Source organism: Acidovorax sp. NCPPB 3576, from assembly GCF_028473605.1.
Lineage (GTDB): Bacteria > Pseudomonadota > Gammaproteobacteria > Burkholderiales > Burkholderiaceae_C > Paracidovorax.
On sequence record NZ_CP097267.1, the window covers coordinates 3,693,868 to 3,749,505 of the forward strand.

The following is a 55,638-nucleotide window of genomic DNA, read 5'->3' on the forward strand; positions in this document are numbered from 1 at the left end:
CGCTCCATCAGCGCATCGAGCGAGCCGTATTCCATGAGCCATTTGGCCGCTGTCTTGGGGCCCACCTTGGGCACGCCGGGCACGTTGTCCACGGTGTCGCCCACGAGGGTCTGGTAGTCCACCATCAGGTGCGGCGGCACGCCGAACTCCGCCGTCACGCCGGCGATGTCGCGCTTCTTGCCGCTCATGGTGTCGATGATGGTGATGTGCGCGTCCACCAGCTGGCTCATGTCCTTGTCGCCGCTGGAGACGATCACCTCCACGCCCTGCCGCGCCGCGGTGACGGCGAGCGTGCCGATCACGTCGTCGGCCTCCACGCCCGGCACGTCGAGCACGGCCCAGCCCAGCAGGCGCACGACCTCGTGGATCGCCGGGATCTGGCTGCGCAGGTCGTCGGGCATGGGCGCGCGCTGCGCCTTGTATTCGGGATAGATGTCGTCGCGGAAGGTCTTGCCCGAAGCGTCGAACACGCAGGCGGCATAGTCGGCGCGCACTTCGCGGCGCAGGGCCTGCATCATGTTGACCATGCCGCGGATGGCGCCCGTGGCGGGGCTGGCGGGGTCGCCCGGCACGGCCCGCAGGTCGGGCATGGCATGGTAGGCGCGGTACAGATAGCTGGAGCCGTCCACCAGCACCAGGGTCTTGGGTTTGCTCATAGCCGCAGATTGTGCCCCGCGCTGCGCGCCGGGAAGGTGCAGCGCTCTACAATCCGCCCCATGCGCGCTGCCCACACCCTCCTCCTGCTGGCCCTGGCTGCCAGCCCTGCCCTGGCCCAGACACCCGATCAAAACGCGGCCCAGCGCACGACTGAGCAGAGCGAAAAGCTATCAAATCAGGAGCAATCGGAGAGCCGCCAGAACCAGCGCGTCGAGCGCATTCAGGTCGAGGACGAAGGCAGCCGCGTGAACGAGCTGCGGGTGGGCGGCCAGACGCAGAGCATCACCGTGCAGCCCAAGACCGGCAGCATGCCCGAGTACGAAGTGCAGCCCGGCGAAGGCGCCCGCACCCGCCCACGCAACGGCGCCGAGACCAACACCGCCCCGCGCGTTTGGAACGTGATGAAGTTCTGAGCTCCCCGGCCGCCCGACACGGCGCGGCCACCGGGCGATCAGGCCCGCGGCGGCTTCGGCTGCCTTCCCTGCGTTCGCACCCCTGTGTCTCTTTCCTCCCCCTTCCCTTTTCCTTTTCTTCGTTTGCGCTGAGCGATGGCCGTCTTTACCGAAGTCTCCAAGAAAGAGGCGCGCGATCTGCTGCGCCGTTTGCAACTGGGCACGCTGGTATCGCTGCGCGGGATCGAGGGCGGGATCGAGAACACCAACTACTTTCTCACCAGCGACCAGGGTGAGTACGTGCTCACGCTGTTCGAGCGGCTCACCGCCGAGCAGTTGCCGTTCTACCTGCACCTGATGAAGCACCTGGCCCACGCCGGCATTCCCGTGCCCGACCCGCGGGCCGACAAGCACGGCGACATCCTGCACAGCGTGGCCAGCAAGCCGGCCGCGGTGGTGAGCAAGCTGCGCGGCAAGAGCCAGCTGGCGCCCGAAGCATCGCACTGCGCCGCCGTGGGCGCCACGCTGGCACGCATGCATCGGGCCGGGCACGGCTACGAACGCCGCCAGCCCAACCTGCGCGGGCTGGCCTGGTGGAACGAAACCGTTCCCGCCGTGCTGCCCCACGTGGGCGAGGAACAGGCCGCGCTGCTGCGATCCGAGCTGGCCTACCAGAACCATGTGGCCGCCTCCGCAGGCTATGCCGCGCTGCCCCGCGGGCCGGTGCATGCCGACCTGTTCCGCGACAACGTGATGTTCGACGGCGAAGAGCTGACCGGATTCTTCGACTTCTACTTCGCGGGCGTGGACACCTTCCTGTTCGATCTGGCCGTGTGCCTGAACGACTGGTGCATCGACTTGCCCACCGGCGCGCACCACGCCGAGCGGGCCCGCGCGATGCTGGACGCTTACCAAAGCGTGCGCCCGCTCACCGCGGACGAACGCACGCTGCTGCCCGCCATGCTGCGCTCCGGCGCGCTGCGTTTCTGGATCTCGCGGCTGTGGGACTTCTACCTGCCGCGCGAGGCCTCGCTGCTGACGCCGCACGACCCCACGCACTTCGAGCGCGTGCTGCGCGAACGCCTGGCACACCCCGTGCATGCCTGAACGGACGCGGGCGGCCCGCCGCCGGCCGCATGCCCCTGGCCCGTGCACGGCTTGGGGCCCCTCCACCACAATCCACCCATGAAACTCCACATCGTTCCCGCCCGCGCCGGCCTTGAATGGGCCCGGCTCGGCATCCGCGTCTTCTGGCGCCAGCCGATGGCGCTGGCGGCCCTGTTCTTCATGACCATGGCCGCGATGTCGCTGGCCACCCTGCTGCCCCTGATCGGCCCGGCCGTCGCGCTGGCCCTGCTGCCCTCGGCCACGCTGGCCATGATGGTGGCCGCGGGCGAGGCCACGCAGGGGCGCTTTCCCACGCCGGCGCTGCTGCTGGTGGCGTTTCGCACCGGGCGCCAGCGGCTGCGCGACATGCTCATCCTGGGCGCCCTGTACGCCGTGGGCTTTCTGGCGGTGATGGCGATTTCGGCCCTGGTGGACGACGGGCAGTTCGCCCGCGTGTACCTGGGCGGCGAGCAGCTCACGCGCGAGGTGGCCGAGGCGGGGGACTTCCAGGCCGCCATGTGGCTCGCCCTGGCGCTGTACGTGCCGCTGTCGCTGCTGTTCTGGCATGCGCCGGGCCTGGTGCACTGGCACGGCGTGCCGCCCGTGAAGGCGCTGTTCTTCAGCATGGTGGCGTGCCTGCGCAACTTCAGCGCATTCACCGTCTATGGCCTGGTGTGGACCGGCGTATTCCTGGGGGCGGGCATCGTGGTGAGCATTGCCGTGACGCTGCTGGCGCTGCTGGGCCTGGGCAGCGGCGTGGCGGGAGGCATCATGGTGGCCACGGCGCTCATGCTGGCGGCGATGTTCTTCACATCGGTGGTATTTTCTTTCCGCGACTGCTTCGAGCCGCCTGAGCGGCGCCTGGTCGCGCCCGCGGCAGAGACCGCCGCGGAGCCACCCGGCCCGCTCTGAGGCGCACGCCCTTCGGGGCCAGGCCACGGGGCAAAAGCCCCCGGGCCGCCGCCGACCGGACGAGCGCAGTCCGGTCCGGCCGACGGGCCCGCACCCGCCCGTCGATCGCTCCGATCCCCTGCATGGGGCACGATGCAGCGGTCAACGCAGCCGCCACCGTCACGCGGCTGTCACCATTCCTTCAAATCGCTGTCACGGGCGATTCCTAGCATCCGGGCAGTGGAAGCGACATTGCGCCGTTTCCGCGTTTGGCTCGCCGGCATGCCGCTCCCCACGGCCGTTGCCGGCGGCGTATCGCACCTCTCCTTTCCGGAACAACACGATGTCCCACACCCCGATGCCCACCCGCCGCAAGGCCCTGCAATTCCTCGCCGGCATGCCGATGCTGCCGCTGGGCGCCAGCGCCTCCGCATCCTTTCTGACCGCCTGCGGCGGCGGCAGCGATGGCGCCACGTTCGCATCGGCCAGCTTCAGCTCGATGGCCGCGCCCACGCTGTCCAACCCGGCCGCCATGGCGACCACGTCCGTGGGCTCCACGATGAGCGTGAAGTTCAGCGACAACTCGGTGCAGAACTACCAGCTGGCCTACCAGCCCTTCTTCGTGACGGGCGACATGGTGTCCGACGGCAAGGGCGGCAAGATCCTCGCGGGCGGCTATGTGGACATCAACAACAAGGCCATCACCGACACCAGCGTGGCCGGCAAGGAACGCCAGTTCTTCTCCGACTCGCCGGACGGCACCTCGCTGCTGACCGTGGCCAATGCCAAGGTGGACGGCGTGAAGGGCAACCCCGTGTTCGCCGTGGTGCAGTTCGAATACACCACCTGGGCGCAGGACGGCAAGACCGACATGTACGGCAAGCTGCCCTCCCCCATCGCCGTGCTGAGCCTGGACCAGGACCCCGCCACCGGCAAGCTGTCGCTGGTCAAGTACCACAACGTGGACACGTCCAAGGTGCACGGCCTGTGGATCACCTGCGGCGCGAGCCTGTCGCCCTGGGGCACCCACCTGTCCAGCGAAGAGTACGAGCCGGACGCCTTCACCATCGCCTCCAACGCGCAGTTCAAGGCGTACAGCAAGAACCTGTACGGCAGCGAGACAGCCGCCAACCCCTACCACTACGGCCACATGCCCGAAGTGACGGTGAACGCCGACGGCACCGCGTCGATCAAGAAGCATTTCTGCATGGGCCGCATCTCGCACGAGCTGGTGCAGGTCATGCCCGATCAGCGCACCGCGCTGATGGGTGACGACGCCACCAACAGCGCCTACTTCGTCTTCGTGGCCGACAAGGAAAAGGACCTGTCCTCCGGCACGCTGTACGCCGCCAAGGTGGGCGCGGGCTTCTCCATCGACCCCGCCGCCACCACGGCCGCGCCGCTCACCTGGATCAAGCTGGGCTCCGCCACCAGCGCCGAGATCGAGGCCCTGGCCGGCAAGCTCAAGCCCACGGACATCATGACCGTGGCCAGCGCCGACCCGAAAGACGCGACGTTCACGAAGGTCGTCACCAATGGCAAGACCGAGTGGATCAAGCTGAACGCCGGCATGGAAAAGGCCGCCGCCTTCCTGGAAACCCACCGCTACGCCGCCCTGCTGGGCGCCAGCCTGGGCTTCACCAAGATGGAGGGCACCACGGTCAACGCCAAGGACAAGATCGCCTACTCGGCGCTGCAGAACATCCAGGCCTCGATGGTGGCGGGCAACGCAGCCAACGTGCCGGGCAACGGCATCTCGGTGCCCAAGCAGCTCGTGGCCGGCGCCGTGATGGCGCTGAACCTGCGCGGCGGCCAGAAGGACACGACCGGCGCCGCGATCAACAGCGACTGGATGCCCGTGGACACCAAGGCCCTGCTGGCCGGCGAAGACATCACGGCCGACGCGCTCGGCAACACCGCCAACCCGAACAACATCGCCAACCCGGACAACCTCAAGTTCTCCGAGAAGCTGCGCACGCTGTTCATCGGCGAGGACAGCAGCCAGCACGTCAACAACTTCCTGTGGGCGTACAACGTGGACACCAAGCAGCTGTCGCGCCTGATGTCGGTGCCGGCGGGCGGCGAATCCACCGGCCTGCATGCGGTGGACGAGATCAACGGCTTCACCTACATCATGAGCAACTTCCAGCACGCCGGCGACTGGGGCAGCATCCACAGCAAGGTCAAGGACACGCTGGACCCGCTGGTGCGCGCCAACTACAAGGACAAGTTCGGCTCGGCCGTGGGCTACCTGACGGGCACGCCGTCGCAGATGAAGCTGAGCTGATCGAAGCGGCTCTCCCCGCCCCGAAGCCTTGCCAGCGCGGCAGGTCTGGGGCCCACCTGAAAAGCGAGGCCTTGGCCTCGCTTTTTTCATGGGACTTCGCAAAAGGAGCCTGATTGAAGACGCTTGCAAGACTTTGAATCAAAAACGGCTCTACCGCATATTTCTCTAGGGGGTATAGCTATAAAAACAATAGCAAATCACTCCGCCGCGTTCCAGAGCATGGATTGACGGGCTTGCCGCGCATGGCGGTACAGGGTGAAGGGTTGTCTTCAAATGATAATAAATCGCATTCTTATAATGCCCGCTCACTCAGGCGCACCCGGGCGCCGTGCTGCCCTCCGGCGGCCGGATGCCCCAGCCCTCGCCGCCTGATCCCGCTGCCGCTTCCACCGGCCGCTGCCCTGGGCTCGACCCCAGCGGCAAGCGACCCGGCGCCCTGCTTCTGGCAGGCTGAAAGCGCCCGCCCGGTCCGTTTTTACCCAACCTGGAGATGCCCATGACGCCCCCCTTGTTCAGAACCGCCGCCCTCGCCGCCCTGCTGGCCGCCAGTCCGCTCGGCGCCGTGGGCGTGGCCCAGGCACAAGGCGCCGCCGTCCAGGCCTCCCAGCCCGCCACCGCCCATGCCGTGGCCGCCCACTACGCCGCGCTGGTGCACGCCAACTACGAAGACACGCTGAATGCAGCCAAGACCATGCAGGCCGCCATCAAGGCCTTCACGGCCAAGCCGTCGGTGGAGACGCTGGCCGAGGCCCGCAAGACCTGGCTGGCCGCGCGCGAGTTCTATGGCCAGACCGAGGCGTTCCGCTTCTACGGCGGCCCGATCGACGATGACAAGGGCCCCGAAGGCCAGATCAACGCCTGGCCCATGGACGAGTCGTACGTGGACAGCGTCGAAGGCAAGCCCGACGCCGGCCTGGTGAACAACCGCAAGTTCGCCATCACCAAGAAGAACCTCGCCGCGCAGAACGAGCGCGGCGGCGAGGAGAACATCGCCACCGGCTGGCACGCCATCGAGTTCTTCCTGTGGGGCCAGGACCTGTCGGAAACCGGCCCGGGCGACCGCAACTTCGAGGACTTCGTCGATGGCAAGGGCAAGAACGCCGACCGCCGCCGCCAGTACCTGACGGTGGTCACCGACCTGCTGATCGACGACCTCACGTTCCTCGTGAAGGCCTGGGACCCGAAGGCCAAGAACAACTACCGCGCCAAGTTCGCCAAGGGCGGGCAGGAATCGGTTCGCAAGATGCTGGTGGGCCTGGGCTCGCTTTCGCGCGGCGAACTGGCCGGCGAGCGGCTGGAGGTCGCGCTCAACAGCCAGGACCAGGAAGACGAGCACTCCTGCTTTTCCGACAACACGCACCGCGACGCCGTGACCAATGCGCAAGGCATCCAGAACGTGTGGCTGGGCCAGTACCGCCGCGCCGACGGCAGCCAGGTGCAGGGCCCCTCGCTGCGCGACCTGGTGGCCGCCAAGGACGCCGCCCTGGCCGAGAAGACCACGCAGCAGATCGCCGCGTCGGTGAAGGCGGCCGAGGCCATCCAGGCGCCGTTCGACCGCGAGATCATCGGCGAGAAGGACGCGCCGGGCCGCCAGCGCATCCAGAAAACCATCGACAGCCTGAGCGCCCAGTCCAAGGACCTGGTCGCCGCCGCCAACGCCATCGGCATCACCCGGCTGACCCTCGTGCAACCCTGATCCCGCGATGCGTTTCCTGAAAGCCTTCCACCGCCGCCGCACCTGGCGCCTCGCGACCGCCAGCGCAGGCCTGGCGGCGGCCGCCACGGGCCTGGTGGCCAGCGGCCACCCGGACCCGCTGGGCGAAAAGCCCGGCGGCGACACCACCGTGTTCGCCACCGGGCGCAACGCCTTCTCGTTCCCCGCGGCCAACCTGCCGGACGACGAGCGCACGCGCTTCGTCATCGGCAACTCGTTCTTTCGCCGCAACTGGGTGGAGGCCCCCGCCTCGACCAAGGCGCGCGACGGCCTGGGGCCGCACTTCATCGCGCGCTCGTGCGGCGGCTGCCACGTGCAGGACGGCCGGGGCGCGCCGCCCGAGATCTTCAACCGCCTGGGCGAGACCAAGGACCCCACGGTGGCGCTGCTGATCCGCCTGTCCATCCCCGGTGCCGACGGCCACGGCGGGCCGCTGCACGAGCCCGTGTACGGCGACCAGTTCAACAACGCGGGCATCACCGGCGTGAAGCCCGAGGGCCGCGTCACCCTGCGCTACCAGACGATCCAGGGCCAGTTCGCCGATGGCACGCCCTACACCCTGCTCGATCCGAAATACGGCTTTGCCGACTTGGGGTACGGGCCGATGCACCCGGACGTGATGGTCAGCCCGCGCATCGCGCCGCAGATCATCGGCGTGGGCCTGCTGGAAGCCATCGACGAGGCCGACATCCTGGCCAATGACGCCGACCAGGCCAAGGCGCCCGGCCCCATCAAGGGCGTGCCCAACCGCGTGTGGGATGCGCCATCGGCGCGGATGATGATCGGCCGCTTCGGCTGGAAGGGCAACGTGGCCACCATCGCGCACCAAACCGGCGGCGCCTTCGTGGGCGACATGGGCATCACCTCGCGCCACTTCCCGCACGAGGCCTGCACGCCCGCGCAAAAGGACTGCCTGGCCGCGCCCAGCGGCAAGAGCGCGGGCCGCCAGAGCCAGCCGGGCGTGGAGATCGACGACAAGACCTTCGACGACGTGGTGTTCTACCAGGCCACGCTCGCCCCGCCCGCCCGCCGCAAGGTGAACGACGTGCAGGTGCAGCGCGGCCAGGCGCTCTTCGCACAGGCCCAGTGCGCCGCCTGCCACCGCCCCAGTTACGTCACCAAGGAGGGCCCCTTCCCGCGCCTGACCAGCAAGGCCGTCTCGGGCCAGCGCATCTGGCCCTACACCGACATGCTGCTGCACGACATGGGCGAAGCCCTGGCCGACCACCGGCCCGACTTCGCGGCCAACGGCCGGCAGTGGAAAACGCCCCCGCTGTGGGGCACGGGCCTGATCCAGGACGTGAACGGCCACACCCGCCTGCTGCACGACGGCCGCGCGCGCGGCGTGCTCGAAGCCATCCTGTGGCACGGCGGCGAGGCCGAGGAGGCCAGGCAGAACGTGCTCAAGATGAACAAGGCCGAGCGCGATGCGCTCGTGCAATTCGTGGAGTCGCTATGACGAAATTCCCTGCCCTGCGCGCCCTGCACCACCTGGCCGCGGTGGCGCTGTGCGCCCTGGCCGGCGCTGCGGCCACCGCCACCGCGCAGACCAACTGGCGGCATGACGCCGTGCCGTTCTACGACACCACGCACGCCCTGCAAAGCCTCTACGGCCATTGGGCCCAGCCCCGCGCGGGCGACTTCGCCACCGCGGCGCAGGCCCTGCCGCCCGCGCTGCGGGCCCTGTGCGATGCGCCGCCGGCACAGGCCGGCGCGGCGCTGGACGCCGCCCGCGGCGCCTGGCGCAGCACCATGCTCGCGTGGGAGAGCCTGGGCGCCGTGGCCGTGGGCCCGGTGATCGCCCGGCGCACGCAGCGCCAGATCGACTTCGCACCCACCCGCCCCCCGCTCATCGAGCGCGCCATCAAGGCCCAGCCGCAGGGTGCCAAGGCGTTCGAGCGCGTGGGCACGCCCGCCAAGGGCCTGCCCGCGCTCGAATGGCTGCTGTGGACGCAGCCGGCCGCGCCCGCCACGCCGGCCTGCCGTTACGCGGTGGAGGCGGCGCTGGACGTGGAGCGCGAGGCGGTGGCGCTCAAGGCGGCGTTCGACGGCGCAGCCACCACCGACTGGGCAGCCGAGGACGAGCAGGAACGCTCCACCCAGGCCATGGGCGAGTTCATCAACCAGTGGGTGGGCGGCATCGAGCGCCTGCGCTGGGCCCACATGGAAAAGCCGTTGCGCGCCGCCCAGGGCAGCCGCACGCCGGACTACCCGCGCGCCGCCAGCGGCCTCACGCCCGAAGCCTGGGCCGCCGAATGGAAGGCCTTGCGCACGCTGGCCGTGCTGCCGCAAGGCGCCGCGCTGCCCAAGCCGGGCGAGGCCCTCGTGCCGCTCGAAACCTACCTGCGCGGCCGCGGCCTGAACCCCCTGGCCGACCAGTTGCTGCAGGCCACGCAGCGCATCGACACCGCCTTTGCCGCCCTGGCGCAGCCCGGAAAGAACACCGGGCCGCAAGTGCTGCAGGCGGCCAAGGAACTGACCGCGCTCAAGCGCCTGGCCGAGGCCGAGATCGCACCGGCACTGCAGGTGAGCATCGGGTTTTCGGATGCCGACGGGGACTGACGCCATGCAAGCCAAGCGACCCGAACGCATCCCTGCCGCCTCGGCCCCGCTGTCGCGCCGGCAGGCGCTGCGGCTCGGCGCAGGCCTGGGGCTGGCCGTGCCGCTGGCCGCCGCCTGGGCCGGCCCGGCCGCCGCAACGGGCTCGCTGCGCCTGGCAGCAGCATGGCAGCAGGAAGACGGCGGCTACCGCATCGGTGTGCTGCAAGCCCGGCCCGGCCAGGACGCACCGCTGCGTGCCGTGCACTCGCTGGACATTCCCACCCGTGCCCATGGCCTGTGCCCGCTGGCGGACGGCAGCATCGTGGCCGCGTCGCGCCGCCCCGGCGACTGGCTGGTGCGGTGGTGGCCGGGCACCCCGCGCGAACCGGTCTGGCAGTGGTCGGACGGCACGCGCTCGTTCAACGGCCACGTGATCGCATCGCCGGACGGACGCCTGCTGTACTCCACCGAAACCGATGCCGACACCGGGCAGAGCTTTGTCGTGCAGCGCAGCGCGGACAAGCTGGACACGCTGCAAGAGTGGCCCACGCAAGGCATCGACGCGCATGAGCTCATCTGGGACCACCGCAATCCAGCCGGCGGAGTTCCGACGCTGCTGGTCGCCAACGGCGGCGTCCCCACCGCGCCGGAAACCGGCCGCGTGAAGCGCGCGCTGGAGACCATGGACTCGTCCATCGTGCGGCTGCACGGCCGCACTGGCGAAGTGCTGGGCCAATGGCGCCTGGACGATCAGCGGCTGAGCCTGCGGCACCTGGCCTGGAACCCAGAAGGCACGGTGCTGGGCATCGCTCTTCAGGCCGAACACAGCGCACAGCCGTTGCGGCAGGCCGCCCCCGTGCTGGCGCTTTTCGATGGCACGGCACTGCGCACCGCCGCGCCTGCGCCCACCCACCTGCCGGGCGGCCTGCAGGGGTATGGAGGCAGCATCGCCGCCACGCCCGGCGGCTGGGCCGTGAGTTGCCCCCGTGCCCAGGGCATCGCCACCTTCGGTGCCCAGGGCGAATGGCAGCGGCTGGTGGCGCTGCCCGAGGTCTGCGCGCTGGCCGTGCAAGGCACCGCGCTCTGGGCCGCAGGACTCAACCACACGCTCGAAGATGCCCGCAGCGCCGCACCCCGCACCCATGCACACCGCAGCGAGCTGGCGAAGGCACGGGTGGACAACCACTGGTATCTGGCAGGGTAAACCCTGCCATTTGCTGCCATTTCGCACCATTTCGCACCACAATCTTGTTACGCCACGAAACACATTAAGGAAATTGATGAGAAGCATTACAAAAACCTCGTAAAACCCGTGCTTCTCCTTACACTCCGTCGGTTCATACGGAGTGCCCATGCCTTTTCTTCGTCCGCCGCGCAAACGCCTGATTGCCGCTCTACTGGTGGGTGCCATGCATGGCCACGCCGCCCTGGCAGCTGACATCGTGCTGGCACCGCCTCCCAACGGGGGCTTCACGGTCACCAACACCGACAAGAGCCAGGCACGGCTGCGCGTGGACGAGGCCTCGGGCGTGGTCACCCTGCCCGCCCTGTCCACCACGCCCGCGCAGGGCAGCCATCTGTGCTACGGCGCAGGCGGCGCCCTCGGCCCTTGTGCGTCGCTGGCGGGCCCGACGGGCGCGACCGGTGCCACGGGCGCGATGGGCCCCACCGGGCCGGCAGGCAGCACGGGCGCCACCGGAGCGGCGGGCCCGACCGGGGCGACCGGCACGGCAGGCGCCACGGGCGCGACCGGGGCCACGGGGGCAACCGGTGCGCAGGGCCCCGTCGGAGCCACGGGCGTAGGTGCCACCGGCGCGACGGGAGCGACAGGCGCTACCGGCGCTCAGGGCCTTCTGGGCCCCACCGGCTCGGTCGGCCCGGCAGGCACGGTGTCGTCGGCCGTCACCATCCGCACGACCACGATGAACCCGGTCAATGCCGAATCCTGCACCGTCTCGGCGTGCTGCAATGCCGACGAGAAAGTCGTGGGCGGCGGCCACCAGGCCAGCACCGGCCAGACCGCGCCGGACGATGCGGCGGTGACGGTCTCCGAAAGCCATCCCATCGCCAACTGTGGAGGCACCAACTTGGGTTGGACGGTGCGGGCGCTGAACACGTTCCGGTCGTCCAACCTTCAAAGCTGCACGGCCTACGCGATCTGTGCCAAATAGCCTGAACCCCGTGGCGGCGCCGGTGTCGGTGGCCTGCCGGCTGCCGGGCATGCCCAATGTGCAGCGCGCGCTGGCCGAGGTGCTGGACCTGGGCGATGCCGACTGGGCGCCGCATTTCAACTCCGGCCAACACAACGGCGGCTGGCATGCCTCGGCCCTGCGCGCCGCGCCGCAGTCCCCCATCGCTGAGAGCCCAGGCGAATACGCTGTCGCCCTGTACCGCGACACGGCGCTGCTGGACCGGTGCCCGGCGCTGCGCGAGCTGATCGAATCCATCCCCTGCGAGCACAAAGCCGTCCGCCTGCTGCGCCTGGTGCCCGGCGGCGAGATCCTTGAGCACTCGGACTCCCACATCAACCTGCGCGATGGAGAAGCACGGCTGCACCTGCCACTGCAGACCCACGAGGACGTGTTCTTTCACGTGCGGGGCCACCGCATTCCCATGCGAACAGGGGAGTGGTGGTATGCCGACTTTTCCCAACCGCACCGGGTGGTCAACCGCTCGCCGCAGGCACGCATCCACCTCGTGATCGATTGCGTGGCCAATGCATGGCTGCACGCGGCCCTGGCCGAGGCGGATTCCGGCATGCCCCATGCGCCCGAGGCCGATCCGGCCTGGCAGTTCGCGCAGTTCCAGCAACACGTTTACCAACACCCGGACCTGCAGGAGCGCCTGCTGGCCAACGGCACACCCAACGGCTTCGCGCAGGCGGCGCAACAACTGGGACAGTCCTGCGGATTCGGCTTCCACGCAGCGGAAGTCCTCAGCGCGATGGCTGCCGGCCGACGCGCATGGATGCAGCAATGGGTGCTTTGAACTTTGCCGGATGGGCGCCCATCCGCATCTACCAGGACGACCACGGCGAGCTGTGCGTGGACTGGCTGCGCGTGGACAACGGCACGCTGCGCGCCCCGTTTTTCACCGACGGCGTGCAGCGCGCGCTGCAGCACCCGTTCCACCAGGCCTTTCGCCGGCAGACGCCGCTGGCCGACCTGCTGGCCTGGGCCCAGGCGTCGCCGGGCCTGCAGCCCTCGGGCATCGTCTTTCATGTGTCGCGCTGCGGCTCCACCCTCGTTTCCCAGGCGTTCGCCGCGCTGCCGGACCATGTCGTGCTGTCCGAGCCGCCCGTGCTGGACAACCTCATGCGTTCCGCTTTCGCGCTGCCCGGCCTGCCGGCCGCGCAGGTGCCCGACACCGCGCGGGCCTTGATGAGCGCCTGGGGCCAGCCCCACCTGCCGAGACACGATACGCCGCGCCAGCACCTGGTGGTCAAGATCGATTGCTGGGCCACCACGTACGCAGAGCAGATCGATGCGATCTGGCCCACCGTGCCCTGGGTGTTCGTGTACCGCGACCCGGTGGAGGTGATGGTCTCGCAGATGCAGCAGCGCGCGCTGTACCTGATTCCCGGCGCCCTGGGCATGGAACTGGCCGGCGTGCCGCTGCAGGAAGCGTTCTACATGCCTGCCATGGAATATTGCGCGCGCTGCCTGGGCGCGATGTATGCCGACATGGTGCGGCTGCACCGGCCTGGCCGCAGCCTGCTGGTGGAGTACCGCAGTTTGCACTCGGCCATCGCAGGGCCGGTGGCCGCGCATTTCGGCACGGCCCTGGACGCTCCCGCGCAGGACCGCATGGCCGCGACGTTTTCGCTGCACGCCAAGCACCCCGGCATGCCCTTCATTCCCGACTCGAGGGACAAGCATGCCCAGGCCGACGCCACGCTGCGCGCCCTGGCCGAGCAATGGATCACGCCCCACTACGAGCAACTGGAGCGGCTGCGCCACGCGCAGGCGGCCCACCCACCGGCGGCCGACTTGGCGCTCCTAACACCATGACCCACCTGCCCTTTCTTCGCCGCCGCCATTTTCTGGGCTCGTCCGGGACAGCCGCGGCCGCCCTGGCGCTCCCCGCCGCAGCGGCCATCGTGCCGGCCCCGGCACGCCGCGCTGCGCAGGTGGGCGTGTTCCAGCCCACCTCGGCGCGCTACCCCACGCTGGCCGCGGAATTCACCCTCGGGCTGGAGTCCGCATTCGCCGCACAGGACCTGCCTGCGCCCAGCTGGGTGCCGCTGCCATACCAGCAGAATCCAGGCCCTGCCGTGCGCCAGGCCCGCGCGGCGCTGCAAGACGGCGCGCTGGACATGCTGGCCGGATGGATTCCGCTGCGTTCCGCCCTGGAGTTGCGGGACGATGCGCAGCAGCGCGGCATTCCATTGCTCGCCAGCGACACCGGCGCCGACAAGGCCCCTGCCATTGGACGCACCACGCCCTGGATCGTGAACCACACGCTGGAGCTGTGGCAATCGACCGCCCTGCTGGGCCAGCTTGCGCCCCGCCGCTGGGGCACGCGGGCCGTGGTCTGCACGGGCTTTCTGGAAAGCGGCTACGACTTTCCCGTCGAGTTCCGCAAAGCCTTCGGAGCGGCAGGTGGCCGGGTCGCCGCGACCCACGTCTCGGGCCTGCCCGATGGATCGGCCGAATTCGCCGGGCTGCTGTCAGCCGTGAAGGGCGCACGCCCCGACTTCGTGCTGGCGCTGTACTCGGGCGCACAGGCAGAGCGCTTTCATGCAGCCTACCAGCGGGCCGGGTTGCACACGCAATACCCGCTGCTGGGCAGCCGTTTCAGCCATGGGCACGGCAGCGACCCTGCCGCACCGGCATTTCTGCCTTCCGTGGCCTCGTGGGAAGACCCGGGGGCCGCTTGTGCCGCCGTGGCAGCCGCCTGCCGCCAACAGGGAATGCGTTTTACCGGCGCGGCCCTGCTGGGCTTCGAAGCTGGCCAGCGCATCGCCGCAGTTTTGGCGGCGAGTGGCGACGCAGAGCGCCTGTCCGCCTTGCACAGCGCCCAGACCACCCAGGCCCGCGGCACCCGGCGCTACGACGCCGCCACCCAGGAGAGCAACGGCCCGCACTGGCTGCATGCGCAGGGCAACGCGATCGCCATCCCGTCACCGGAGTCCGCTGCCATCCAGACCGCTGCGGCCATCCGGCATCGCACACCGGAAAGCGGCTGGTCCTCTCCCTATCTCATTACTTAAAGAAGGCACCTATGTCACAACCCTTCATGGGCCAGATCGCTTTGTTTGCCGGCAGCTTCGCGCCCAGAGGTTGGGCCTTCTGCAACGGTCAGATCATGTCCATCGCTCAGAATGCCGCTCTTTTCTCCATCCTGGGTACCACTTACGGCGGCGATGGGCAGGCCACGTTCGCGTTGCCCGACCTGCGAGGCCGCGTGCCCATCGGTTATGGCTCGAACACTGGCGCCACGTCCCCGAGAAGCTGGGGCGAAACAGGGGGTACGGAGCAGGTGACACTCAATGTCACCCAGTTGCCAGCCCACAACCATTCGGTGAATGTGCACAGCCCGGACGTGGGCAACCAGCCCAGCCCTTCAGGCAACTACCTGGCGACGCCGGACCGGCGAGGCAACAACTTTTCGGACCAGGCGCCCGCCTCCACCCTGGGGCCTGCAGCCATCGGATCCCAGGGCGGCAACCAGCCCCACCCGAACATGCAGCCCTACCTGGCGATCAGCTACATCATCGCGCTGCAAGGCATTTTTCCTCAGCGCAATTGACGGCGGGCCTGCGGCAGGGGCGCGTGCCCTGGCGCCGTCCTCGATGGCCGGACGGGAACGCCTGATAGCGCCCTTCCCGGCACCCGTGGCGCAGGACCTGCAAAAACCGCGCCGGCGCGGCCGTCGCGCCGCCCACTGTCAATCCACCACGGTCAGCTTGGCCACCGAGAGCGCCAGCCACTTGGTGCCATGCCGGGGAAAGTTCACTTGCGCGCGCGCATCGTCCCCGGTGCCTTCCAGCGCCAGCACCTTGCCCTCGCCGAACTTGGTGTGAAACACCCCCAGCCCCACGCGCAGCCCGTGCGATGGCGCGGCCTTCTGCACCGGAACCGGCGGGCTGGCGAACGATTCCGACCTGGAGCCAAATCCGCCTCTCGCGCTAGATCCATATGCACCGCCAGCTCCTGAATTAGGAGCAAACGTGCCAAACCCCTGCTGCTTGGGCGTGATCCATTTCAGCGCGGCCTCGGGCAGTTCGTCGAAGAAGCGGCTCTTGACGTTGTAGCGCGTCTGCCCATGCAGCAGCCGCGTCTGCGAATGGCTCAGGTACAGGCGCTTTCGGGCGCGGGTGATGGCCACGTACATCAGGCGCCGCTCTTCCTCCAGCCCCTCGCGGTCGCTCATGGCGTTCTCGTGGGGGAACAGGCCCTCTTCCATGCCGCCAATGAACACGGCGTCGAATTCGAGGCCCTTGGAGGCGTGCACGGTCATCAACTGAACGGCGTCCTGGCCGGCCTGGGCTTGGTTGTCGCCGGCCTCCAGGGCCGCGTGCGTCAGGAAGGCGACCAGGGGCGAGAGCGTCTCGCCGGTATCGGTGTCCACGATGCCCGCCACACCACCGGGCAGGGGCTCGCCGGTCGTCGGCAGCGAGGGGTCCAGGCCCTGGCTCACCGGGCTTTGCGTGAGCAGCGTGCCGTGCTCGTCCACCGGCAGCGCGATGGCGTCGCGCCCGAAGCCTTCCTGCGTGACGAAGCTCTCGGCCGCGTTCACCAGTTCCTGCAAGTTTTCGATGCGGTCGGCGCCTTCCTTTTCGGAGCGGAAGTGCTCCAGCAGGCCGCTCGATTCCAGCATCTGCTCGATGATGCCGCGCAGGGTCATGCCCTGCGTCTGCTCGCGCAGCACATCGACCAGGGCGACGAAGCTGCCCAGGTTGGCGCCGGCCTTGCCCGGCACCGCCGTGACGGCATCGTGCAGCGAACAGCCCGCGCTGCGCGCCGCGTCCTGCAGCACCTCGACCGTGCGCGCGCCGATGCCACGCGGGGGGAAGTTGACGACGCGAAGAAAGCTCGTGTCGTCGTGCGGGTTCTCCAGCACGCGCAGGTAGGCCAGCGCGTGCTTGACCTCGGCCCGCTCGAAGAACCGCAGGCCGCCGTACACGCGGTAGGGCACCGCGGAATTGAACAGGGCCGACTCGATCACCCGGCTCTGCGCATTGCTGCGGTACAGCACGGCCACTTCCTTGCGCTCGAAACCATCGCTGCGCACGAGCTGGCGGATTTCCTCGACCATCCACTGCGCCTCGGCCAGGTCGGTGGCGGCTTCGAACACGCGCACCGGCTCGCCCGGCCCCTGCGTGGTGCGCAGGTTCTTGCCCAGGCGCTTGCTGTTGTGGCTGATGAGGGCGTTGGCCGAATCGAGGATGTTGCTGTAGCTGCGGTAGTTCTGCTCCAGCTTGATCTGGCGCTGCACGTCGAACTCGCGCACGAAGTCGGCCATGTTGCCCACGCGCGCACCGCGGAAGGCGTAGATGCTCTGGTCGTCGTCGCCCACGGCGATCACGCTGCCGCGCGCCTGGAACTGGCCGTCCGCCACATCGCCCGCGAGCTGCTTGAGCCAGGCGTACTGCAGCTTGTTGGTGTCCTGGAACTCGTCCACCAGGATGTGCTGGAAGCGCCGCTGGTAATGCGCGCGCACCGGGTCGTTGTCGCGCAGCAGTTCGTAGCTGCGCAGCATCAGCTCGCCGAAATCGACCACGCCCTCGCGCTGGCACTGCTCTTCGTACAGCTGGTACAGCTCGACCTTCTTGCGGGCATCGGCATCGCGCGCGTCCACGTCGCCCGGGCGCAGGCCCTCTTCCTTGCAGCCGCTGATGAAGTACTGCACCTGCTTCGGTGGAAAGCGCTCCTCGTCGATGTTGAACTGCTTGCACAGCCGCTTGACGGCCGAAAGCTGGTCCTGCGTGTCCAGGATCTGGAAGGCCTGAGGCAGGCCGGCCAGCTTGTAATGCGCGCGCAGCAACCGGTTGCACAACCCGTGGAAGGTGCCGATCCACATGCCGCGCACGTTCACCGGCAGCATGGCCGACAGGCGCAGGACCATCTCCTTGGCGGCCTTGTTGGTGAAGGTGACGGCCAGGATGCCGCCGGGCGTGGCGTAGCCGTTTTGCAGCAGCCAGGCGATGCGGGTGGTGAGCACCCGGGTCTTGCCCGAGCCCGCGCCCGCGAGGATCAGGGCATGCCCGGCGGGCAGCGTGACCGCGGCCAGTTGCTCGTCGTTCAGGTTCTGCAACAGGGGGGAGGCGGCATCGGACTGCGGCGCGGGGCCGGCGTCGCCAGCACCGAAAGGCGCTGGCGCGCCGGAAAACAGGTCGTGTGGGAGCATACCGCCATTGTAGGAACCTCCACCGGCAGCCCCCGCCGTGGGGCTGCTCGGCGCTACCCCTCGCTGCGCGGGCGGGCCGGCAGCGGCGACATGCGGCGCAGGCCGTCCACCGCGTCGGCTTCGAAGTCCTTCCACAGCGCGTCGCGGCGCTGCAGGGTCTGCGCCACCTCGCCATGCCGCTGCTGCGCCACGGCGGACACCAGCGCGTTGCACAGGAAGAACGCGGCGGTATAGGAGTCGAAAGGGGACGCGTTCGCCGTGCCCACCAGCAGGCTGTGGTGGGCGCAGGCCACGATGGGCGCTGCCGCGCTGTCGGTGATGGCGATCACGGTGCAGCCCTGCTGCCGGAAATGCTGCGCGGCCAGCAGCGCGCCGTTGGAATAGCGGCGGATGGTGAACACCAGCAGCACGTCCTGCGGCTCGGTCCACAGCAGCCGGTCCACCGCGAAGGGCGCGCCCGCGCCCAGTTCCAGCACCTGCGGGCGGCACATGTTCAGGTGGGTGGTGAGGTAGGAGGACACGGGCACGCTGTTCTTCTCTGCCATCACGAAGACGCGCCCGGTGCACCCGCTGATCGCGTTCACCACCGATTCGAAAACGCCCATGTCCAGCCCCTGCCGCGTAGCCGTGAGGTTGTGCTGGTCGTGCAGCAGCGCATCGTCCACGCACTCGGCCAGGGTGCGGTCGCTGCCGATGGTGGCGCGCGTGCGCTGTGCGGGTGTCTGCAACAGCACGGTCACCTCGCTGCGGGCTTCGCGGCGCACCTCGGCCAGGCTGGCATAGCCCAGCTTGGCGAACAGGCGCACCACGGTGGAGGCGCTGGTGCCCGCGCGCGCGGCCATGGCGCTGGCCGAGTCGAGCAAGCCATCGGGGTAGTGGCGCTGCAGGTCGTCCGCCAGCGCACGTTCGCTGGCCGTGAGGGTGGGGGCGTGGAGTACGAGCCGTTCGGTCAGGAGCATGGCAGGGATGGGGGAAATCGACGGGGATGGGCGAGCGTAATGCAGCGCAGCCCCGGATCGATCGCACGTCGCCACCACATTGCAATGACTGTTTCATGAATATATGATTATTGAAATATTCATTTCATTCACGCCACCGGTCCACCCGCATGATCACCGCCATCGAAACCGCACCTCCCGCCGCCGGCCCCGCCCTGCCACCCGGCGCACAACCCGTCCTGGAGTGGCTCGCCTCGCAGGAGAGCGCCATGTTCGACCTGCTGCGGCAGGTCGTGGACACCGACAGCGGCAGCGGCCATGTGGCGGGCGTGCAGCAGGTCGCGGCCCTGCTGCGCGGGCGCCTGGAGGCGGCCGGCATCGCTGTGCAAACCCTGCCGCAGCCGGGCTGGGGCGAATGCCTGCTGGCCCGCATTCCGGGCAGCAACCCGGCGGCCGCGGGCCACCTGCAGCTCATGGGCCACATGGACACGGTGTTCCCCTTGGGCACGGCGGCAGAGCGCCCCTGGCGGGTGGAAGCCGGCAAGGCTTACGGGCCCGGCGTGGCGGACATGAAATCCGGCCTGGTCATGAACGTCTTCGTGGCCGAGGCACTGGCCCGGTTCGGCGGCAACGCCTCGCCCGTGCACCTGTTCTTCTCGTGCGACGAAGAGGTCGGCTCGCCCGCCTGCCGAACGGTGATCCGCGAAATCTCCCAGGGCGCGCGCGCCGTGCTCAACGCCGAGCCCGGCCGCATCACCGGCAACGTGGTGGTCGAGCGCAAGGGCTCGTACCGTATCGATTTCGAGGTGCAGGGCGTGGCCGCGCATGCGGGCATCAACCCCGCGCAAGGGGCCAGCGCCATCGAGGCCCTGGCGCGCAAGACCGTGGCGCTGCATGCGCTCAACGGCTGCGAGCCGGGCGTGACGCTCAACGTCGGCTTCATCCAGGGCGGCATGGCTTCCAACGTGGTCGCGCCGCTGGCGCGGGCCCATCTGGACCTGCGCTACACGGCCGAGAACGACCTCGAGGCCGTGCTGGACCGCATCCGCGCGGTGATCGAAGAAGAATCGCTGCCCCGCACCAGTGGCCGCATCGTGGAGCAGACGGGCACGCTGCCCATGGCCAAAACCCCGGCCGACCTGCTGGCCGCCTACCAGCGCAGCGCGGCGCAGGTCGGCTTCGCGGTCGAGGGCGAATTCACCGGCGGGGCCGCCGACAGCGGCATCACCTCGTCGATGGGCATCCCATCGCTGTGCGCGCTGGGCCCGGTGGGCGGATACGCCCACAGCGAGCGCGAGTTCTGCGACCTGACCACCTTCGTGCCGCGGGCCCAGGCGCTGGCCCTCACCCTGCTGGCGCTGGGCTGACGGCAGGCCAGGCCAGGCCGCGCCGCTGGCGGCGCGCCACGCCATGGCCTTGCCCTGTTTTCACCGTTTGCCTTTTCATTTGCCCTTGCCAATGCCATGACTTTTCGCACCGCCCCTTCCTCGACCGACGCCCGCCAACTGACCCGCCGCCAGATACTGGCCTCCAGCCTCGGGCTGGGCCTGGCCGGCCTGCCCGCCGTGGCCAGCCGGGCGGCAGAGACCTACCCCGCGCGCCCGATCACGCTCGTCGTGCCCTTCCCGCCCGGCGGCTCGGTGGACGTGATGGCGCGGCAATACGCCGAGCCGCTCGGCCGCATCCTGGGCGTGCCCATGGTGATTGACAACAAGCCCGGCGCGGGCGGATCGATCGGGGCGCAGTTCGTGGCCCGCTCCAAGGCCGACGGCTACACGCTCGTGGTCTCCTCGCAAAGCAGCCACCTGGCCAATCCGCTCGTGCAGCCCAACCTGGGCTACGACCCCATCAAGGACTTCGACAACATCGCCATCCTGGGCCGCCAGCCCAACGTGCTCGTCGTGCACCCCAGCCTGCCGGTGAAGACCTTCGCAGAGTTCGTCGCCTACGCCAGGCAGCGCCCGGGCCAGCTCAACTTCTGCAGCGCCGGTGCCGGCAGCATGGGACAGCTCAATGTGGAAATGATGCAACTGGCCATCGGCACCCAGGCCGTGCACGTGCCCTACCGCGGGGGTTCGCCGCTCATCACCGCCGTGCTGGCCAACGAGGTGCAGTTCACGCTCGACAACCTGGTCATCTTTCTGCCGCACATCCAGGCCGGCAAGCTGCGCGCGCTGGCCGTGGCGTCGCCCCAGCGCCTGCCGCAACTGCCCGACGTGCCCACCTTTGCCGAACTGGGCCAGGCCCCGCTCAACCAGACGTCCTGGACCGGCATCGCCGCGCCCGCCAACACGCCGCCCGCCATCGTGTCCACGCTGCACAAGGCCATCCGCACGGCGGCCACGGAGCCCTCCATGCTGGAGAACCTGCGTGGCCGCGGCGTGATCGCGCCGGAGGACATGTCACCGGCCGGCTTCGAGAAGATGATGGCCGAGCGCCTGGTGGCCTACGGCGACGTGGTGCGCCGCGCCAACGTCAAGCCCGAGTAGGCTATTGCTGCGCGGCCAGCCATCGGCCCGAGCCCGGCGCATCTGTGGGAACATGGCGCGCAACACCACTGCCGCCCCACGCTGCCTGCCCATGCGCCCACAACACCTTCCATCCCTGCCTGCCCTGTCCCTGCTGGCCGCTCTCGGTTGTGCCCCGCTGCTCGCACAGGCACAGGCGTCCTGTTCCAGCGACGGCGTGGCCCAGCCCGTCGCGCTGTACGAACGCTTCATCAACGCGGACTGCGAATCCTGCTGGGCCGGACCGCCTTCGCACGCGCCTGGCGCGAGCGCTCTGGTGCTCGACTGGATCGTGCCCGGTAGCCTGGAAGACGACGCGCCGCTGTCCGCCGCCGCCACGCGCGATGCACTGCAGCGCCTGCAGGACCTGGGCCGCAGCGTGCCGCGCTTCTCGGATACCCACACGGCCCAAGTGCAGCCCCTGCCCGGCCGGCTGCGCGTGGCGAACGGCCTGGCGATGAACGACTACCTCGGCACCGGCATCGCCTTTCAGCCCGCGCCCCGCCAGCCGCTGGCGGCCGGCAGTTACGCGTACACGCTGGTGCTGGTGGAACGGGTGCCGGCGGGCACCGCAGGCACGCCCATCGAGCGCCATGTGGTTCGAAATGCCCTACAGGGCAATTGGAACGCCGGCATATCGCTATCAAAAAAGGAGCAACCATCCTGGATGGAGAACCGATCCATGCGTGCTCCGGAAGGGGCCAACACCGATCGCCTGTTCGTCGCGGGCTGGCTACAGGATGCGCAGGGCCGCATCGTGGCCGCGGCGCAGTCCCGTTGCGCACCAGGGTCTTGAGCGGCGGGTAGAATCAGTCACCGGGCCCAAGTTTCTTGACGCCCGGTTTTTTTGTGCCTGCGCACAGCAGGGTCCGGTGCCATCCATTGCGGCGGCACCCGCAAAGCCGGTCAGCAAGCCAAGCGCCCACCGTGGCGGAAATCCTTCCGCCGCGTCCTTCAATGGAGCTTGGAAATCTGATGGAAATCTTCGACTACGACAACGTCCTGCTGCTGCCGCGCAAATGCCGCGTGGAAAGCCGCTCCGAGTGCGACGCCAGCGTGACGCTGGGCCAGCGCAGCTTCCGCCTACCCGTGGTGCCGGCCAACATGAAAACGGTGGTGGACGAGAAAATCTGCCGCTGGATGGCAGAGAGCGGCTACTTCTACGTCATGCACCGCTTCGACCTGGACAACGTGCAGTTCGTGCGCGACATGCATGCAGCGGGGTGCTTCGCCTCGATCTCGCTCGGCGTGAAGCAGCCCGACTACGACACCGTGGACCGACTGGCGGCCGCCGGCCTGGTGCCCGAGTACATCACCATCGACATCGCCCACGGCCATGCCGATACCGTGAAAAACATGATCGGCTACCTCAAGGACAAGCTGCCGGGCGCGTTCGTCATCGCAGGCAACGTCGGCACGCCGGAGGCCATCATCGACCTGGAAAACTGGGGCGCCGACGCGACCAAGGTGGGCATCGGCCCGGGCAAGGTGTGCATCACCAAGCTCAAGACCGGGTTCGGCACCGGCGGCTGGCAACTGTCGGCGCTCAAATGGTGCGCGCGCGTGGCCACCCGGCCCATCATCGCGGACGGCGGCATCCGCGACCATGGCGACATCGCCAAGAGCATCCGCTTCGGCGCGACCATGGTCATGATCGGCTCGCTGTTCGCTGGCCATGAAGAATCCCCCGGCAAGACGGTGGAAGTGGATGGCGCCTTATTCAAGGAATACTACGGCTCGGCCAGCGACTTCAACAAGGGCGAGTACAAGCACGTGGAGGGCAAGCGCATCCTCCAGCCCATCAAGGGCACGCTGGCCAGCACGCTGGTGGAGATGGAGCAGGACGTGCAAAGCTCGATCAGCTACTCCGGCGGCCGAAAACTCATGGATATCCGCAAGGTGAACTACGTGATCCTGGGCGGGGACAATGCGGGCGAGCATTTGCTGATGTGACGTGCGGCCTGGACCGCCGGCCACGGCGGTTCGAATGGGCCGCGGCTTGGATGAAACACCGACCCGGCAACGGCAAATTTTTCTGCCGCACTTGCAGACGCCACAAATCTTGGTGCATAATTCGAGGCTCTGCAGCAATGCAGGCAACTTTTAAAAAAGTGGGTTCTTAGCTCAGTTGGTAGAGCAGCGGACTCTTAATCCGTAGGTCGAGTGTTCGAGTCACTCAGGACCCACCACTTATACAAGCCGCAAGGCAAAAAAAGCCGACGCTATCGAACATAGCGCCGGCTTTTTGCATTTCCGCGATCTGCTTCGTCGCAGCAATGCCCCCTTTCGATGCGCGCGACCCGAGGTCCTGTCGGGCAATCCCTCCTGCAGTGGGCGCGTTCTGCCTACAGCAGCCGTCCCTGGGCGCGCCTTAGGTTCATGTCTCCCCCTTCTTTCCTTCAGGAGACCGACATGAACCAAGCCCCAGGTGTGCAACCCGATCGCATCGATGTCAACGACGCAGCCCTCGTCACCCAATGGGCCGACAAACTCGCAGTGAGCGAGCTGCAATTGAAAGAGGCCGTGGCGGCTGTCGGCGACAAGGCCGCCGATGTGGAAATGCACCTCAAGGGTTCACGCAGCATCACCAACGATGACCGCGTGGAACAGCTCGGCGCTGATCGCTGATCAACCGCCGGGAGCAACCACCCATGTCCCAAAAGACCCTGGCCGATCTGGCCGAGAAGATGCGCGACATCGACATCGCGATGCTGTCCACCCACACCGACGGCGGCACCATTGCCGGCCGGCCCATGAGCAACAACCGGGAAGTCGACTACGACGGCACCTCCTGCTACTTCACCTGGGAGCAGTCGCGCATGGTGGCAGACATAGAGCGCTCCCCGCAGGTGTCACTGGCCTTCCAGGGAGCCAAGGCTTTCATGGTGGCGGTACAAGGAAACGCCGAACTGGTGCGAGACCGCGCCACCTTCGCCGATCACTGGACGCCTGACCTGGACCATTGGTTCAAGGATGGCATCGAGACCCGCGGACTCATCATGATCCGGGTGCATGCTTCCCGCATCCATTACTGGGATGGCGAGGACGACGGCGACATCACCGTGTGACGGCGCAGATGCGATGGGGCATCTGCGCCGCACGGCAGCACGCCGCCGGGACAGGGGTCACCCCCCGTCGCCCGCCGTGCCCGTGATGGGCAGCACGATGCCAGTGATATAGCTGGAGCACACGGGCGACGCCAGGAACACATAGGCCGGAGAAATCTCTTCCGGTTGCGCAGGACGGCCCAACTCTGTCTTGCTGCCGAATTGCGCGATGCTCTCTTCGCTCCGGTCGGCGGGATTCAGGGGCGTCCACACAGGGCCGGGCGCCACTGCATTGACGCGCACACCCGCTTCGGCCAGGTTGCTCGCCAATGCCTTCGTGAACGCATGGATCGCGCCCTTGGTGGCGGAGTAGTCCAGTAGTTCCTTGCTGCCGCGCAGCCCGGTGACCGACCCGGTGTTGATGATGGCCGCCCCGCGCTTGAGGTGCGGCAACGCGGCCTGGGCCATGTGGAAGTAGCCATAGACATTGGTCTTGAACGTTTCGTCGAACCGCTCTTCGGTCAGGTCCGCCAGCGATTCCGCATGCTCCTGAAAGGCGGCGTTGTTGACCAGCACATCCAGCTTGCCGAACGTGGAAACGGTCTTGCGCACGGCCCTTTGGCAGAAGGCGGCGCTTTTCACATCGCCCGGAATCAGCACACAGCGGCGCCCTTCTTTCTCGACATGCTGGCGCGTGATTTCGGCGTCTTCATGCTCGTTGAGGTACACGATGGCCACATCGGCCCCTTCACGGGCAAACAGCACGGCCACTGCGCGGCCGATGCCGGAATCCCCGCCCGTGACGATGGTGGAAAAGCCTTCGAGCTTGCCGCTGCCCTGGTATTTGGGGGCCTCGAATTGGGGAGCCAGTTCCATGTCGGCTTCGAGGCCAGGCTTTTCCAAATGCTGCGCTGGCATGGGCGGCGCCGGGGCGGCGCGGCCGGCGCCGGGTGCCGCGGTCTTGCTTGCGGCTTTCCTGGATGGGGCTGCAGATTTGGATGGAGTGGCCTGGTCCTTCGCATCCTGCTCGTTTTGGATTCGCACCTGTTTGCGCGCGACGGCTTCGGTATCAGTCGTCTGCGCAGGGCTGCCTTTGTGCTGGGCTTTGCCTGCAGCGGGCACGCCGGTTTCGGGCTTGGTTCTGGAGGTGGGAGAAGTGGGCATGAAGAAGCTCCTGGCATGTGGCGGATCGCAGCGCGGCGCCCCATGGCGGGACATGCCGGCTGCCGAAGACGCACGAGGCTGCGTGCACGCCAGGTGGGGGCCGCGTCGGAAAACGCGCCGTCCGGATGAAGGCGCTCTCTCGGGGACGGCTCTGTCCCCGCCGGGCTGAAATAGAGCGCGTGCGATCCGGCCTTGTCGCGCAATGCGCGCATCAGGCGCACCGTACGCGATGCCTGAGCCGGCAACCGTGAAAAAGCGCCCAGCGATAATGCAGTGCACATGCAATCCCTGCGCCACGTCCGCCTCCTCGCCCGCCTGATCCTGGCGTGGTTCGTGGTGTCGCTCGGCGTGGCGGTGGCTGCGCCGTTCGTCCATCCGCAACGCATCGAATTTGTGTGCTCGGCCGGTGGTGAGCTGCGATGGGTGGTGTCCGGCGTGGGCGAGGATGCCGCCGTGCCGACGGGCCATGGCCTGGAATGTCCGCTGTGCCTGCCGACCGCACTGCCGCCGCCCTCGATCCGCGCACAAGCCCATGCCCAGCTTGTACCGACGCACATCACGGGCCCGCTCTACCGCGCTCCGCTGACCACTGCAGCGGGTGCGCCGTTTCCCCCTCGCGCGCCACCGCGGGCGTGAAACCCAGGCGGGCCATGCAGCGCCATGCCGCGCTCGGCCCAACGCCTAGCCCCTTACCTACCTACCCCGTTGGAGGATCGCTGCACGCATGCGCTGCGCGCGCGCAAGCCGTCCATCCGCTTTCAGAATTCAAGGAGCTTTCATGCAAAAGACACATTTTTCCGCGTTCGCCATCGCCATGGCCTTTTTGACGGCTACGGCCGCACATGCCCAAGTCACCGTGCAGGACGCCTGGGTGCGCGCCTCGGTGCCGAACCAGAAGGCCACCGGCGCGTTCATGCGGCTGAGCGCCGCGAAAAACACGCGCCTGGTGTCAGTCAGTTCGCCCGCTGCGCCATTGGCAGAAATCCACGAGATGAAGGTGGAAGGCGATGTGATGAAGATGCGCGAGGTGCCCGCGATCGAGTTGCCTGCGGGCAAGGCCGTGGACCTCAAGCCCGGTGGCTACCACGTCATGCTGATGGACCTGCCCAAGCCCGTGAAGGAAGGCGACACGGTGCCGCTCACGCTCGTGTTCGAAGGCCAGGACGGCAAGCGCGAATCGTTGGAGGTGAAGGCCCAGGCGCGTGCCGTGAGCGCCAGCCAGGCGCCCGCAGGCCACGATGAACACAAGCACTGATTCGCCGATGGGACAAGGTGCACAGGCCCACTGCGCCTTGCCCCGATTCAACGCATATCCGCAAGTCTGTGACAAGGGGCCGGCACAATACCGCGCTCGCCCATGATGCCGCCCCACCGCTTCCCTCACGTCCTGCGCTTTGCCAGCGCCCATCGGTCCTTCGTTGCGCTGTGCCTTCTGGCCTGGTTGATGGCGGGCGCAGCGCAAGCTGCCATCCGCATTGCCGACGACCGGCAGCAGACCGTGGAGCTGCCACGGCCGGCAGCGCGCATCGTGTCGCTGCAGCCGTCGCTGACCGAAACGGTCTGCGCGCTGGGCGCATGCGATCGCCTCGTCGGCGTGGATCGCCATTCCAACTGGCCCGAGTCGGTGCGCCAGTTGCCGCAGGTGGGCAGCCTGGCGGATGCGCATGTGGAGCGCATCGTCGCGCTGCGGCCCGACCTGGTATTGGTGCGTCCGCGCAACCGGGTGGTGGAGCGGCTGGAGAGTCTGGGCATCAAGGTACTGGCGCTGGATGCCAAAACGCATGCGGACATGCGGCGCAACATGGAGGCGGTGGCACACGCCATCGGCAAGCCGGGAGCGGGCGAGGCGCTGTGGCACCGCACCGACGTGCGGCTGGACGAGGCCCGCGCCCGCGTGCCGGCCGCGTGGCAAGGCCGGCGCGTTTACTTCGAACTGCACGGCGGCTCGGCGGCGGCGAGCGAGGCGTCGTTCATCGGCGAAACGCTGACCCGGTTGGGGCTGCGCAACGTAGTGCCCGGCAGCCTGGGCGCGTTTCCCAAACTGGGCCCGGAATACGCGGTTCGGGCCGAGCCCGACCTGCTCATCACCAACGAAGGCCGCGGCACGCCGCCGATTGCAGCGCGCCCAGGCTGGGGCACCATGGCGGCGGTGCAGCGCGGTCGGTTTTGCCGCATTGCCGAGTCGCACTTCGACGTGATGGTGCGGCCCGGCCCGCGCATCAACGAGGCGGCGCAAGAAATCCTGGATTGCCTGGCTTCGGTGGACCGGCGCCCACCGCCGCAGTGAACGCCAAGGATGCTGCGGCCTTGACGGCACAGGCTGTATGGCCTGCAAGTCGCTACAAAAACAATAGCATCATGCCCTAGTATTAATTGCCATTGATCCCGTTTTCTATCGGAAAGTGTCGATGTAACAGCGGTGAAAGCTCATTTTTTAATAGCATCTTGGGATTGAGCCCAGGCATCCGCTGCCAGATAGCGAGCCTGCCAGCGCTGCGCCAGCCACTCGGCCCGGTGCAGGGGCACGCGGGCCGCGTCGAAGTCCACCACGCAGGCCCCGTGCGCCGACGCCGGCCGGTCCGGCTGCTCGCGCGTGCGGGCATCGGTGAGCAGCCAAAGCCAGCCTTGCCGGCCGCGCGCGCCCTGCAACACCTCTCCCGCCCGGGCCACCGCGCTGAGCAGCGGTGTTCCGCCCCCGCCGCCGATGGGCGCCACCCACCCATCGCTCCAGGCGGGCGCCCGTTGCGGCGGTACGCGCAACTGCACGCCGCTGCCGCCAAAACACAGCAGCGCCACATCGTCCCGGTGGCGATAGGCCTCGCCCATCAGCGCCAGCAGCACGCCCTTGGCACGCGCCAGCCCGCCGCTTGCGACCATGGAGGCCGAGCAGTCGAGCACGAAGCAATGCAGCCGTCCGGTGTGTGCCTGCGCGGGGTGATGGCGCAGGTGTTTCTTTTGCAATGGGACGGCGCCGCCCCGGGCCACGAAGGTGCGGGGCCAGTCCCAGGGTCCAGGTCGGTTGCCGCCCGGCTCGCGATGGGCATCGCCATGCCCCCGGTCTCCCTGGCGCGCCATGGCACGCCCGGGGCGGGGGCTCAGGCTTTTTTTGGTGCGGTGTCCTGCCCGCCGCGCGGCACCAGCGGCCGCACGGGCTTGAAGGCCTGCGTGCCCACCGGCTCGGGCGGCAATGCGCCCCAGTCCGTGGACCCGGCAGATGGTGGAACGCCAACGCCGTTCGCGGGCGATGGCGCAGTTGCCATGGCCGAATCCGTCCGTGCGGAAGAACCGGCGTCGGCAGGGTCATCGCTTTTGCCGTCGCCCTGCCCAGGGCTTTCGCTCTGGCGGTCGGGCTGCTGTGGGTTCGAAGGAATTGGCGGTTTCTGCATGGGGGCCGGTGGCGCCTCGCCATCCGCATGCCGGCGATGCGCCAGCACCAATTCCGCCACCTGCGCCACATGGCTGGCCTGCACGGCGGATGCCCCTTCCCATGCCGCCAGCGCGCGGGCCGCGCGCAGCATGACGATGTCAGCCCGGAGCCCATCCACCCTGGCGGCGATGCAACGCTGGCCGACATCGGCCATCACCGCATCCGGCCAGGGCAGCGCGCCGGGGTGGGCAATGCGCTCCCGTGCCATGCGCAGGCGCTGCGCCAGGTCGGCCTGAACATCGGCAAAGCGCGCACGAAAGCCCTCAGGGTCCATGTCGAACGCCAGTCGCGACCGCACGATGGCTTGCCGCTCGGACGGCTCCACCACATTCGCCAGTCGCACGCACAGGCCCAGCCGGTCCAGCAACTGCGGGCGCAACTGGCCCTCTTCCGGATTCATGGTGCCCACGAGCACGAAGCGCGCCGCGTGGCGGTGCGAGATGCCGTCGCGCTCCACCACGTTGATGCCGCTGGCGGCCGCATCCAGCAGCGCATCGACCAGCGCATCGGGCAACAGGTTGATCTCGTCCACGTACAGCACGCCGCCATGCGCACGCGCGAGCAGTCCCGGGGCAAAGCGCACGGCGTTGCCGGCCATGGCCTGCTCCAGGTCCAGCGTGCCGGCCAGGTGTTCCAGCGATGCGCCCAGCGGCAGCGTGACGAAGGGGGCGCCTTCGATCAGCTCGGCCAGTGCCCGCGCGGCAGTGGATTTGGCCGTGCCGCGCGGGCCCTCGATCAGCACGCCGCCCAGTTGCGGGTCGATGGCCGCCAGCAGCAGCGCCTGGCACAGCTGCGGCTGGCCGGCCACCGCGGCGAAAGGGAAAAGCGCGGGCAAAGAGGGTGTGGTGGCGTCGTACATGCTGGGGAGTATGGGATGCGATGTGAGCGTCAAAGGCAGCGCTTTGCCGCGCCTAATGGCAGCGGAATGGCAGAGCGCCAGCGAACTGCGCGTGCTGGTCACCGCCTTGTGCAATCAGAGAAATACACGGCAGCATTCGCTGCTGGCGGCGACCTGAGACCGCTTCGGAATCGCTGAACAGCGGGTCGATGCCGCCCTCGGAGAAGGCCAGGGACTGAATGTCATCACTGGGCTTTTCGAGCCGGTGCGGCGGCAAAGCGCCGAACCATGCCCGAATGCCTTCGAAATCCACGCGCTTCCCGAACGGCAGGATCAGGGCATCGAGATCCATCATCTGCCCGCGCCCTCCTGCCATTGCTCATGCTCCAGCAGCAGGTCTTCCAGCGCCTGCCGGTAATCGCCAGGCTCTTGCCACAGGCCACGCTGCATGGCCTCCAGCAGGCGCTCCAGCATGTCGCGCAATGCGGCGGGATTGTGCGTGCGCACGAAGTCGCGCGTGCCGGCATCCAGCACATACGCATCGGCCACCAGCGCGTAGTGGTGATCACTCACCTGGCGCGTGGTGGCATCGAAGCCGAACAGGTAGTCCACCGTGGCGGCCATTTCGAAGGCGCCCTTGTAGCCGTGGCGCTTGGCGCCGTCGATCCATTTGGGGTTGGTGACGCGCGCGCGCACCACGCGGCCGATCTCTTCCTTGAGCGTGCGGATGCGGGGCGCCTGGGGGTTGGCGTGGTCGCCGTGGTACAGGGCGGGCTGCCGGCCCGACAGGTGCCGCACGGCGGCGGCCATGCCGCCCTGGAACTGGTAGTAGTCGCTGGAGTCGAGCAGGTCGTGTTCGCGGCTGTCCTGGTTCTGCGCCACCACGTCCAGGCCCTGCAGCCGGCGTGCGAGCGCATCGCCAGCCGGCTCGCCCGCGGCCTCCTGGCCGTAGGCATGCGCGCTCCAGCCCACGTAGGCGCGGGCCAGGTCGCCATCGTCCTGCCAGTCGCCGGTCTGGAACAGGCCATTCAGACCCGAGCCGTAATGGCCGGGCGGCGCGCCGAACACGCGCCAGCCGGCCTGGCGGCGTGCGGTGGCCCCGTGCACCCCCTGCCGCTGCAGCGCCTCGCATTCTTCGAGGATGCGGGCGCGGATGGGGTTTTCCTCGGCGTCCTCGGCCTCCAGCGCTGCCACGGCCTGCACGGCCGCGTCGAACATCTGCACCGTGCCCGGGAACGCATCGCGAAAGAAACCGGAGATGCGCAGGGTGACGTCGATGCGCGGGCGGCCCAGCCCCACGCGCGGCACCACCTCGAAATCGACCACGCGCTGGCTGCCCGCCGCCCAGCGGGGCCGCACGCCGATCAGCGCGAAGGCCTGCGCGATGTCGTCGCCGCCCGTGCGCATGGTGGCCGTGCCCCAGACCGACAGGCCCAGCGTGCGCGGGTATTCGCCATGCTCCTGCAGGTAGCGCTCCAGGATGCGCTGGGCGGACTGCTGGCCCAGCTCCCACGCGGTGCGGGTGGGAATGGCGCGCGTGTCCAGGGTGTAGAAGTTGCGCCCCGTGGGCAGCACATCGGGCCGGCCGCGCGACGGCGAGCCGCTCGGGCCCGGCGGAACGAACTGACCGCTCAGGCCGCGCAGCAGTTGGCGCAGCTCTTCGCCACCGCAAGCGTCCAGCGCGGGCGCCAGCGTTCCCTGCACGCGCGCCAGCACGGCCTGCGTGCGCGGCCACTGTGCGGCGGCCAGGGCAGCGGCCGAGCCATCCTCCAGCAATTGCTGGGCGAGCAACTCCAGCCGCTCGCGCGTGTCGCCATGGTGCCGCCAGGGGTCTGCCGTCACCGCCTGCAGCGCTTGGGGCCGTGGGCCCTGCCAGGGCTGCGCCGCCTCGATCTGCAGCGGATCGAAAGACTCGCCAGACAGCAGGTCGTCGGCCAGGGCCTGCAGCAACCCGGCCTGCGCGCCCTGCCCGTCGCCCGCCGGGTAGCGTGCCAGCGCCAGCAGCGTGTCGCGGCGCTGGCGCCCTGTGGGCGAGGCACCGAAGACATGCAGGCCGTCGCGGATCTGCGTTTCTTTCAGCTCGCACAGGTAGGCATCGATGCGCGCGAGGATGGCATCGTCGTCCGGCGCGCCGCCGGCCGATGCGTCCAGGTCCAGCTCTTGGAGCAGGTGCTGGCGGCGCACCGCATCCAGGATCTGCCGGCGCAGCAGCGCGGAGCGGCGCGCGTCCACCAGCAGTGCGTCGTAGTACTCGTCCACCAGGCGCTCCAGGTCCTGCAGCGGGCCATGGTTTTCGGCGCGGGTGAGCGGCGGCATGAGATGGTCGATGATGACCGCCTGGCTGCGGCGCTTGGCCTGCGCGCCTTCGCCCGGGTCGTTCACGATGAAGGGGTACAGGTGCGGCAGCGGCCCCAGGATCGCGTCGGGCCAACACTCTTGCGACAGCGCCAGGCTTTTGCCGGGCAGCCATTCGAGGTTGCCGTGCTTGCCGACATGCACCACGGCGTCGATGGCAAACACGTCGCGCAGCCAGAAGTAAAAGGCCAGGTAGCCGTGCGGCGGCACCAGCTCGGCATCGTGGTAGCTCGCGTAATCCTGCGCACCGGCAGCGCCCTGCCCTTGCGCCGCCGCATTGGCGCGCGCCGGCTGAATGCCGACGAACACGTTCCCCAGCCGCAGGCCCGCGATCATGAAGCGGCCCTGGCGCAGCAGCGGGTCGGCCTCGGGCGCGCCCCAACGGTCGCGGATGGCTTGCGCCATGGCCCCAGGCAATGCGGCCAGCCGTGCCGAGTAGTCGGCCAGCGCGTAGCTCTGCCAAGCCGGGCGCAGCGGCCACTGCGCGGGGTCGTTCGCAATGCCTTGCTGCAGCACGCGCATCAGGGCGTCGCCGTCGGCCGGCAACGTGGCGGGGTCACCCAGCGCATAGCCTTGCGCGCGCAGGCGCTGCACGATGCCGATCACCGACGCGGGCGTGTCCAGGCCCACGCCGCTGCCCAGGCGCCCCTCGCTGCCTGGGTAGTTGGCCAGCACCAGCGCCAGCCTCTTGTCCGCGTTGGGAAGGCCTCGCAGTCGGCACCAACGCTGGGCCAGCGCAGCGACGAACGCCACGCGGTCGGGCTCGGGCTGGTAGGCCACCACATCGGCCTGCGTGAAGGCGCAGCGGTGCGACAGCCCCTTGAAGCTGATGGCGCGGGTGACGATGCGCCCGTCCATCTCGGGCAGCACCACCTGCATGGCGATGTCGCGCGGGCGCAGGCCCTGGCTGTCCGCCCACCAGTCCTCGCGGTTTCCGCCACTGGCGATCACCTGCAGCACCGGCGCATCGCCCGCGAGCGCGGCACCGTCCTCCAGCGCCGCGAAGGCCGTGGTGTTCAGCACGAGCTGCACCGCATGCTGACGGCACAGGTCCTGCAGGGTGGACAGGCACAGCGGGTCCTTGAGCGAATCGAGCGCCACAGGCAGCGGATTGAGCCCCTGCTGCGCCAGCGCCAAGGCCAGCGCGTCGAACGCCGCAGTGTTGCCTGCCATGAGGTGCGAGCGATAGAACACCAGCGCCACGACAGGCGCACCAGGCACCCAGGCCGCGCGCAAGTCGTCGATGCCGGCCACCGTATGCCCCGCCGGCCGCTCCGCGCCCAGCGCCGCAGGCACATGCACAGCCGCCTGCGGCAGGCTGCGCGGAGGCAGTGGCGCATCGCCATGACCCAGCCCGTGGAAGGCCACCGCCCGTAAAAACTGCAGCGCATTGCCCGCGCCACCGGCCCGCAGGTACTGCCACAGCAGACGGCACACCGAGGGGGCCAGCGTGCTGCGCTCCACCAGGTGCGGGTCTTCCTGCAAATCGCCCGAGAACATGGCCAAGCGCTGCCCCTGCCGGCGCGCAAGCGCGCCGATCTGCTGGATGCCGTAAGGCCAGGCCGATTCGGAACCCAGGTGGTCCACGATCACCACGCGCGCGTGGCGCAGCACTTCATCCAGGTACAGGTCCAGCGACGCGGGCTGGCGCAGGTACAGCAGGTTGGCCACCCGCACGGAAGGAAAGCCCGGCTGCGTGCGCGCCAGTTCGGCACAGGCGGCGGAAAGCAGTGCAAGCGTGGTGTCGGCCGAACTGAGCACGACGATGTCCGCCGGGCTCTGGTCCAGGCGGGTGATGACGGTCTCGTCCTCGACGAAGCCGCCCGGGCGGGTGCTCAGCAGGTGCATGGCAACGGGCCGGGCCGGACTATCGCGCCCGCATCAGGCGCCAACGCCGTCGAGCCCGGCACGCAGTGCGGCGGCGTCCAGCGCCTGGCCGATGAACACCAGCCGCGTGCGGCGGTCCTCGCCCTCGCGCCATGCGCGGTCGAAGTGGTGATCCAGGCGCCGGCCCACGCCTTGCAGGAGCCAACGCATGGGTTTGCCCGGAATGGCGGCGAAGCCCTTCACGCGCAGGATGGCGTGCTGCTCCACGAGGCCCGCCAAGGCGGTCAACAGGCGGTCGCGGTCCACGGCCGGCAGGTCGATCACGTGCGCGTCGAACTCGTCGTGGTCGTGGTCTTCTTCATGGTCATGGTGGCTCTGGCGCTGGTCGATGGAGGCCTCGGACGCCTTGGACAGGCCCAGCAGCACATCCAGCGGCAGGCGGCCCTGCTCGGACTGCACCACCTTCACGGAAGAGGGAATCTCCGCGCGCACCAGCGCCTGCACGCGGGCCAACGCATCGGCGTCCACCAGGTCGGTCTTGTTGAGCACCACCAGGTCCGCAGCGGAGAGCTGATCCTCGAACAGTTCATGCAGCGGGGACTCGTGGTCGAGGTTGGGGTCCGCGCGGCGCAGGGCGTCCACGGCCTGCGGATTGGCGGCGAACTGGCCGCTCGCGGCGGCCGGCGTGTCCACCACCGTCACCACCGCATCCACGGTGAATACGTTCGCGATCTCCGGCCACTGGAAGGCCTGCACCAGCGGCTTGGGCAGCGCCAGGCCCGAGGTCTCGATGAGCACCGCATCGATCTGGTCGCGCCGCTCGGCCAGGAGCTTCATCACTGGAAAAAACTCTTCCTGCACCGTGCAGCACATGCAGCCGTTGGCCAGTTCGTAGAGCGCGCCTTCGCGCTCGTTGCCCGCATCGTCGCAGCCGATGCCGCAGCCCTTGAGGATCTCGCCGTCGATGCCGAGTTCGCCGAACTCGTTGACGATCACCGCGATGCGGCGGCCGTCGGCGTTGTCGAGGATGTGGCGCAGCAGCGTGGTCTTGCCGCTGCCCAGGAAGCCGGTGACGATGGTGGCGGGAATCTTGGACGTTTGCATATCGGTTCTTTCGGTGCCGCAGACGGCGTAACGGCGGAATTATCCGGGAACCCGCCGAACCGTCTCCCGCGGGACAGGCGACGTCAGCGGCACACCTCCCAAAGTGGGGCCTGCACCATAATCGTGACCCTGTGCCCTGCGGCGACGGGGCGTGCCAACAGGCACGCGGACCGCACCCCGACCCCACGGCGGCACGGCCCTTTCGCCCGCCCCCTGCCCACACCGAATCCATGAACCCTGAAGCCCACAACATCTGGCGCGCACCGCGCTGGGCCCTGGCCGTCCTGCTGGCACTGCTGGGCATGCTGGGCCCTTTTTCCATCGACACCTACATTCCCGCGTTCTCAGGGATCGCCGCGGCACTGGGCGCCTCCCCGGTGGAAATGCAGCAAACGCTGTCGGCTTACCTGTTCGGCTTTGCCTTCATGACGCTGTTCCACGGAGCGCTGTCGGACAGCTTCGGGCGCAGGCCCGTGGTGCTGTGGGGCATTGCCGTGTTCACTCTGGCGTCGGCAGGTTGTGCGATGTCGGAAAGCATCGGCCAACTGGTCATCTTCCGCGCGCTGCAAGGCCTCTCGGCGGGTGCCGGCATCGTGGTGTCGCGCGCAGTGATCCGCGACATGTTCCCGCCTGCCCAGGCGCAGCAGGTGATGAGCCAGGTCACCATCTATTTCGGAGTGGCACCAGCCATCGCCCCCATCATCGGCGGCTGGCTGTTCGTGCACGCAGGATGGCACAGCGTGTTCTGGTTTCTGACCGGCATCGGGGCGGCGCTCTGGCTGGCCAACTACCGCCTGCTGCCGGAAACGTTGCATGTCGAGCAACGCCAGCCGTTCAATGCGCGGCATTTGCTTCGCGGCTATTGGGAGCTGGGCTCGAGCCCTCGCTTTCTGCTGCTGGCGCTGGCCAGCGGTGTCCCGTTCAATGGCATGTTCCTGTACGTGCTGGCAGCGCCGGCCTTCCTGGGCGACCACCTGGGGCTTGCCCCCACGCATTTCTTCTGGTTCTTCGTGCTGACGATCTCGGGGATCATGGGCGGTGCCTGGCTCAGCGGGCGGCTGGCGGGGCGCATCGCGCCCAAGCGGCAGATCCGCCACGGCTTCCTGATCATGTTCTCGATGTCGATCCTGAACCTGCTCGCGAACTGGCTGTTCAAGGCGCACGTGTCCTGGGCGCTGCTGCCCATCGCGGTGTTCGCATTCGGCTGGGCGCTCATGGTGCCGGTGGTCACTCTGCTGGTGCTGGACTTGCACCCGGAGCGGCGCGGCATGGCGTCGTCGCTGCAGGCCTTCGTCGGGTCATCCGCCAACGGGCTGGTGGCGGGTGTCGTCGCGCCGCTGGTCATGCATTCCACGCTGTGGCTGGCCGGTGCCTCACTGGGAATGATGTGCGTGGGGCTGGGTGCCTGGGTTTACCTGCACCACCGTTGGCCGGACGTCGGCCGCACCGCAACGGCTGACTGACAGAGGGCGGTCGAACGGCCGCCGCTTCGCTAATGCCGCTGTCCGTGCCACACGCGGTGCCGCAAACGTCGGCTCAGCCGCCCCGGCGGCGATCCGTGTCCTGGGTTTGGTAGTAGCGCATCTTCTCGGCATACATGGCTTGATCCGCCCGGTTCACCGCGGCCTCCAGTTGATCGCCCGATGCGGCGCTGGAAATCCCCATGGCCAGGCTGAGCGGCCGGCCAGGATAGAACTGATTGTTCAAATCGAGCAGCGAGCTGATGCGATCCATGAGTGAATGCGCACCGCGCTCGTCGGTCGCGGGCATCAGCACGGTGAACTCGTCGCCGCCAATGCGCGCTGCGCATGCGGGCGCATCGACGGCCTTGGCCAGGACCTCGCCGACGCGGCGCAGCATGGCGTCGCCGGCCGCGTGGCCTTCCTCGTCATTGATCGACTTCAGGCCATTCATGTCGATCACGAGGACGGCCACCGGCCACGGGCCCTTGCGTGTCAGCCGGTTCAGTTCCTCGACATAGAACGCGCGGTTGCGCAACTGGGTCAGCACGTCGTGCTTGCCCAGGTATTCCAGATAAGCCTCCGCCTTTTTGCGCGCAGTGATATCCACCAGGGACAGCAGCACCATGCCCCAGTCGTGCGCGTGCTCAGGCAGGATGGCGAACTGCATGTGGATGTTCACCGCATCGCCGGACAGCGCGTAGTTCACCACCTCGCGCTGCTGAAACAGCTTGCCATCCCACAGGTCCAGCAACTGCTCCGCGAAGGACTCCTGCATTTCCCCACGGAACACCTTGCCGATGTGGTGCAGCAGCATCTCCTTGGAATCGGCACCGAACATCGAAAGGGTTTCCCGATTGACGTCGATCACGCGGATCTCATGCATGCAACGCACCACGAAGTCAGGGTGCACTTTGAGGAAGGTCTTGAAATCACGGATACCCTGCGAGCGCACATCGTCCAGCAGCCGCTTGACCGCACTGAAGTCTTCCACCCACAGCGATACCGGCGAATTTTCGAAAAGACCCCGCGCATAAAACTCACTCTCCTGCAGCGCGCGCCTTGCCTGAAGCTGAGCCGTGTTGTCCTCCAGGGACACCAGAACGCGGCTCCAATCGCCTTCATGGCCAGGCAGGATGCGCCCTCGGATCTGCACATCCAGCCGGCGGCCATCGAGCGTGTAGTTGACCGCCTGGTTGGAAAACTCGGTCGCACCGGACCACAGCTGCTGCATCTCGGGCAAAGCCTGCTTGTGCATGTCATCGCGAAACACGAGACCGAGAGAGGCCTCCAGCGTGGCCTGATCCGGCGCGGCGAACAGATCCAGCGTCCGCTGATTCACTTTGAGAATCTTGAGGCACTCCCCATACTGCCGAAGGCAGGATGGGTGCTCATGGACGTGCTCGGAAATGTTTTCCACCCCCTCGCTGCGCCAACGGTCAAAGAGGTGCTTGAGCGCGCTGTAGTCCTCCAGCCAGAGCGATACAGGCGCAAGGTTGAACATGTGTTCGAAGTCCGCGCCCGAGGGTGAGGGCAAAGAAGACGGCATCTGGAACCTCCAATCAAGCGGACGATTGTCGGTCAGGCGCCGGTCATACCGTTCCATACTGCAGCCTGCCCATAAAAAAAGCCAACCCCGAGGGGTTGGCTTTTAAAGTCAGATGCAGCAGTCTGCGGGCAAATCAGCGAGCAGGACGCGCGGGGCGCTTGCGTGCATCGTGCGGCACGAAAGGCTTGCCGCCGCCAACTCCGGGCTTGGCAAAAGCTGGCTTGCGGGGAGCGAACTCACCACGGGGAGCGAAATCACCCCGAGGGGCAAAGTCACCGCGTGGAGCGCCACCTTCATTGCGGCCACCACCAAAGCCATTGCCACGGGCAGCGTCGCCAAAGCCCGGCTTGCGGCCATAGCTGTCGCCATCGCGGCGGGCACCGCCACCAAAGCCACGGTCATCACGCGGAGCGGCATGACCACCAGCGCCTTGGTAACCACCGGCGGCAGCACGGGGAGCAGGAGCGCCACGGCCACCGAAACCGCTGCGGTCGTTGCCTGCAAAACCACCACCGAAACCACCACGGCCTGCGCCCGCTGGCTTGCGATCACGCGAGAAACCATCACGGCTCTCGAAGCCACCTGGGCGACTGCGGCCACCGAACTCGGGACGGGCCTGTGGAGCGCGCTGCTGAGGCTCCAGACCAGGCACCACTTCCGACTTGAACTGCTGCTTGCTGTAGCCTTCGATGTCGAAAATCTTACGGCGATCGCGGAACTCGGCGAACGTCACGGCCAAGCCGTCGCGGCCTGCACGGCCTGTCCGGCCAATGCGGTGGGTGTAATCCTCTGCCTTCATGGGCAGGCCATAGTTGAACACGTGCGTGATCGTGGGCACGTCGATGCCGCGAGCAGCCACATCGGTGGCCACCAGCACCTGCACCTGGCCGCTGCGCAGCGCCATCAGACGGCGGTTGCGCAGGCCTTGGCTCAGGGCGCCATGCAGCGCCACGGCCGAGAAGCCTTCCTGCTGCAGGTCATTGGCCAAGCCGTCACATTCGACTTGCGTGCTGGCGAAAACGATGGCTTGGTTGATCGTCGTGTCACGCAGCCAGTGGTCCAGCAGCTTGCGCTTGTGCTGGGCGTTGTCGGCCCAGAACAGCACCTGCTTGATATTGGCGTGCTTTTCCTGCGGGGAGTCGATCTGGATCTTCTGGACCGAAGAGCCGTTATCGTGCATCACACGCATGGCCAGTTGTTGAATGCGGGGCGCAAACGTGGCGCTGAACATCATGGTCTGCTGACGCTGGGCGGTCAGCTGATTCAGTTCGGCCAGGTCATCCGAGAAGCCCAGGTCCAGCATGCGGTCGGCTTCGTCCACCACCAGGAATTGCACCTGATCGAGCTTGATCTGCATCGAGCGTTGCAGATCCAACAGGCGGCCTGGCGTCGCCACCACCAAGTTGGCGTTCTGCAGCTTGGCGATCTGGAGTTGGTAGGGAATGCCACCCACCACATTGGCCACGCGCAGGCCGCGGCAATGCTTGACCAGCTCGATGGCGTCATGGGCCACTTGCTGAGCCAGTTCGCGGGTGGGGCACAGAATCAGGGCGCCAGGTGCAGCGGCCTTGAAGTTGCGTGGGTTGGTTGGGTCCTTGCGCTTGCGCTTGGGGGCTGGCTCGCCACGGGCCACAGCCTCGGCAGCAGCACGGTCGAATTCGTCGCGGGCGGCGGCATCGGCCTCGGCCTGCTGGCGAATCAGCGTGTGCAACACAGGCAGCAGGAAAGCGGCAGTCTTGCCACTGCCCGTCTGGCTCGACACCATCAGATCGATGAATTGGCTGGACTCATCGCCCGAGCCCATGGCCAGGGGGATTGCGCGTTCTTGAACACTGGTGGGCTGGGTGTAGCCCAGGTCGGCCACGGCCTGAACCAGTTCAGGCGCCAAGCCCAGACGAACGAAGCCGTTGGGCAACGCGGGCACTGCGTCTTCCGCCACTACGGAGGATTCAGCGGACTCGATGGATTCACCGGTTTCGACCACGGAAGATGCCAGCGTTTCAACGGCAATAGAGGATTCAGCAGGCGCGAATTCGCCCTGCACTTGCAAAGTGTCAGTCATATTTTTCTCACACGAAGACGGCCGCAGGCGTGGCCTGCGGAGGCTTCGTCAATGGTTAAAAAACATCAACCATCAAACGAAACCAGCGCCAGCATGCTGCTGGGCAGGTGGGCATTAGCGCGGGATCCAGGCTGAAGGAATTCAGCAGGCCGCAGGCCCAGTGTGTGAAGGGAGATGCACAAACTGCGCGAGATTTCCGCGCAGCCAGCGATTATTGCACGGCTGGGGTTTTCCCGCAATGCATTCCGTTAAACAAAGCGTTATGCGCTCAAAGCGCCAGCAGATGGGTGCGGTAGTGGGCCAATTCGTCGATCGACTCATGCACATCCGCCAGCGCCGTATGCCTCTGCGCTTTCTTGAAGGTGGTGTACGCCTCGGGCTTCCAGCGTTTCGCCAGTTCCTTGAGGGTGCTGACATCCAGGTTGCGGTAGTGGAAAAACACCTCCAGCCGCGGCATGTATTTGACTAAAAAGCGGCGATCCTGCCCGATGCTGTTGCCGCACATGGGCGCAGTGCCCTTGGGTACATAGCGCGACAGGAAGTCGATGATCTGCTGCTCGGCCTCGGCCTCCGTCACGGAGGAGGCGCGCACTTTTTCGATCAGGCCGCTGCGGCCGTGCGTGCCCTTGTTCCATGCGTCCATTCCATTCAGCAACGCATCCGACTGGTGAATGGCAAACACAGGGCCTTCTATCCGCGGGTCTAGGCTGGGGCCCGTGACCACGACGGCGATTTCCAGCAGGCGGTCGGTTTCCGGGTTCAGCCCGGTCATTTCACAATCGAGCCAAACTAGGTTTTGGTCGGATTTGGGTAGCACAGGGACAGTGGGGTTGGCGATGTCGGACATGGCCGGCATTGTCGCCGATGGCCTAAACTCGCAGCACACATGCCCACCCCTGTCCCCTCCGCGCTGCTGGCGCCCTCGACCTTGCTCACCCTGCTGTTCGCCGCTTTTTTGGTGGCGGGCTTGGCACTCCGGTTCTGGTTGGCATCGCGCCAGATTCGCCATGTCGCCCGGCATCGCGGCACCGTGCCAGTTGCCTTTGCCAACCGCATATCGCTGGCTGCCCACCAAAAAGCGGCGGACTACACCATCACCAAGGCCCGCTTCGGCTTGCTGGAAATGGCACTGGGCACCGCCGTATTGCTGGGCTGGACCCTGCTCGGCGGACTGGATGTACTGAACCAGTTCTTACTGAACGCACTGGGCGGCGGCATGGTGCAGCAGTTGGCCTTGCTGGCGGCTTTCGCCGCCATCAGCGGACTGATTGATCTGCCAGCTACGCTCTACCAGACCTTCGTAATCGAGCAACGGTTCGGATTCAATCAGATGACAGTGCGCTTGTGGCTGGCGGATCTGGCCAAGTCCACGCTGATGGGCGCGGCCATCGGTCTTCCCATCGCAGCGCTGATCCTGTGGCTCATGGGAGCGGCCGGCCCTCTATGGTGGCTGTGGGCATGGTGCGCGTGGATGGGTTTCAACCTGCTGCTCATGGTGGTCTATCCGATTTTCATTGCGCCGCTGTTCAACAAGTTCCAGCCGCTGGAAGACGAATCCCTCAAAGCCCGCGTCACGGCCTTGATGCAGCGTTGCGGCTTTGCGGCCAAAGGGCTTTTTGTGATGGACGGCAGCCGCCGCAGCGCCCATGCCAATGCCTATTTCACGGGGTTCGGCGCAGCCAAGCGCGTCGTTTTCTACGATACCTTGCTGCGACAGCTGTCTCCTGGCGAAGTCGAGGCGGTTCTGGCCCATGAGTTAGGCCACTTCAGGCACCGCCACATCGTCAAACGCATCGTGAGCCTTTTCGCACTGAGCCTGGCGGGCTTTGCGCTGCTGGGCTGGCTGTCCACGCAGGGCTGGTTCTACACAGGGCTGGGGGTGTTGCCCAACCTGTCGCTGGAAGGCGTGGCCGGCTCTGCGCCCAACGATGCTTTGGCGCTGCTGCTGTTTTTGCTGGCGGTGCCGGTGTTCACCTTTTTCATCTCTCCGTTGTTTGCACAGCTATCGCGCCGCCATGAGTTCGAGGCCGACGCCTATGCCGTAGCCCAGACCAGCGGCAGCGACCTGGCCTCGGCCCTGCTGAAACTCTACGAAGACAATGCCTCCACACTCACTCCCGACCCGGTGTACGTGAAGTTCTATTACTCGCATCCTCCTGCCACCGAACGGCTGGCGCGCATGCCCAACCTGGCCCCGATATCATGACTTCAATGCTGACGAAAAAAGACTGGTCTACGCAGACACGGCGAGCCTTGACAGCTCCGGAAATCGTAGCAAAACTGGCCGACCTCGAAGGTTGGATGCTGACTGGCGATGGCGCCGATGTCGCCATCGAAAAGACCTACCGCTTCGCCGACTACCACGAGACCATCTCGTTCGTGAATGCGGTGGCCTTCATTGCCAATGCACAAGACCACCACCCGGACTTGTCGGTGCATTACAACCGCTGCGTGGTGCGCCTGAATACCCATGACGTGAATGGCATCTCGGCGACCGACATCGAATGCGCCTCGCGCTTCGACGCCCTTCTCGCCGCATGACCGATTCCGTTGACCGCCATGGCCGAGCGTAGCGCACTGTTCGACGGCCTCGTCGTGGCCAGCCACGGCCGACATTGCCTGGTCGAATCGCCCGATGGCCAGCGCCGCATTTGCCATCCCCGCGGGAAAAAAAGCCAGTCAGTGGTGGGAGATCATGTCCTTTGGCAGGCAGCGCCGGCGGGCCAGGGAGACGAAGGAACCATCGAGAAGGTCAAAGAACGCCGCAACCTCTTTTATCGCCAGGACGAAATCCGCACCAAATCCTTCGCCGCCAACCTGGACCAGGTGCTGATACTGATCGCCGCTGAGCCGGTGTTTTCGGAAAGTCAGCTCGCCCGCGCGCTCATTGCCGCGGAGGCCGAACGCATCACACCCATCATTGCATTGAACAAAAGCGATCTGGTTGAGCCCTTCGCTCGGGCATGGGAGCGGCTGCTGCCCTACCGCCAAATGGGCGGCAGCGGGGCGGAGGGCCGCCACTACGGCGTGATGCCGCTGTCGCTTTCCGAATCGGGCGACGTGGACAAGGCGGCATTGATGGAGCGCTTGTCCGGCAAAACCACGTTGGTGCTCGGTCCGTCGGGTTCAGGCAAGAGCACGCTCATCAACCTGCTGGTGCCGGGCGCTACGGCGCTCACGGGCGAGATATCCCAAGCTCTCAATTCCGGCAAGCACACGACGACCACGACGACCTGGTACTGGGTGGACAGCGAACGCCGCACTGGCCTGATCGATTCGCCCGGTTTTCAGGAATTCGGCCTGCACCACATCGGCCCGGCCGATTTGCCGCGCTACATGCCCGACATCGGCCTGCATGCCCAGGGCTGCAAGTTCTACAACTGCACCCACCTGCACGAACCCGGCTGCGCGGTGATGGCGCAGGTGGATGGACTACAGGGCGAATCACGCTCCGGCGCAGATTCCATTAGCGCGAATCGCTATCAAATTTATAGCAATCTATTCGCCGAACTGAGCGAGCACCGGCATTGGTGAGCCGCCAGGCCGGAAAAATTCACTCCCGGCACTCGACATACCACGCCAGGTAGTCGCTCCAAGCCGGCTCGTGCTCGGCCTCCAGCAAAGGGGAATCCATCCCCGGCACCGCTTTGGCAGCACGCTGCGCGGCCTCCAAAGCATGGTCGGCGCTGTTCACGTAGCAATGCACGGTGCGGGTGCCGTCGCGCAGCACGATGTGGCTGCAAATGCCTTGCTGATACATGGTGGCGGCATTGACCCAGGCGTCTTCGAAGTCTTGCGCCTGCTGCAACGCAGACTTGTCCCCAGCGGGCAAGCTGGCCTGCACACGCCAGCCGAAGTCCGCACGGGCCACCAGCGCATTGGCACTCAGATTGACTTGCACCATGATGGGATCGCCTTGGACATTGCGCCCCTCCAAAGCCGCCCAACGCACCGGCTCCGCGGGATAGACCGCCGATCGGCCCAGCGTATCGCGCCAGAATGTGTCGATGCGCGCAACACTGTCATCGAGCGACGCGGGCTCCCAGTCCTCGAAGCCCGCGTCATCGCTGAGTCCATCGGATTCGAACTCCACGACGCCGACCTTCACCGAAAAATCGTACTCGCCCAGCATGTGGTCGAGCAAGATGAACGCCATGTGGCGAGCATGGTCCTGCAGGTCCATGGGCACGGGCTTGGAAAACGACAATGCCAATGCGATGCGCCCATCGATTTGCCCCACGCGCACCAGCAATTCATGCGTGGCCAAGTCGAAGCCATCCATGCGCATGCCGAAGCCGCCGGGCATCCGCTGGCGGAAGGCCTCTACCCGCCATGGCAATTGGGGTGGCGCCTGGGTGGTCAATGCCTGCACATCGGCGAACCGCTCAGCGCTTCCGTGGGCGGTGAAAACGAGCCGTGCCTGACCTTCGACAGGCCCCTCCTTGCCCGCCCCCGCCACTTCCACCGTCACGCCTGGCACACAGGGTTCCAGCAAGGCATTGAGGCGCTCCATGAAAGGGACGGACTCCAGACCCTGCAAATTTGCCTGCTCGACCGCGACCGCGGACCAGAAGCGCTCCGCTGCAGCCATCCTCTCGTGCACAGAGGGTTCGCTAGAAAGAGGTTCAGATCGGGTCATGGACAATCCTGGTGGCACCTGCGTATGTACGTACAGGTCATCGACAACGAATCAGGTCGCGTACTAGGGCAGAGCCGCTCGACGAGGACCTTCAGAAAGAGTTCGACTCAGCCCAGCAGCCGGGCCAGTGTCAGCAAGGCGAGCAGCAGCATCCAAACCACCACCGAGCGCCAGACCAGGCCGACCACACTGCGCAAATGTCCCACCTCGGGCTCTCTGCCAGGCGTGACATCGCTGCTTTCCGCCTCGATATCACCGTCGAAGCCCGCAGTAGAGAGCGGGTCCACCCGCGCACGCAGCGCCTCGCCGCCCAGCCGCACGTTGATGGCACCGGATGTGGCGGCCAGCACGACGCCATCGTTGTCGTTGGGAAAGCGCTGTGCATGAAAGCGCCAGCCATCGATGGCCTCTTCGAAACTGCCCACCACGGCAAAACTGAGGGCCGTCAGCCGGGCAGGCAACCAGTCGATCACGGTCCAGGACTGGGCCGATGCACGTTGCAATGATGCACTGGCCGGGTGAGGGCTGCCGGCCTTCCAGTAGCGCGATACGAATTCGGCCAGCCGGTAAAGCACGGCACCTGTCGGCCCCAGACCCAGAGCAGCCAATACTGAAAAACAGGCAAGCACCCCGAACACATGGCGGTGTGCGGCAATGACGGAATACTCGACCACATGTCGCACGATCTCGCTGCGCGGCAGTTGGCCGACGTCCACCTGCTGCCATGCCGCCAGCCGGGCCCGCGCGCTGTCTTCATCGCGCTCTTCCAGCGCATCGCGGATGTTGGTGAAGTGGTGGCTGAACTGGCGGAAACCGAGGGTGACATAGAGCACCGCAACGTTCCAGACTACGGCCGCGGGCCAACCGATCCCGTAGAAAAGCAGCCAGTGCACTGCCAACACGGCCAGCGAAGGCAACAGCACTGCAAGCGCCCAAGCGACCCATCCGTGGTGCGATTTACCCGCATCGAAGTTGCGGCTGATCGAAAGTGCCCAGGCACGAACGCCGGCATGGATGGGGTTGCTGCGCGCCAGCGGGCGCGCCTGCTCGATCAGCAAAGCGAACAGGATGGCAAAGAAACTCATGGTGGGCAATGATAGCGGCCCGTTTCAGCACGCGGCCTGGGCTACCCGAGGAAAATCGCCGAAGTTCAGGCAAGCATGAACCGGTAGAAATTGCGCAGCATGCCCGCTGTCGCGCCCCAGATGAAATGCGTTTTGCCAGCGGCGTCCTCATAGGGCATGGACAACCATTCGCGGGTCACACCGTCCCACTCCAGCGCATGCCGCCGGTGATGGGCCGGGTCCAGCAGATAGTCCAACGGAACCTCGAACACATCCGCCACTTCGTAAGCATTGGGGTTCAGCGCGCAATCGGGTTGCACCAGCGCGACGATCGGGGTGATGCTGAATCCTGTGCCGGTTCTGTACGTGGCCAGTTCGCCGAGAACCTCTACATACCGGCCCTCCAGCCCGACCTCCTCCCAGGCCTCGCGCAACGCCGTCGCTGCCGGGTTCGCATCTTCCGGGTCGGCACTGCCGCCAGGAAAGGCCACTTGGCCCGAATGCGTGGACAGGTGTGCAGTGCGTTCCGTGAGCAGCACCGTGGCACGCTCGCGCATCATGATCGGAATGAGCACGGCCGCATGGCGCAGCGGCCGGTCGGAGAAAGCACGTTCATGCACGACCTCTGGCACCCACGCGGGCGGCGATGCGAAGCGGCGCCTCAGCGCCTCGGCCGTTTGCGCAGCCGCAGGGATGCGGGGGAGGTGCGAGTCCACCCCCAACACAGGCACGCGACGCGGATCGAACGGCGGCATCGAGGACAGTGGCGCGATCACCGAAGGCATTGAAGGGGGCGAAGAGTTCGGCTGCGTCATGGATGTGGGCCTGGCTCGGCCATGCGGCCAAAGAAAAAGCCGCTACGGCTTGCGCTGTAGCGGCTTTGGAGCAACTGGCAGAGCGCCTTATGCTGCTGCGACAGGCGCAGCCTTGACACGCGAAGGCAGCTTTTCCTTGATACGCGCCGACTTGCCGCTGCGTTCGCGCAGGTAGTACAGCTTGGCACGGCGCACGTCGCCGCGGCGCTTGACTTCGATGTTGGCGATCAGTGGGCTGTAGGTCTGGAACGTACGCTCCACGCCTTCGCCGCTGGAGATCTTGCGCACCGTGAAACCGCTGTTCAGGCCGCGATTGCGCTTGGCAATCACCACGCCTTCGTAGGCCTGCACGCGCTTGCGGGTACCTTCCACCACATTCACGCTCACGATGACCGTATCGCCGGGAGCGAATTCGGGAATGGTCTTGTTCAAGCGGGCGATTTCTTCCTGCTCGAGAGTCTGGATCAGATTCATGTTTGCATCCAACGATCATGTCCGCGCCAAGATTGGCAAAGCGTCGGGATTGACGTGTCGTGCTTTCGCAGCAAAAAGGCGAAAGCGGCCGGCCAGAGGATCGAAAAGCCTTCGATTATAGCAAGCTGGCGTTATTTGCCAAAACGGCCTCGTCCGCCTTGCCCAGAAGTCCCTGCGCGCGCGCGGCGTCGATGAGTTCAGGACGGTGCCGCGCGGTGATCGACAGACGCTGATCCCGGCGCCAGCGCTCGATCTGGACATGGTGGCCGGAGAGCAGCGGCGAAGGTACCCGCCGCCCTTCCCATTCTTCGGGGCGGGTGTAGTGGGGGCAATCCAGCAGGCCGTCGAGCGCATCGTTGAAACTATCGAACTGGTGGCTCCCCTCATCGTTCAGCACGCCCGGCTGCAGGCGCGCCACCGCATCCAGCAACGCCATGGCCGGGATCTCGCCGCCCGACAGCACGAAGTCACCCAGGCTGAGCTGCATCTGAACGTGTGCATCGATGAAACGCTGGTCAACGCCCTCATAGCGCCCGCACAGCAAAACGGCACCAGCACTGCTGGACCAGCCAGTCACGCCAGCATGATCGAGCACCTGCCCGATCGGCGAGAACAGCACCAACGGGGCCAACTGCCCTGCCGCTTCCGCTCGATCGGAGCGAATGGCAGTCAGGCATCGCGACAAGGGCTCGGCCATCATCACCATGCCGGGGCCGCCACCAAAAGGCCGGTCGTCCACCCGGCGGTAATTTCCATCGGCATGGTCACGCGGATTCCATAGCCGCACCTCTACCTGGCCCGACGCATACGCGCGACGCGTCACGCCGCTTGCCAAAAACGGGACAAACAGTTCGGGAAACAGGGTGATGACGTCGAAACGCATGGGAGATGAAGCAAGGCCGTCAAAGAAATGAACGGAGCGGCGAGGCCCTTCGTTCAGTCCATCGATATCCATCAATAGTCGGGCTGCCAATCGACCGTGATGCGGCGCTCGGCCAACTCGACCTTGTCCACGAAGGCCGAGACAAAGGGAATCATCCGCTCCTGCGCCTTGCCCTCTTGCTCGTAGGCCAGCACCAAAGTGGTCTGCGGGCCCGTGGAGAGCAGCTCGCGCACCGTGCCGAGGGCCACGCCCTCGCGGTTGACGACGGCAAGGCCGATCAGATCGACCCAGTAATACTCATCCTCGGCGGCGGTCGGAAAGCTCGACCGGGGCACGAAGATGCGCGCGCCGCGAAGCGCCTCGGCCGCATCGCGGTCGTCCACGCCCTGGGCAGAGGCGACCACCGTGTCGGAATGCTCGCGCGCCTGCTTGACGGCCAGTACCACCGTGCCCTCGAAAAAGCTCTTGGCGCCCTTTTCGCTGGGTTGGAGAAACCAGCGTTTGGAGGAAAACAGCACTTCAGGATTGGCGCTGTAAGGCAACACTTTGAACCAGCCCTTCACGCCCCAGGCATCGGCAATACGGCCGATCTCTACCGCGTCGGACGGCAATTCGGCAGGCTCGAGAACAGGCAGATTGGGCATGGTGTGCAACAGGGTTTCGGAAATGAAAAAAGGCGGGACCCGTTAGAAAAACCAACGGGGCCCGCCTTTTGTCCAGAGGACGCGGATCAGGCAGCCTTTTTGGCGGCCTGCTTGATCAGACGGTCCACGGTGGGCGACGACTGAGCGCCCACGCTTTGCCAGTAGGTCAGACGGTCTTGCGCAATGCGCAGGCCTTCTTCGTTTTCCTTGGCCGTGGGGTTATAGAAACCCAGGCGTTCGATGAATCGGCCATCGCGGCGCACACGCTTGTCGGCCACGACGATGTTGAAAAACGGACGGCCTTTGGAGCCGCCGCGGGAGAGTCGAATAACGACCATAATGAATCCTTCGGGTGGTCGCAGCGTAAAGCTGCATGGTTTTTTGCTGCGTTTGAGACACGCGACATGGCCACCCGGCCAGCGACACGCTGCAAAGCCCGCGATTATAGCCACTTCACTCGACATGCCCACCATCCGCGACAGCCGCAGCGAAGATATCGCTGCCATCACCGCCATTTACCAACACCACGTGCTGCATGGCACTGGCACCTTCGAGGTAGACCCGCCGACCCAAGCCGACATGACCGGCCGCCGCGCTGACGTGCTCGCCCGGGGCCTGCCCTACATCGTGGCGGAAAAGGATGGACAGATTCTCGGCTTTGCCTACGCCAACTGGTTCAAGCCCCGACCGGCCTATCGCTTTTCGGCGGAAGACTCCATCTATGTCGCCGATACCGCCCGGGGCATGGGCGTGGGCCGCAAGCTGCTCGATGCGCTGGCGCAGCAGGCGGAGGCGGCCGGGGTGCGCAAGCTGCTCGCGGTGATCGGCGATTCCGCCAACGCCGGCTCCATCGGCGTGCACCGCTCCGCCGGCTTCACCGAGATCGGCGTGATGCGCTCGGTGGGCTGGAAATTCGGCGCCTGGCGCGACATCGTGCTGATGGAAAAGACCCTGGGCGCGGGCGACACCACGTCGCCGGAATGAGCCCCCTGCCATGAAAAACAAGACCGTCGCCGCCTGGCTGGCTTTCGTCGGCGGGCCCCTGGGGCTGCACCGCTTCTATCTGCACGGCCTGTCGGACATGCTGGGCTGGCTCCTGCCCGTTCCCACGGCCCTGGGCATCTACGGCATCCAGCGCGTGCAGGCGATGGGGCAGGACGACCACATCAGCTGGATGCTCATTCCCCTGCTGGGCTTCACCATCGCGGGCTGCGCGCTGCGCGCCATCCTCTACGGACTGATGACGCCCGAGAAATGGAACGCCCGCTTCAACCCGGCCGCGGCGCCGGACGCCGCTCCGGGGCGCACGCACTGGTTCACGATCTTCGCCATCGCCCTGTCGCTGTTGGTGGGCACCGCGGTGCTGATGGCCAGCCTGGCCTTCAGCTTCCAGCGCTACTTCGAATACCAGATCGAAGAGGCCCGCAAGATCTCGCAGTGACGGCATTGGGCATCAAACATGCCCGACGCCCTAGAAAATCATGCGGCGGCAGCTATAAAAATAATAGCAAACCGCATCAGGATCGAGATCAGTAGAGCTGCAGGCTGACCCAGTACGCGATGGCCGCCACGAACGCACTGGCAGGAATCGTCAGAATCCACGCCCACACGATGTTCCCCGCCACCCCCCAGCGCACGGCGCTGGCACGCTGGGTGGAGCCCACACCGACGATGGCGCCCGTGATGGTGTGGGTCGTCGAGACGGGAATGCCCATCGCGGTGGCGATGAAAAGCGTCATCGCCCCGCCCGTCTCCGCGCAGAAGCCGCCCACGGGCTTGAGCTTGGTGATCCTCTGGCCCATGGTCTTGACGATGCGCCAGCCGCCGAACATGGTGCCCAGCCCGATGGCCAGGTAGCACGACACGATGGTCCAGGTGGGGGGCGATGAGTCCGACGCCGAGGCGTAGCCCGTGGCGATCAGCAGCAGCCAGATGATGCCGATGGTCTTTTGCGCATCATTGCCGCCATGGCCCAGGCTGTATGCGCCCGCGGACAGCAGCTGCAGCCGGCGGAACCACTTGTCCACCTTGTTCGGGCGCGCGCGGCGGAAGATCCACGCCACCGCCACCATCATCAGCGAGCCCAGCAGGAAACCGAGCAGCGGCGAGACGAAGATGAATGCCACCGTTTTCAGGATGCCGGCCGAGATCAGCGCGCCCGCCCCCGCCTTGGCGATGACCGCGCCCACGATGCCGCCGATGAGCGCATGCGACGAACTGCTGGGAATGCCGTAGTACCACGTGATGACGTTCCAGGTGATGGCGCCCACCAGGGCCCCGAAGATCACGTGCGTGTCCACCACCCCGGGCTGCACGATGCCTTTGCCGATGGTGGCTGCCACGCTCAGGTGGAAGATGAAGATGGCGATGACGTTGAAGAACGCGGCGAAGAGGACGGCCTGCGTCGGCTTGAGCACCCCGGTGGAGACCACGGTGGCAATCGAGTTGGCGGCGTCGTGAAACCCGTTCATGAAGTCGAACAGGATGGCCAGCGCCACCAGCAGCACCACGACCCACAGGGCGGTTTGGACGGTTTCCATGCGTAGAGAGCGTGTATTTCTTCTGGCAGGCGGGATCAGGAGTTCTCGAGGATGATGCCCTCGATGTGGTTCGCCACGTCTTCGCATTTGTCGGTGATCGTCTCGAGCAGCTCGTAGATCGCCTTGAGCTTGAGCACCTCGCGCACGTCGGGCTCTTCGCGGAACAGCTTGCTCATGGCGCTGCGCATCACCCGGTCGGCGTCGCCCTCCAGGCGGTCGATTTCTTCGCAGGTCTTGAGCGCGGCTTCGGCCACGGCCGGGTCGGCGATCTTCTCCAGCAGCTTGACCGCATCGCGCACGCGCTCGCAGCACTTGACGCTGATGTCGGTCAGGCGGGTGATCTCTTCGGTCATGTGGCGCACGTCGTACAGCGCCATGGTTTCGGCCGAGTCCTGGATCAGGTCGGCCACGTCGTCCATCGTGTTGATGAGCGAATGGATCTGCTCGCGGTCGATGGGGGTGATGAAGGTCTTGTGCAGCGAGCGGTTGACCTCGTGGGTCACGCGGTCGGCAGCGCGCTCCGCGTTGTCCACATCCTGGTTGTACTTGTCGCGCAGGTGGGGATCGTTGTAGTTGGCCACCAGCTGCGAAAACGCACGGGCGGCCTCGACGATGCGGTCAGCATGCTGATTGAACATCTCGAAAAAATTGCCCTCGCGGGGCAACAGCTTTCCAAAAAACATGCGGACTCCTGAACAGACAGACCCACCGCCCACGATCGCCACGGATGTGACAGGACGATGACACTTTTGCGAAAGGCGCGAGTTTAACCGCGCCGTTCGGACGAGCGCCGGTCCAGGGGTCTCGGCGGGCGGTCCCGGGAATGTCAGGCGGCTCCTACAGGCATCGCGCCGCGCTGCCCACATGGCAGGCGCGAGACGCGTCTTACATTGAATCGGCAGTCTTTGATCCGCCCTTTTTCAGACGCTCAGACGCAATCGCCTCTTTCATCGCCATGCCAAAGGATTTCCCCATGAAACACACGCTTCGCGTTCTCCCGTGCGTTCTCGCGCTTGCGTTCGGTGCGGTCGCCGCACAAGCGCAGACGGCCAATCGCGCATCCAACCGCGACTCTTTCATTCCCAGCACGCAACAAGGCTATGTCGGCCTGAGCGGCGGCCAGTCCAAATACGATCTGCGCAGCGGCACGGGCGGCTTCGCGTTCGACGACAACGACACCGCCTGGAAGATCTACACCGGTGGTTATTTCAATCAGAACTTCGGCATCGAGTTCGGCTACCTGAACTTCGGCAATGCCACCCGCGTGGGCGGTGAAACCAAGGCGCAGGGCTTGAATTTGAGCCTGGTCGGCCGTCTGCCGGTCAGCGAGCAATTCGATGTGTTCGGCAAGGTCGGTACGACCTATGGCCGCACCAAGACTTCGGGCAGTCCCGGCTTCGGCGTGACGACAGGCGACGACAACGGCTTCGGCCTGTCGTACGGTGCAGGCGTGCGCTGGGCATTCAACCCGCAGTGGGCCGCCGTGGTCGAGTGGGAGCGCCACCGCCTGAATTTCGCCGATGGCAAGTCCGATGTGGACATGACCACGGTGGGCGTGCAGTACCGCTACTGATGCGCGGCAAGCCGCTGGCAACGCCAAAGCAAAAGGGCCCTTCGCAGGGCCCTTTTTCATTCGCCGCCATTCGCCGGCGAACGGTGAACGGCGATGGTGTTGGACTCGGTCACTCGCCCAGGTAGGCGGCCCGCACGCGCGGATCGTTCAGCAGTTGCTGGCCCGGGCCTGTCATGGTGGTCAGGCCGGACTCCATCACGTAGCCCCGGTCGGCCAACGCAAGGGCGCGGCTGGCATTCTGCTCCACCAGGACGATGGTCACGCCCAGCGCATACACGTCGCGCACCACTTCGAAGATCTTGTCCACCATGATGGGCGACAGGCCCATGGAAGGCTCGTCCAGCAGCAGCACCTTGGGCTGGCTCATGAGCGCGCGGCCCATGGCCAGCATCTGCTGCTCGCCGCCCGACATGGTGCCGGCGAGTTGGTCCTTGCGCTCGCGCAGCCGCGGGAAGATGGTGAACATCTTCTCGATATCGGCTGCGATGCCGGCCTTGTCGTTGCGGATGTAGGCGCCCATCTGCAGGTTTTCGGTGATGGTCATGCGCGCGAACACGCCGCGGCCTTCCGGAACCATCACGAGGCCGGCCTTCACCAGGTCCCAGGCGCCCTTGCCTTTGATGCTCTTGCCCAGGTACTGGATGTCGCCATCGGCAAAGGGCAGCGTGCCCGTGATGGCTTTCATGGTGGTCGTCTTGCCGGCGCCGTTGGAGCCGATCAGCGACACCAGTTCCCCCTCGCACACCTCGAAGTCCACGCCCTTCACGGCCTGGATACCGCCGTATGCCACCTTCAGGCCCGAAATCTTGAGCAACACGTTGTTGGATTTTTCGGCCATTCTCAATGTCCTCCGGTGCCCAGGTAGGCCTCAATCACTTTTTCGTTCTTCTGCACGGTGGCAGGCGTGCCTTCGGCGATCTGCTTGCCGTAGTCGAGCACCGTGACGCGGTCGCACAGGCCCATCACCAGCTTCACATCGTGTTCGATGAGCAAGATGGTGCGGTTGTCGTTGCGGATGCGGTCGATCAGTTCGCGCAGCTGCACCTTCTCGGTCGCGTTCATGCCGGCAGCCGGTTCGTCGAGCGCGATCAACTGCGGGTCGGTGGCCAGGGCGCGGGCGATCTCCAGGCGGCGCTGGTCACCGTAGCTCAGGGTGCGCGCCTTGTAGTCGGCGAACTTGCCGATGCCCACATAGTCGAGCAGTTCCTGCGCGCGGCGGGCAATCGCCGCCTCTTCTTCCTTGAAGCCCTTGGTGCGCAGCACGGCACCCAGCAGCCCCGACTTGGTGCGGATGTGCCGCCCCACCATCACGTTCTCCAGCGCCGTCATTTCGGCGAAGAGGCGGATGTTCTGGAACGTGCGGGCGATGCCCGCCTTGGCCACTTCGTGCACGGCCGTGGGCTGGTAGGGCTTGCCTGCCAGCTCGAAGCTGCCGCTGTCGGGTGTGTACAGGCCCGTGATCACGTTGAAGAACGTGGTCTTGCCGGCGCCGTTGGGACCGATCAGGCCATAGACCTGACCCCGTTCAATCGTGATGCCGACGTCGGACAGGGCCTGCAAGCCGCCGAAGCGCTTGGAAATGCCGGCGACCTTCAGCACCACATCGTTGGATTTCTCTGCCATTTCTAACTTTCAGTGCTGTTCAGGTCTTTTGCGTCAGGCTCTTGCCGTGGTCGGGCGCGGGCCACAGGCCGCGGGGACGCAGCAGCATGATGATGATCATGGCCAGCGCGATCAGCAGCTGGCGAAGGATGGCGGAATCGAGGCGGCCGTCGGTCATGGCCTGCAGCGGGCCGGCCACGTAGCGCAGCACTTCCGGCAGGGCCGACAGCAGCACGGCACCCAGGATCACGCCAGGGATGTGGCCGATGCCGCCCAGCACCACCATGGCGACGATCATGACCGACTCCATCAGGCTGAACGATTCGGGCGACACGAAGCCCTGGAAGGCACCGAACATGGCGCCGGACACACCGCCGAACGAAGCGCCCATCCCGAAGGCCAGCAGCTTCATGTTGCGGGTGTTGATGCCCATGGCCTTGGCGGCGATCTCGTCTTCACGGATGGCCATCCAGGCGCGGCCGATGCGCGAGTCCTGCAGGCGATAGCAGATGATGACGCTCAGCACCACCAGCACCAGGAACAGGTAGTAATACAGCGTGACCGACGAGATGTCGAAACCGAACACTTCCAGCCGCTTGCCCAGGTCGAGCCCGAAGACCTTCACCGAATCGATCTGCCCGATGCCCTTGGGGCCGTTGGTCAGGTTGACGGGGTGGTCCAGGTTGTTCAGGAAGATGCGGATGATCTCGCCGAAGCCCAGCGTCACGATGGCCAGGTAATCCCCGCGCAGCTTGAGCGTGGGAGCCCCGAGTACCGCCCCGAAGATCGCGGCGACCAGCGCCGCCAGCGGTATGACCAGCCACAGCGACGTGTGCAGTCCGTTGGGGAACATGGCCGCGAACGACGCGAAGGTCTCCGACAGGTGGGGCGACGCCATCAGCGCGAACAGATAGGCGCCCACGGCGTAGAACGCCACGTAACCCAGGTCCAGCAGGCCGGCATAGCCCACCACGATGTTCAGGCCCAGGGCCAGCAGCACGTAGAGCAGTGCCAGATCGGCGATGCGCACCCAGGCGTTGCCGAAGTACTGCAGCAAGAAAGGGAGCAGCAGCAGCGCGATGCCGCCGGCGATCCACTGTGCGGTTTTGTTTTGCTTCATGACAATGGGTTCCTCAGGCGCGATCGGCCACACGCTCGCCCAGCAGGCCCGAGGGGCGCAGCGTG

Annotated in this window: 54 protein-coding genes and 1 tRNA gene (2 of these 55 cut by a window edge); 30 read left to right on the plus strand and 25 right to left on the minus strand. The window is 66.7% G+C overall.

What is annotated here, in order from left to right:
* On the minus strand, positions 1-656 hold the beginning of the coding sequence (gene polA / locus M5C98_RS17000) for a DNA polymerase I (protein ID WP_272548643.1). It extends 2,164 nt beyond the left edge of the window; the window shows 656 of its 2,820 coding nt (coding positions 1-656); the start codon lies at positions 654-656; its stop codon lies beyond the left edge, outside the window.
* A 60-nt stretch (positions 657-716) separates the two neighbouring features.
* Between polA and M5C98_RS17005 the strand changes: the two genes are divergently transcribed.
* The 13 genes from M5C98_RS17005 (at position 717) to M5C98_RS17065 (ending at position 15,340) form a co-directional block, all read left to right on the plus strand.
* On the plus strand, positions 717-1,070 hold the full coding sequence (locus tag M5C98_RS17005; protein WP_272548644.1) for a hypothetical protein: 354 nt from the start codon (positions 717-719) through the stop codon (positions 1,068-1,070).
* Positions 1,071-1,205: 135 nt separating this feature from the next.
* Entirely contained in the window at positions 1,206-2,156 is a 951-nt protein-coding gene (locus tag M5C98_RS17010; protein ID WP_272548645.1) for a homoserine kinase, read from the plus strand.
* A gap of 78 nt (positions 2,157-2,234) precedes the next feature.
* Positions 2,235-3,068: a BPSS1780 family membrane protein gene (locus tag M5C98_RS17015; protein WP_272548646.1), complete on the plus strand. Its 834-nt coding sequence runs from the start codon at positions 2,235-2,237 to the stop codon at positions 3,066-3,068.
* Positions 3,069-3,390: 322 nt separating this feature from the next.
* A complete protein-coding gene (locus M5C98_RS17020; RefSeq protein WP_272548647.1) occupies positions 3,391-5,334 on the plus strand; it encodes a PhoX family protein in 1,944 nt (647 codons plus the stop codon).
* A 496-nt stretch (positions 5,335-5,830) separates the two neighbouring features.
* Positions 5,831-7,030: an imelysin family protein gene (locus tag M5C98_RS17025; RefSeq protein WP_272548648.1), complete on the plus strand. Its 1,200-nt coding sequence runs from the start codon at positions 5,831-5,833 to the stop codon at positions 7,028-7,030.
* A gap of 7 nt (positions 7,031-7,037) precedes the next feature.
* Positions 7,038-8,507, plus strand: coding sequence for a di-heme oxidoreductase family protein (locus M5C98_RS17030; RefSeq protein WP_272548649.1), 1,470 nt, complete (start codon positions 7,038-7,040; stop codon positions 8,505-8,507).
* Positions 8,504-9,610 (plus strand): imelysin family protein, encoded by a 1,107-nt coding sequence (locus M5C98_RS17035; RefSeq protein WP_272548650.1) that lies wholly within the window; start codon positions 8,504-8,506, stop codon positions 9,608-9,610. Before M5C98_RS17030 ends, M5C98_RS17035 begins: the two co-directional genes overlap by 4 nt.
* Positions 9,611-9,614: 4 nt before the next feature.
* Positions 9,615-10,793 (plus strand): DUF1513 domain-containing protein, encoded by a 1,179-nt coding sequence (locus M5C98_RS17040; protein ID WP_272548651.1) that lies wholly within the window; start codon positions 9,615-9,617, stop codon positions 10,791-10,793.
* A 148-nt stretch (positions 10,794-10,941) separates the two neighbouring features.
* Complete coding sequence (locus M5C98_RS17045; RefSeq protein WP_272548652.1) at positions 10,942-11,760, plus strand: hypothetical protein; 819 nt, start codon at positions 10,942-10,944, stop codon at positions 11,758-11,760.
* Positions 11,750-12,577, plus strand: coding sequence for an aspartyl/asparaginyl beta-hydroxylase domain-containing protein (locus M5C98_RS17050; protein ID WP_272548653.1), 828 nt, complete (start codon positions 11,750-11,752; stop codon positions 12,575-12,577). Before M5C98_RS17045 ends, M5C98_RS17050 begins: the two co-directional genes overlap by 11 nt.
* The gene (locus M5C98_RS17055; protein WP_272548654.1) at positions 12,565-13,599 is read left to right on the plus strand and encodes a sulfotransferase family protein; all 1,035 of its coding nucleotides are present in this window, start codon (positions 12,565-12,567) and stop codon (positions 13,597-13,599) included. Before M5C98_RS17050 ends, M5C98_RS17055 begins: the two co-directional genes overlap by 13 nt.
* Positions 13,596-14,801: an ABC transporter substrate-binding protein gene (locus M5C98_RS17060; RefSeq protein ID WP_272548655.1), complete on the plus strand. Its 1,206-nt coding sequence runs from the start codon at positions 13,596-13,598 to the stop codon at positions 14,799-14,801. Before M5C98_RS17055 ends, M5C98_RS17060 begins: the two co-directional genes overlap by 4 nt.
* A gap of 26 nt (positions 14,802-14,827) precedes the next feature.
* Positions 14,828-15,340, plus strand: coding sequence for a phage tail protein (locus M5C98_RS17065; protein WP_336298507.1), 513 nt, complete (start codon positions 14,828-14,830; stop codon positions 15,338-15,340).
* A gap of 138 nt (positions 15,341-15,478) precedes the next feature.
* On the opposite strand, the gene M5C98_RS17070 is transcribed toward M5C98_RS17065, so the two are convergent.
* Both M5C98_RS17070 and M5C98_RS17075 read right to left on the minus strand, forming a co-directional pair.
* On the minus strand, positions 15,479-17,941 hold the full coding sequence (locus M5C98_RS17070) for a UvrD-helicase domain-containing protein (protein WP_272548657.1): 2,463 nt from the start codon (positions 17,939-17,941) through the stop codon (positions 15,479-15,481).
* 53 nt (positions 17,942-17,994) lie between these two features.
* The gene (locus M5C98_RS17075) at positions 17,995-18,900 is read right to left on the minus strand and encodes a MurR/RpiR family transcriptional regulator (RefSeq protein WP_272548658.1); all 906 of its coding nucleotides are present in this window, start codon (positions 18,898-18,900) and stop codon (positions 17,995-17,997) included.
* A 149-nt stretch (positions 18,901-19,049) separates the two neighbouring features.
* On the opposite strand from M5C98_RS17075, the gene M5C98_RS17080 reads away from it, so the two are divergent.
* The 7 genes from M5C98_RS17080 to M5C98_RS17110 all read left to right on the plus strand — a co-directional run bounded on the left by M5C98_RS17080 (position 19,050) and on the right by M5C98_RS17110 (position 24,454).
* A complete protein-coding gene (locus tag M5C98_RS17080; protein ID WP_442867192.1) occupies positions 19,050-20,246 on the plus strand; it encodes a M20 family metallopeptidase in 1,197 nt (398 codons plus the stop codon).
* Between the two features lie 96 nt (positions 20,247-20,342).
* The gene (locus M5C98_RS17085; RefSeq protein ID WP_272548659.1) at positions 20,343-21,368 is read left to right on the plus strand and encodes a Bug family tripartite tricarboxylate transporter substrate binding protein; all 1,026 of its coding nucleotides are present in this window, start codon (positions 20,343-20,345) and stop codon (positions 21,366-21,368) included.
* A gap of 91 nt (positions 21,369-21,459) precedes the next feature.
* Positions 21,460-22,182, plus strand: a complete 723-nt coding sequence (locus M5C98_RS17090; protein WP_272548660.1) for a hypothetical protein — start codon at positions 21,460-21,462, stop codon at positions 22,180-22,182.
* A 179-nt stretch (positions 22,183-22,361) separates the two neighbouring features.
* Complete coding sequence (locus tag M5C98_RS17095) at positions 22,362-23,339, plus strand: GMP reductase (protein WP_272548661.1); 978 nt, start codon at positions 22,362-22,364, stop codon at positions 23,337-23,339.
* Between the two features lie 160 nt (positions 23,340-23,499).
* Positions 23,500-23,575 (plus strand) — tRNA-Lys (locus M5C98_RS17100).
* Positions 23,576-23,798: 223 nt separating this feature from the next.
* Entirely contained in the window at positions 23,799-24,014 is a 216-nt protein-coding gene (locus M5C98_RS17105) for a DUF3606 domain-containing protein (RefSeq protein WP_272548662.1), read from the plus strand.
* Between the two features lie 23 nt (positions 24,015-24,037).
* Positions 24,038-24,454: a pyridoxamine 5'-phosphate oxidase family protein gene (locus M5C98_RS17110; protein WP_272548663.1), complete on the plus strand. Its 417-nt coding sequence runs from the start codon at positions 24,038-24,040 to the stop codon at positions 24,452-24,454.
* A gap of 57 nt (positions 24,455-24,511) precedes the next feature.
* Here M5C98_RS17110 and M5C98_RS17115 read toward each other — a convergent pair whose 3' ends face one another.
* Positions 24,512-25,597 carry an SDR family oxidoreductase gene (locus M5C98_RS17115; protein WP_272548664.1) on the minus strand — a complete coding sequence of 362 codons (1,086 nt, stop codon included), beginning with the start codon at positions 25,595-25,597 and terminating at the stop codon, positions 24,512-24,514.
* Positions 25,598-25,876: 279 nt separating this feature from the next.
* Between M5C98_RS17115 and M5C98_RS17120 the strand changes: the two genes are divergently transcribed.
* The 3 genes from M5C98_RS17120 (at position 25,877) to M5C98_RS17130 (ending at position 27,884) form a co-directional block, all read left to right on the plus strand.
* A complete protein-coding gene (locus tag M5C98_RS17120) occupies positions 25,877-26,233 on the plus strand; it encodes a DUF2946 domain-containing protein (RefSeq protein WP_272548665.1) in 357 nt (118 codons plus the stop codon).
* A 142-nt stretch (positions 26,234-26,375) separates the two neighbouring features.
* The gene (locus tag M5C98_RS17125) at positions 26,376-26,852 is read left to right on the plus strand and encodes a copper chaperone PCu(A)C (RefSeq protein WP_272548666.1); all 477 of its coding nucleotides are present in this window, start codon (positions 26,376-26,378) and stop codon (positions 26,850-26,852) included.
* Between the two features lie 102 nt (positions 26,853-26,954).
* Positions 26,955-27,884: an ABC transporter substrate-binding protein gene (locus tag M5C98_RS17130; RefSeq protein ID WP_336298481.1), complete on the plus strand. Its 930-nt coding sequence runs from the start codon at positions 26,955-26,957 to the stop codon at positions 27,882-27,884.
* Positions 27,885-28,024: 140 nt separating this feature from the next.
* On the opposite strand, the gene M5C98_RS17135 is transcribed toward M5C98_RS17130, so the two are convergent.
* From M5C98_RS17135 to cobW, 5 genes are read right to left on the minus strand one after another with little or no spacing between them, the layout of a single operon-like run.
* The gene (locus M5C98_RS17135) at positions 28,025-28,672 is read right to left on the minus strand and encodes a vWA domain-containing protein (RefSeq protein ID WP_272548667.1); all 648 of its coding nucleotides are present in this window, start codon (positions 28,670-28,672) and stop codon (positions 28,025-28,027) included.
* Positions 28,673-28,692: 20 nt separating this feature from the next.
* Complete coding sequence (locus M5C98_RS17140; RefSeq protein WP_272548668.1) at positions 28,693-29,883, minus strand: ATP-binding protein; 1,191 nt, start codon at positions 29,881-29,883, stop codon at positions 28,693-28,695.
* Between the two features lie 52 nt (positions 29,884-29,935).
* Positions 29,936-30,217, minus strand: a complete 282-nt coding sequence (locus M5C98_RS17145) for a hypothetical protein (RefSeq protein WP_272548669.1) — start codon at positions 30,215-30,217, stop codon at positions 29,936-29,938.
* Complete coding sequence (cobN, locus tag M5C98_RS17150; RefSeq protein ID WP_272548670.1) at positions 30,214-34,065, minus strand: cobaltochelatase subunit CobN; 3,852 nt, start codon at positions 34,063-34,065, stop codon at positions 30,214-30,216. The genes M5C98_RS17145 and cobN overlap by 4 nt, the downstream gene beginning before the upstream one ends.
* Before the next feature lie 33 nt (positions 34,066-34,098).
* Positions 34,099-35,148, minus strand: a complete 1,050-nt coding sequence (gene cobW, locus M5C98_RS17155) for a cobalamin biosynthesis protein CobW (RefSeq protein ID WP_272548671.1) — start codon at positions 35,146-35,148, stop codon at positions 34,099-34,101.
* 230 nt (positions 35,149-35,378) lie between these two features.
* On the opposite strand from cobW, the gene M5C98_RS17160 reads away from it, so the two are divergent.
* Positions 35,379-36,611, plus strand: a complete 1,233-nt coding sequence (locus M5C98_RS17160; protein ID WP_272548672.1) for a multidrug effflux MFS transporter — start codon at positions 35,379-35,381, stop codon at positions 36,609-36,611.
* 73 nt (positions 36,612-36,684) lie between these two features.
* Here M5C98_RS17160 and M5C98_RS17165 read toward each other — a convergent pair whose 3' ends face one another.
* From M5C98_RS17165 to orn, 3 genes are all read right to left on the minus strand, one after another.
* Positions 36,685-38,157 (minus strand): sensor domain-containing diguanylate cyclase, encoded by a 1,473-nt coding sequence (locus M5C98_RS17165; protein ID WP_272553317.1) that lies wholly within the window; start codon positions 38,155-38,157, stop codon positions 36,685-36,687.
* A 133-nt stretch (positions 38,158-38,290) separates the two neighbouring features.
* A complete protein-coding gene (locus M5C98_RS17170) occupies positions 38,291-40,219 on the minus strand; it encodes a DEAD/DEAH box helicase (RefSeq protein WP_272548673.1) in 1,929 nt (642 codons plus the stop codon).
* 268 nt (positions 40,220-40,487) lie between these two features.
* On the minus strand, positions 40,488-41,066 hold the full coding sequence (gene orn / locus M5C98_RS17175) for an oligoribonuclease (RefSeq protein WP_272548674.1): 579 nt from the start codon (positions 41,064-41,066) through the stop codon (positions 40,488-40,490).
* A gap of 39 nt (positions 41,067-41,105) precedes the next feature.
* Here orn and M5C98_RS17180 point away from each other — a divergent pair, with 39 nt between their 5' ends.
* The 3 genes from M5C98_RS17180 to rsgA are packed head-to-tail and all read left to right on the plus strand — an operon-like array spanning position 41,106 to position 43,753.
* Positions 41,106-42,425, plus strand: a complete 1,320-nt coding sequence (locus tag M5C98_RS17180) for a M48 family metallopeptidase (RefSeq protein WP_272548675.1) — start codon at positions 41,106-41,108, stop codon at positions 42,423-42,425.
* On the plus strand, positions 42,422-42,760 hold the full coding sequence (locus tag M5C98_RS17185; RefSeq protein ID WP_272548676.1) for a 4a-hydroxytetrahydrobiopterin dehydratase: 339 nt from the start codon (positions 42,422-42,424) through the stop codon (positions 42,758-42,760). The genes M5C98_RS17180 and M5C98_RS17185 overlap by 4 nt, the downstream gene beginning before the upstream one ends.
* An 18-nt stretch (positions 42,761-42,778) precedes the next feature.
* Complete coding sequence (rsgA, locus tag M5C98_RS17190) at positions 42,779-43,753, plus strand: ribosome small subunit-dependent GTPase A (RefSeq protein ID WP_272548677.1); 975 nt, start codon at positions 42,779-42,781, stop codon at positions 43,751-43,753.
* A gap of 19 nt (positions 43,754-43,772) precedes the next feature.
* Here the strand turns inward: rsgA and M5C98_RS17195 are convergent, their stop codons facing one another.
* The 7 genes from M5C98_RS17195 to rpsP form a co-directional block, all read right to left on the minus strand.
* Complete coding sequence (locus M5C98_RS17195) at positions 43,773-44,858, minus strand: hypothetical protein (protein WP_272548678.1); 1,086 nt, start codon at positions 44,856-44,858, stop codon at positions 43,773-43,775.
* A gap of 107 nt (positions 44,859-44,965) precedes the next feature.
* Positions 44,966-45,943 (minus strand): CobD/CbiB family protein, encoded by a 978-nt coding sequence (locus M5C98_RS17200; protein ID WP_272548679.1) that lies wholly within the window; start codon positions 45,941-45,943, stop codon positions 44,966-44,968.
* A 65-nt stretch (positions 45,944-46,008) separates the two neighbouring features.
* A complete protein-coding gene (locus M5C98_RS17205) occupies positions 46,009-46,737 on the minus strand; it encodes a CoA pyrophosphatase (protein WP_272548680.1) in 729 nt (242 codons plus the stop codon).
* Between the two features lie 87 nt (positions 46,738-46,824).
* Complete coding sequence (rplS, locus tag M5C98_RS17210; RefSeq protein ID WP_272548681.1) at positions 46,825-47,211, minus strand: 50S ribosomal protein L19; 387 nt, start codon at positions 47,209-47,211, stop codon at positions 46,825-46,827.
* A 115-nt stretch (positions 47,212-47,326) separates the two neighbouring features.
* Positions 47,327-48,094: a tRNA (guanosine(37)-N1)-methyltransferase TrmD gene (gene trmD / locus M5C98_RS17215; RefSeq protein ID WP_272553318.1), complete on the minus strand. Its 768-nt coding sequence runs from the start codon at positions 48,092-48,094 to the stop codon at positions 47,327-47,329.
* Between the two features lie 71 nt (positions 48,095-48,165).
* A complete protein-coding gene (gene rimM, locus M5C98_RS17220; protein ID WP_272548682.1) occupies positions 48,166-48,738 on the minus strand; it encodes a ribosome maturation factor RimM in 573 nt (190 codons plus the stop codon).
* Between the two features lie 86 nt (positions 48,739-48,824).
* Entirely contained in the window at positions 48,825-49,076 is a 252-nt protein-coding gene (rpsP, locus tag M5C98_RS17225) for a 30S ribosomal protein S16 (RefSeq protein WP_272548683.1), read from the minus strand.
* Positions 49,077-49,200: 124 nt separating this feature from the next.
* Between rpsP and M5C98_RS17230 the strand changes: the two genes are divergently transcribed.
* Together M5C98_RS17230 and M5C98_RS17235 are read left to right on the plus strand one after the other, a co-directional pair.
* Positions 49,201-49,722 carry a GNAT family N-acetyltransferase gene (locus tag M5C98_RS17230; RefSeq protein WP_272548684.1) on the plus strand — a complete coding sequence of 174 codons (522 nt, stop codon included), beginning with the start codon at positions 49,201-49,203 and terminating at the stop codon, positions 49,720-49,722.
* 10 nt (positions 49,723-49,732) lie between these two features.
* On the plus strand, positions 49,733-50,179 hold the full coding sequence (locus tag M5C98_RS17235) for a hypothetical protein (RefSeq protein WP_272548685.1): 447 nt from the start codon (positions 49,733-49,735) through the stop codon (positions 50,177-50,179).
* 88 nt (positions 50,180-50,267) lie between these two features.
* On the opposite strand, the gene M5C98_RS17240 is transcribed toward M5C98_RS17235, so the two are convergent.
* A complete protein-coding gene (locus M5C98_RS17240; protein WP_272548686.1) occupies positions 50,268-51,278 on the minus strand; it encodes an inorganic phosphate transporter in 1,011 nt (336 codons plus the stop codon).
* A gap of 35 nt (positions 51,279-51,313) precedes the next feature.
* Entirely contained in the window at positions 51,314-51,961 is a 648-nt protein-coding gene (locus tag M5C98_RS17245) for a DUF47 domain-containing protein (RefSeq protein ID WP_272548687.1), read from the minus strand.
* A gap of 290 nt (positions 51,962-52,251) precedes the next feature.
* Here M5C98_RS17245 and M5C98_RS17250 point away from each other — a divergent pair, with 290 nt between their 5' ends.
* Positions 52,252-52,851 (plus strand): outer membrane beta-barrel protein, encoded by a 600-nt coding sequence (locus tag M5C98_RS17250; RefSeq protein WP_272548688.1) that lies wholly within the window; start codon positions 52,252-52,254, stop codon positions 52,849-52,851.
* A 109-nt stretch (positions 52,852-52,960) separates the two neighbouring features.
* Here the strand turns inward: M5C98_RS17250 and M5C98_RS17255 are convergent, their stop codons facing one another.
* The 4 genes in view from M5C98_RS17255 to M5C98_RS17270 are tightly spaced (at most 19 nt apart) and all read right to left on the minus strand, a layout consistent with a single transcriptional unit that may run on beyond the window.
* On the minus strand, positions 52,961-53,689 hold the full coding sequence (locus tag M5C98_RS17255; protein WP_272548689.1) for an ABC transporter ATP-binding protein: 729 nt from the start codon (positions 53,687-53,689) through the stop codon (positions 52,961-52,963).
* A 2-nt stretch (positions 53,690-53,691) separates the two neighbouring features.
* Entirely contained in the window at positions 53,692-54,474 is a 783-nt protein-coding gene (locus tag M5C98_RS17260) for an ABC transporter ATP-binding protein (protein ID WP_272548690.1), read from the minus strand.
* Positions 54,475-54,493: 19 nt separating this feature from the next.
* Positions 54,494-55,573, minus strand: coding sequence for an ABC transporter permease subunit (locus M5C98_RS17265; protein ID WP_272548691.1), 1,080 nt, complete (start codon positions 55,571-55,573; stop codon positions 54,494-54,496).
* Positions 55,574-55,586: 13 nt separating this feature from the next.
* On the minus strand, positions 55,587-55,638 hold the 3' end of the coding sequence (locus M5C98_RS17270) for a branched-chain amino acid ABC transporter permease (RefSeq protein ID WP_272548692.1). The gene runs 878 nt beyond the window's last position; the window shows 52 of its 930 coding nt (coding positions 879-930); its start codon lies off the right edge, out of view; the stop codon is at positions 55,587-55,589.

Bases quoted from the DNA above. Each gene is read 5' to 3' on its own strand.
- M5C98_RS17005 (WP_272548644.1), top strand. From the start codon at position 717: ATGCGCGCTGCCCACACCCTCCTCCTGCTGGCCCTGGCTGCCAGCCCT.
- M5C98_RS17010 (WP_272548645.1), top strand. From the start codon at position 1,206: ATGGCCGTCTTTACCGAAGTCTCCAAGAAAGAGGCGCGCGATCTGCTG.
- M5C98_RS17015 (WP_272548646.1), top strand. From the start codon at position 2,235: ATGAAACTCCACATCGTTCCCGCCCGCGCCGGCCTTGAATGGGCCCGG.
- M5C98_RS17020 (WP_272548647.1), top strand. From the start codon at position 3,391: ATGTCCCACACCCCGATGCCCACCCGCCGCAAGGCCCTGCAATTCCTC.
- M5C98_RS17025 (WP_272548648.1), top strand. From the start codon at position 5,831: ATGACGCCCCCCTTGTTCAGAACCGCCGCCCTCGCCGCCCTGCTGGCC.
- M5C98_RS17030 (WP_272548649.1), top strand. From the start codon at position 7,038: ATGCGTTTCCTGAAAGCCTTCCACCGCCGCCGCACCTGGCGCCTCGCG.
- M5C98_RS17035 (WP_272548650.1), top strand. From the start codon at position 8,504: ATGACGAAATTCCCTGCCCTGCGCGCCCTGCACCACCTGGCCGCGGTG.
- M5C98_RS17040 (WP_272548651.1), top strand. From the start codon at position 9,615: ATGCAAGCCAAGCGACCCGAACGCATCCCTGCCGCCTCGGCCCCGCTG.
- M5C98_RS17045 (WP_272548652.1), top strand. From the start codon at position 10,942: ATGCCTTTTCTTCGTCCGCCGCGCAAACGCCTGATTGCCGCTCTACTG.
- M5C98_RS17055 (WP_272548654.1), top strand. From the start codon at position 12,565: ATGGGTGCTTTGAACTTTGCCGGATGGGCGCCCATCCGCATCTACCAG.
- M5C98_RS17060 (WP_272548655.1), top strand. From the start codon at position 13,596: ATGACCCACCTGCCCTTTCTTCGCCGCCGCCATTTTCTGGGCTCGTCC.
- M5C98_RS17065 (WP_336298507.1), top strand. From the start codon at position 14,828: ATGGGCCAGATCGCTTTGTTTGCCGGCAGCTTCGCGCCCAGAGGTTGG.
- M5C98_RS17070 (WP_272548657.1), bottom strand. From the start codon at position 17,941: ATGCTCCCACACGACCTGTTTTCCGGCGCGCCAGCGCCTTTCGGTGCT.
- M5C98_RS17075 (WP_272548658.1), bottom strand. From the start codon at position 18,900: ATGCTCCTGACCGAACGGCTCGTACTCCACGCCCCCACCCTCACGGCC.
- M5C98_RS17080 (WP_442867192.1), top strand. From the start codon at position 19,050: ATGATCACCGCCATCGAAACCGCACCTCCCGCCGCCGGCCCCGCCCTG.
- M5C98_RS17085 (WP_272548659.1), top strand. From the start codon at position 20,343: ATGACTTTTCGCACCGCCCCTTCCTCGACCGACGCCCGCCAACTGACC.
- M5C98_RS17090 (WP_272548660.1), top strand. From the start codon at position 21,460: ATGCGCCCACAACACCTTCCATCCCTGCCTGCCCTGTCCCTGCTGGCC.
- M5C98_RS17095 (WP_272548661.1), top strand. From the start codon at position 22,362: ATGGAAATCTTCGACTACGACAACGTCCTGCTGCTGCCGCGCAAATGC.
- M5C98_RS17105 (WP_272548662.1), top strand. From the start codon at position 23,799: ATGAACCAAGCCCCAGGTGTGCAACCCGATCGCATCGATGTCAACGAC.
- M5C98_RS17110 (WP_272548663.1), top strand. From the start codon at position 24,038: ATGTCCCAAAAGACCCTGGCCGATCTGGCCGAGAAGATGCGCGACATC.
- M5C98_RS17115 (WP_272548664.1), bottom strand. From the start codon at position 25,597: ATGCCCACTTCTCCCACCTCCAGAACCAAGCCCGAAACCGGCGTGCCC.
- M5C98_RS17120 (WP_272548665.1), top strand. From the start codon at position 25,877: ATGCAATCCCTGCGCCACGTCCGCCTCCTCGCCCGCCTGATCCTGGCG.
- M5C98_RS17125 (WP_272548666.1), top strand. From the start codon at position 26,376: ATGCAAAAGACACATTTTTCCGCGTTCGCCATCGCCATGGCCTTTTTG.
- M5C98_RS17130 (WP_336298481.1), top strand. From the start codon at position 26,955: ATGATGCCGCCCCACCGCTTCCCTCACGTCCTGCGCTTTGCCAGCGCC.
- M5C98_RS17135 (WP_272548667.1), bottom strand. From the start codon at position 28,672: ATGGCGCGCCAGGGAGACCGGGGGCATGGCGATGCCCATCGCGAGCCG.
- M5C98_RS17140 (WP_272548668.1), bottom strand. From the start codon at position 29,883: ATGTACGACGCCACCACACCCTCTTTGCCCGCGCTTTTCCCTTTCGCC.
- M5C98_RS17145 (WP_272548669.1), bottom strand. From the start codon at position 30,217: ATGATGGATCTCGATGCCCTGATCCTGCCGTTCGGGAAGCGCGTGGAT.
- cobN (WP_272548670.1), bottom strand. From the start codon at position 34,065: ATGCACCTGCTGAGCACCCGCCCGGGCGGCTTCGTCGAGGACGAGACC.
- cobW (WP_272548671.1), bottom strand. From the start codon at position 35,148: ATGCAAACGTCCAAGATTCCCGCCACCATCGTCACCGGCTTCCTGGGC.
- M5C98_RS17160 (WP_272548672.1), top strand. From the start codon at position 35,379: ATGAACCCTGAAGCCCACAACATCTGGCGCGCACCGCGCTGGGCCCTG.
- M5C98_RS17165 (WP_272553317.1), bottom strand. From the start codon at position 38,157: ATGCCGTCTTCTTTGCCCTCACCCTCGGGCGCGGACTTCGAACACATG.
- M5C98_RS17170 (WP_272548673.1), bottom strand. From the start codon at position 40,219: ATGACTGACACTTTGCAAGTGCAGGGCGAATTCGCGCCTGCTGAATCC.
- orn (WP_272548674.1), bottom strand. From the start codon at position 41,066: ATGTCCGACATCGCCAACCCCACTGTCCCTGTGCTACCCAAATCCGAC.
- M5C98_RS17180 (WP_272548675.1), top strand. From the start codon at position 41,106: ATGCCCACCCCTGTCCCCTCCGCGCTGCTGGCGCCCTCGACCTTGCTC.
- M5C98_RS17185 (WP_272548676.1), top strand. From the start codon at position 42,422: ATGACTTCAATGCTGACGAAAAAAGACTGGTCTACGCAGACACGGCGA.
- rsgA (WP_272548677.1), top strand. From the start codon at position 42,779: ATGGCCGAGCGTAGCGCACTGTTCGACGGCCTCGTCGTGGCCAGCCAC.
- M5C98_RS17195 (WP_272548678.1), bottom strand. From the start codon at position 44,858: ATGACCCGATCTGAACCTCTTTCTAGCGAACCCTCTGTGCACGAGAGG.
- M5C98_RS17200 (WP_272548679.1), bottom strand. From the start codon at position 45,943: ATGAGTTTCTTTGCCATCCTGTTCGCTTTGCTGATCGAGCAGGCGCGC.
- M5C98_RS17205 (WP_272548680.1), bottom strand. From the start codon at position 46,737: ATGACGCAGCCGAACTCTTCGCCCCCTTCAATGCCTTCGGTGATCGCG.
- rplS (WP_272548681.1), bottom strand. From the start codon at position 47,211: ATGAATCTGATCCAGACTCTCGAGCAGGAAGAAATCGCCCGCTTGAAC.
- trmD (WP_272553318.1), bottom strand. From the start codon at position 48,094: ATGCGTTTCGACGTCATCACCCTGTTTCCCGAACTGTTTGTCCCGTTT.
- rimM (WP_272548682.1), bottom strand. From the start codon at position 48,738: ATGCCCAATCTGCCTGTTCTCGAGCCTGCCGAATTGCCGTCCGACGCG.
- rpsP (WP_272548683.1), bottom strand. From the start codon at position 49,076: ATGGTCGTTATTCGACTCTCCCGCGGCGGCTCCAAAGGCCGTCCGTTT.
- M5C98_RS17230 (WP_272548684.1), top strand. From the start codon at position 49,201: ATGCCCACCATCCGCGACAGCCGCAGCGAAGATATCGCTGCCATCACC.
- M5C98_RS17235 (WP_272548685.1), top strand. From the start codon at position 49,733: ATGAAAAACAAGACCGTCGCCGCCTGGCTGGCTTTCGTCGGCGGGCCC.
- M5C98_RS17240 (WP_272548686.1), bottom strand. From the start codon at position 51,278: ATGGAAACCGTCCAAACCGCCCTGTGGGTCGTGGTGCTGCTGGTGGCG.
- M5C98_RS17245 (WP_272548687.1), bottom strand. From the start codon at position 51,961: ATGTTTTTTGGAAAGCTGTTGCCCCGCGAGGGCAATTTTTTCGAGATG.
- M5C98_RS17250 (WP_272548688.1), top strand. From the start codon at position 52,252: ATGAAACACACGCTTCGCGTTCTCCCGTGCGTTCTCGCGCTTGCGTTC.
- M5C98_RS17255 (WP_272548689.1), bottom strand. From the start codon at position 53,689: ATGGCCGAAAAATCCAACAACGTGTTGCTCAAGATTTCGGGCCTGAAG.
- M5C98_RS17260 (WP_272548690.1), bottom strand. From the start codon at position 54,474: ATGGCAGAGAAATCCAACGATGTGGTGCTGAAGGTCGCCGGCATTTCC.
- M5C98_RS17265 (WP_272548691.1), bottom strand. From the start codon at position 55,573: ATGAAGCAAAACAAAACCGCACAGTGGATCGCCGGCGGCATCGCGCTG.